This is a genomic window from Variovorax sp. 679 (assembly GCF_003952185.1).
Lineage (GTDB): Bacteria > Pseudomonadota > Gammaproteobacteria > Burkholderiales > Burkholderiaceae_C > Variovorax.
In genome coordinates this window covers 1-56,364 of sequence record NZ_RXFS01000022.1, presented here as the reverse complement: position 1 = coordinate 56,364, position 56,364 = coordinate 1, and the positions used below count along the sequence as shown (strand labels likewise).

At 68.5% G+C, this 56,364-nt stretch carries 49 protein-coding genes and 1 pseudogene (1 of these 50 only partly in view); 19 read left to right on the top strand and 31 right to left on the bottom strand.

Translation table 11 applies throughout. The features are described from left to right. The 4 genes in view from EJO71_RS33080 to EJO71_RS33065 are tightly spaced (at most 2 nt apart) and all read right to left on the bottom strand, a layout consistent with a single transcriptional unit that may run on beyond the window. A protein-coding gene (locus tag EJO71_RS33080) for a PilW family protein (protein ID WP_125952837.1) crosses the window boundary here: on the bottom strand, positions 1-873 show its 5' portion. 312 nt of this gene lie to the left of the window's left edge; 873 of the gene's 1,185 nt are visible here — the first part of the coding sequence; the start codon lies at positions 871-873; its stop codon lies beyond the left edge, outside the window. Beyond that, positions 870-1,298 (bottom strand): prepilin-type N-terminal cleavage/methylation domain-containing protein, encoded by a 429-nt coding sequence (locus EJO71_RS33075; protein ID WP_125952838.1) that lies wholly within the window; start codon positions 1,296-1,298, stop codon positions 870-872. The genes EJO71_RS33080 and EJO71_RS33075 overlap by 4 nt, the downstream gene beginning before the upstream one ends. 2 nt (positions 1,299-1,300) lie before the next feature. Further along, positions 1,301-1,948: a GspH/FimT family pseudopilin gene (locus tag EJO71_RS33070; RefSeq protein WP_240651596.1), complete on the bottom strand. Its 648-nt coding sequence runs from the start codon at positions 1,946-1,948 to the stop codon at positions 1,301-1,303. Further along, positions 1,900-2,373 carry a type IV pilin protein gene (locus EJO71_RS33065; protein WP_125952840.1) on the bottom strand — a complete coding sequence of 158 codons (474 nt, stop codon included), beginning with the start codon at positions 2,371-2,373 and terminating at the stop codon, positions 1,900-1,902. Before EJO71_RS33065 ends, EJO71_RS33070 begins: the two co-directional genes overlap by 49 nt. A gap of 196 nt (positions 2,374-2,569) precedes the next feature. Here EJO71_RS33065 and EJO71_RS34565 point away from each other — a divergent pair, with 196 nt between their 5' ends. The 3 genes from EJO71_RS34565 (at position 2,570) to EJO71_RS33055 (ending at position 3,893) form a co-directional block, all read left to right on the top strand. After that, positions 2,570-2,923, top strand: coding sequence for a hypothetical protein (locus EJO71_RS34565; protein ID WP_164546965.1), 354 nt, complete (start codon positions 2,570-2,572; stop codon positions 2,921-2,923). 128 nt (positions 2,924-3,051) lie between these two features. Beyond that, positions 3,052-3,540: an SEL1-like repeat protein gene (locus tag EJO71_RS34560; protein ID WP_164546966.1), complete on the top strand. Its 489-nt coding sequence runs from the start codon at positions 3,052-3,054 to the stop codon at positions 3,538-3,540. 74 nt (positions 3,541-3,614) lie between these two features. Then, positions 3,615-3,893: a hypothetical protein gene (locus tag EJO71_RS33055; protein WP_126053806.1), complete on the top strand. Its 279-nt coding sequence runs from the start codon at positions 3,615-3,617 to the stop codon at positions 3,891-3,893. A 55-nt stretch (positions 3,894-3,948) separates the two neighbouring features. Here the strand turns inward: EJO71_RS33055 and EJO71_RS33050 are convergent, their stop codons facing one another. Then, complete coding sequence (locus EJO71_RS33050; RefSeq protein WP_125952843.1) at positions 3,949-4,437, bottom strand: pilin; 489 nt, start codon at positions 4,435-4,437, stop codon at positions 3,949-3,951. Between the two features lie 259 nt (positions 4,438-4,696). Next, complete coding sequence (locus EJO71_RS33045) at positions 4,697-6,895, bottom strand: ATP-binding protein (protein ID WP_125952844.1); 2,199 nt, start codon at positions 6,893-6,895, stop codon at positions 4,697-4,699. 248 nt (positions 6,896-7,143) lie between these two features. Here EJO71_RS33045 and EJO71_RS33040 point away from each other — a divergent pair, with 248 nt between their 5' ends. After that, positions 7,144-7,917: a response regulator gene (locus EJO71_RS33040; protein WP_125952845.1), complete on the top strand. Its 774-nt coding sequence runs from the start codon at positions 7,144-7,146 to the stop codon at positions 7,915-7,917. Between the two features lie 288 nt (positions 7,918-8,205). Here EJO71_RS33040 and EJO71_RS33035 read toward each other — a convergent pair whose 3' ends face one another. From EJO71_RS33035 to EJO71_RS33015, 5 genes are all read right to left on the bottom strand, one after another. After that, positions 8,206-8,787 (bottom strand): response regulator, encoded by a 582-nt coding sequence (locus EJO71_RS33035; RefSeq protein ID WP_125952846.1) that lies wholly within the window; start codon positions 8,785-8,787, stop codon positions 8,206-8,208. Positions 8,788-8,835: 48 nt separating this feature from the next. Beyond that, positions 8,836-9,228: a hypothetical protein gene (locus EJO71_RS33030; protein WP_125952847.1), complete on the bottom strand. Its 393-nt coding sequence runs from the start codon at positions 9,226-9,228 to the stop codon at positions 8,836-8,838. 76 nt (positions 9,229-9,304) lie between these two features. Further along, positions 9,305-11,374: a TonB-dependent receptor gene (locus EJO71_RS33025; RefSeq protein ID WP_240651600.1), complete on the bottom strand. Its 2,070-nt coding sequence runs from the start codon at positions 11,372-11,374 to the stop codon at positions 9,305-9,307. Between the two features lie 239 nt (positions 11,375-11,613). Then, positions 11,614-11,886, bottom strand: a complete 273-nt coding sequence (locus EJO71_RS33020; protein ID WP_125952848.1) for a hypothetical protein — start codon at positions 11,884-11,886, stop codon at positions 11,614-11,616. Positions 11,887-11,975: 89 nt separating this feature from the next. After that, complete coding sequence (locus tag EJO71_RS33015; protein WP_125952849.1) at positions 11,976-12,767, bottom strand: fumarylacetoacetate hydrolase family protein; 792 nt, start codon at positions 12,765-12,767, stop codon at positions 11,976-11,978. Positions 12,768-12,936: 169 nt separating this feature from the next. Here EJO71_RS33015 and EJO71_RS33010 point away from each other — a divergent pair, with 169 nt between their 5' ends. Both EJO71_RS33010 and EJO71_RS33005 read left to right on the top strand, forming a co-directional pair. Next, a complete protein-coding gene (locus EJO71_RS33010) occupies positions 12,937-13,830 on the top strand; it encodes a LysR family transcriptional regulator (RefSeq protein WP_125952850.1) in 894 nt (297 codons plus the stop codon). Positions 13,831-13,901: 71 nt separating this feature from the next. Further along, a complete protein-coding gene (locus EJO71_RS33005) occupies positions 13,902-14,666 on the top strand; it encodes a sulfite exporter TauE/SafE family protein (RefSeq protein ID WP_125952851.1) in 765 nt (254 codons plus the stop codon). On the opposite strand, the gene EJO71_RS34650 is transcribed toward EJO71_RS33005, so the two are convergent. Beyond that, on the bottom strand, positions 14,651-15,877 hold the full coding sequence (locus EJO71_RS34650; protein WP_206169068.1) for an ABA4-like family protein: 1,227 nt from the start codon (positions 15,875-15,877) through the stop codon (positions 14,651-14,653). The genes EJO71_RS33005 and EJO71_RS34650 overlap by 16 nt on opposite strands. A 131-nt stretch (positions 15,878-16,008) precedes the next feature. On the opposite strand from EJO71_RS34650, the gene EJO71_RS32995 reads away from it, so the two are divergent. Beyond that, positions 16,009-16,635 carry a TetR/AcrR family transcriptional regulator gene (locus tag EJO71_RS32995; protein ID WP_125952852.1) on the top strand — a complete coding sequence of 209 codons (627 nt, stop codon included), beginning with the start codon at positions 16,009-16,011 and terminating at the stop codon, positions 16,633-16,635. Positions 16,636-16,663: 28 nt separating this feature from the next. Here the strand turns inward: EJO71_RS32995 and EJO71_RS32990 are convergent, their stop codons facing one another. After that, complete coding sequence (locus EJO71_RS32990) at positions 16,664-17,107, bottom strand: Lrp/AsnC family transcriptional regulator (protein WP_125952853.1); 444 nt, start codon at positions 17,105-17,107, stop codon at positions 16,664-16,666. 137 nt (positions 17,108-17,244) lie between these two features. On the opposite strand from EJO71_RS32990, the gene EJO71_RS32985 reads away from it, so the two are divergent. Next, positions 17,245-18,147 (top strand): DMT family transporter, encoded by a 903-nt coding sequence (locus tag EJO71_RS32985; RefSeq protein ID WP_125952854.1) that lies wholly within the window; start codon positions 17,245-17,247, stop codon positions 18,145-18,147. Between the two features lie 13 nt (positions 18,148-18,160). Here the strand turns inward: EJO71_RS32985 and EJO71_RS32980 are convergent, their stop codons facing one another. From EJO71_RS32980 to EJO71_RS32950, 7 genes are all read right to left on the bottom strand, one after another. Next, positions 18,161-21,286 carry an efflux RND transporter permease subunit gene (locus tag EJO71_RS32980; protein ID WP_125952855.1) on the bottom strand — a complete coding sequence of 1,042 codons (3,126 nt, stop codon included), beginning with the start codon at positions 21,284-21,286 and terminating at the stop codon, positions 18,161-18,163. A 10-nt stretch (positions 21,287-21,296) separates the two neighbouring features. Further along, the gene (locus EJO71_RS32975) at positions 21,297-22,433 is read right to left on the bottom strand and encodes an efflux RND transporter periplasmic adaptor subunit (RefSeq protein ID WP_125952856.1); all 1,137 of its coding nucleotides are present in this window, start codon (positions 22,431-22,433) and stop codon (positions 21,297-21,299) included. Between the two features lie 238 nt (positions 22,434-22,671). Beyond that, positions 22,672-23,214 (bottom strand): Rrf2 family transcriptional regulator, encoded by a 543-nt coding sequence (locus EJO71_RS32970; protein WP_093209786.1) that lies wholly within the window; start codon positions 23,212-23,214, stop codon positions 22,672-22,674. Positions 23,215-23,241: 27 nt separating this feature from the next. Beyond that, positions 23,242-23,940, bottom strand: a complete 699-nt coding sequence (locus EJO71_RS32965) for a Bax inhibitor-1/YccA family protein (protein WP_093307377.1) — start codon at positions 23,938-23,940, stop codon at positions 23,242-23,244. A 184-nt stretch (positions 23,941-24,124) separates the two neighbouring features. Beyond that, positions 24,125-24,634, bottom strand: coding sequence for a hypothetical protein (locus EJO71_RS32960; protein WP_240651597.1), 510 nt, complete (start codon positions 24,632-24,634; stop codon positions 24,125-24,127). Next, positions 24,589-26,817 (bottom strand): YccS family putative transporter, encoded by a 2,229-nt coding sequence (gene yccS, locus EJO71_RS32955; RefSeq protein ID WP_125952857.1) that lies wholly within the window; start codon positions 26,815-26,817, stop codon positions 24,589-24,591. The genes EJO71_RS32960 and yccS overlap by 46 nt, the downstream gene beginning before the upstream one ends. 59 nt (positions 26,818-26,876) lie before the next feature. Continuing rightward, a complete protein-coding gene (locus tag EJO71_RS32950) occupies positions 26,877-28,193 on the bottom strand; it encodes an NUDIX domain-containing protein (protein ID WP_125952858.1) in 1,317 nt (438 codons plus the stop codon). A 131-nt stretch (positions 28,194-28,324) separates the two neighbouring features. Here EJO71_RS32950 and EJO71_RS32945 point away from each other — a divergent pair, with 131 nt between their 5' ends. Next, positions 28,325-29,542 (top strand): acyl-CoA dehydrogenase family protein, encoded by a 1,218-nt coding sequence (locus EJO71_RS32945; RefSeq protein ID WP_125952859.1) that lies wholly within the window; start codon positions 28,325-28,327, stop codon positions 29,540-29,542. Between the two features lie 13 nt (positions 29,543-29,555). Here EJO71_RS32945 and EJO71_RS32940 read toward each other — a convergent pair whose 3' ends face one another. The 5 genes from EJO71_RS32940 to EJO71_RS32920 form a co-directional block, all read right to left on the bottom strand. Then, on the bottom strand, positions 29,556-30,812 hold the full coding sequence (locus EJO71_RS32940) for a Zn-dependent hydrolase (RefSeq protein ID WP_125952860.1): 1,257 nt from the start codon (positions 30,810-30,812) through the stop codon (positions 29,556-29,558). A 20-nt stretch (positions 30,813-30,832) separates the two neighbouring features. After that, entirely contained in the window at positions 30,833-32,272 is a 1,440-nt protein-coding gene (hydA, locus tag EJO71_RS32935; RefSeq protein WP_125952861.1) for a dihydropyrimidinase, read from the bottom strand. 16 nt (positions 32,273-32,288) lie between these two features. Next, positions 32,289-33,794: an NCS1 family nucleobase:cation symporter-1 gene (locus EJO71_RS32930; RefSeq protein ID WP_125952862.1), complete on the bottom strand. Its 1,506-nt coding sequence runs from the start codon at positions 33,792-33,794 to the stop codon at positions 32,289-32,291. Positions 33,795-33,886: 92 nt separating this feature from the next. Further along, positions 33,887-35,197, bottom strand: coding sequence for an NAD-dependent dihydropyrimidine dehydrogenase subunit PreA (gene preA, locus EJO71_RS32925; RefSeq protein WP_125952863.1), 1,311 nt, complete (start codon positions 35,195-35,197; stop codon positions 33,887-33,889). An 84-nt stretch (positions 35,198-35,281) separates the two neighbouring features. Further along, positions 35,282-36,652, bottom strand: coding sequence for an NAD(P)-dependent oxidoreductase (locus EJO71_RS32920; RefSeq protein WP_240651598.1), 1,371 nt, complete (start codon positions 36,650-36,652; stop codon positions 35,282-35,284). Between the two features lie 266 nt (positions 36,653-36,918). Between EJO71_RS32920 and EJO71_RS32915 the strand changes: the two genes are divergently transcribed. The 8 genes and pseudogenes from EJO71_RS32915 to mgtA all read left to right on the top strand — a co-directional run bounded on the left by EJO71_RS32915 (position 36,919) and on the right by mgtA (position 48,849). Then, complete coding sequence (locus EJO71_RS32915) at positions 36,919-38,370, top strand: PLP-dependent aminotransferase family protein (protein WP_164546967.1); 1,452 nt, start codon at positions 36,919-36,921, stop codon at positions 38,368-38,370. Beyond that, positions 38,367-39,056 carry a TetR family transcriptional regulator C-terminal domain-containing protein gene (locus EJO71_RS32910; RefSeq protein ID WP_125952865.1) on the top strand — a complete coding sequence of 230 codons (690 nt, stop codon included), beginning with the start codon at positions 38,367-38,369 and terminating at the stop codon, positions 39,054-39,056. The genes EJO71_RS32915 and EJO71_RS32910 overlap by 4 nt, the downstream gene beginning before the upstream one ends. A 613-nt stretch (positions 39,057-39,669) precedes the next feature. Then, positions 39,670-40,002 carry a hypothetical protein gene (locus EJO71_RS32905; RefSeq protein WP_125952866.1) on the top strand — a complete coding sequence of 111 codons (333 nt, stop codon included), beginning with the start codon at positions 39,670-39,672 and terminating at the stop codon, positions 40,000-40,002. A gap of 59 nt (positions 40,003-40,061) precedes the next feature. Beyond that, positions 40,062-41,192 (top strand): efflux RND transporter periplasmic adaptor subunit, encoded by a 1,131-nt coding sequence (locus EJO71_RS32900; RefSeq protein ID WP_125952867.1) that lies wholly within the window; start codon positions 40,062-40,064, stop codon positions 41,190-41,192. Continuing rightward, the gene (locus tag EJO71_RS32895) at positions 41,185-44,316 is read left to right on the top strand and encodes a CusA/CzcA family heavy metal efflux RND transporter (RefSeq protein WP_125952868.1); all 3,132 of its coding nucleotides are present in this window, start codon (positions 41,185-41,187) and stop codon (positions 44,314-44,316) included. The genes EJO71_RS32900 and EJO71_RS32895 overlap by 8 nt, the downstream gene beginning before the upstream one ends. Continuing rightward, on the top strand, positions 44,313-45,644 hold the full coding sequence (locus EJO71_RS32890) for a TolC family protein (protein WP_125952869.1): 1,332 nt from the start codon (positions 44,313-44,315) through the stop codon (positions 45,642-45,644). The genes EJO71_RS32895 and EJO71_RS32890 overlap by 4 nt, the downstream gene beginning before the upstream one ends. Positions 45,645-45,661: 17 nt before the next feature. Beyond that, on the top strand, positions 45,662-46,087 hold the full coding sequence (locus tag EJO71_RS32885) for a hypothetical protein (protein ID WP_125952870.1): 426 nt from the start codon (positions 45,662-45,664) through the stop codon (positions 46,085-46,087). Further along, positions 46,084-48,849: pseudogene (gene mgtA, locus EJO71_RS32880) on the top strand (magnesium-translocating P-type ATPase). Before EJO71_RS32885 ends, mgtA begins: the two are co-directional and overlap by 4 nt. 20 nt (positions 48,850-48,869) lie before the next feature. Here the strand turns inward: mgtA and EJO71_RS32875 are convergent. Next, positions 48,870-49,565: a response regulator gene (locus tag EJO71_RS32875; RefSeq protein WP_125952871.1), complete on the bottom strand. Its 696-nt coding sequence runs from the start codon at positions 49,563-49,565 to the stop codon at positions 48,870-48,872. Continuing rightward, positions 49,562-51,178, bottom strand: a complete 1,617-nt coding sequence (locus EJO71_RS32870) for an ATP-binding protein (RefSeq protein ID WP_125952872.1) — start codon at positions 51,176-51,178, stop codon at positions 49,562-49,564. Before EJO71_RS32870 ends, EJO71_RS32875 begins: the two co-directional genes overlap by 4 nt. 158 nt (positions 51,179-51,336) lie before the next feature. Between EJO71_RS32870 and EJO71_RS34555 the strand changes: the two genes are divergently transcribed. Beyond that, complete coding sequence (locus tag EJO71_RS34555; protein ID WP_164546968.1) at positions 51,337-51,474, top strand: hypothetical protein; 138 nt, start codon at positions 51,337-51,339, stop codon at positions 51,472-51,474. Further along, positions 51,471-52,301: an intradiol ring-cleavage dioxygenase gene (locus EJO71_RS32865; protein ID WP_125952873.1), complete on the top strand. Its 831-nt coding sequence runs from the start codon at positions 51,471-51,473 to the stop codon at positions 52,299-52,301. Before EJO71_RS34555 ends, EJO71_RS32865 begins: the two co-directional genes overlap by 4 nt. An 8-nt stretch (positions 52,302-52,309) precedes the next feature. On the opposite strand, the gene EJO71_RS32860 is transcribed toward EJO71_RS32865, so the two are convergent. The 4 genes from EJO71_RS32860 to EJO71_RS34645 form a co-directional block, all read right to left on the bottom strand. After that, entirely contained in the window at positions 52,310-52,993 is a 684-nt protein-coding gene (locus EJO71_RS32860; protein ID WP_125952874.1) for a response regulator, read from the bottom strand. Between the two features lie 16 nt (positions 52,994-53,009). Then, positions 53,010-55,412: an outer membrane protein assembly factor BamA gene (gene bamA, locus EJO71_RS32855; protein WP_125952875.1), complete on the bottom strand. Its 2,403-nt coding sequence runs from the start codon at positions 55,410-55,412 to the stop codon at positions 53,010-53,012. 88 nt (positions 55,413-55,500) lie between these two features. Further along, the gene (locus EJO71_RS32850) at positions 55,501-56,178 is read right to left on the bottom strand and encodes a nuclease-related domain-containing protein (protein ID WP_125952876.1); all 678 of its coding nucleotides are present in this window, start codon (positions 56,176-56,178) and stop codon (positions 55,501-55,503) included. After that, positions 56,175-56,364 (bottom strand): hypothetical protein (locus EJO71_RS34645; protein ID WP_206169069.1); only part of this gene is annotated, 190 nt, incomplete at its 5' end. The genes EJO71_RS34645 and EJO71_RS32850, both read right to left, overlap by 4 nt.

Below are 56,364 nucleotides of genomic sequence, written 5' to 3'. Positions count from 1 at the left end.
GTTGGTATCGAGCCCGTACAGCGCGTGCATCTCGGACACGCCGTCGGCCACGGCCTGCGATGCGTCGGTGCCGTTGGCCATCAGCAGGTCGTAGCTGTAGAGCGTGTTGTTGCTGCCCACGCCGAACATCTGGAACTGCGTGTTGCCCGCGCTCACGTTGCCCAGCGGCGTGAAGTAGGCGCTGCCGCTGGCCGCCAGCGTGGAGAGGCTTGTCGACGCGCCCGATGCCGTGTAGTAGGTGCTGCCCAGCGGCAGCGCGTCGTTGCCGCTGCTGTCGGCGAAGGCGGTGCTGGCGTGCACCTGTTCCAGCAGGCAGTCGGTGGTGCCGCTCGCGCTCACCAGCCCGAGGTCGCCTTCGGCCAGGCCCACGGTGCTGTCCAGGCGCAGGATGCTGGTCGACTTGCCGCTCGAGAGGATGAGCCGGGGCACGTCGCCCGCCGCGGCAGTGCCGCCCATCACCACCAGCACGTCGGAGCCGGCGTCGGACTGGCTCTTGCCGATCAGCACCGGAGCCACGCGCAGGTTGGCGCTGCCGCTCGCGCCACCGAGGAAGGCGGTGGCGAAGGGAGCGGGAAAGGCCGAGCTGCGCGGCAGGCTGGGCGTGCCCGGCAGCGTCGCGTTCAGCAGGCAGCCGAAGGCGCCCGCAAGGGTCCACGACTGCGTGAAGCCGGAGCCGGCGGTACGCACCGCGCGATCGAGCACGTAGGCCGCATAGGCGCCGGTCTGTCCCATGTCGTTGGTGGCGGTGGTGGAGCGCTTGCTCGATTCGCCGAAGATCAGCAGGCTGGTCACCGCCAGGGTCACCAGCAGGCCGATGATGACGGCAACCATCAGCTCGATCAGCGTGACGCCTTGCTGACGCAGGCGCTTCATGGCAGCACCACCCGCGTGACGAGCTGGCTGGCGGCATTGGCCGCGGTGGATTCGCGTGTCACCGCGCGCCAGGCGATCACGATGTCCGCCGCGTTGGCCGTGCCTGAGCTGTTGGTGGCGCCCGAGACGGCGGTGACCGTCAGCGTGGCATTGGGCAGGCCGCCGTTGGTCATGTCCTTCACGCGCGTCTGCCACGCGGTGGTGTCGACCGAGATGGAGTTCTTCAGCCACATCGTGCTGGCGATCTCGTTGGCGAGCAGCGCGGCGCGGTTGCGGTCCTCGGCGTCGATAGAGATCGTGAGCGAACGCGCCAGCATCCCCGCCATGCCGAGCAGGCCGAAGGAGAAGATCAGCAGAGAGACGAGCACTTCGATCATCGCGAAGCCCGACGAAGGCGCGCGGCGGTTTGGGCCTGGAGTCTTCATGCTCAGCTCGGGCAGCCGTCGGGCGCGCTCGACGAAAGCGTCTTGGCCGGATCGCACATGTGCACATGTCCGCCCAGGCTCACGAGCACGCGCAGCGGGCGGTCGGCCGAAGTCATCGTGACGTTGTAGGTGGGCGTCGAGCTCAGGCTGCAGGTCGCGCCCGTGACGCCGGTGCTGCTGTTGGCAGCCAGCCGGCCCAGCGGGCTGAAGCAGATGGCGGCCGGCCCGCTGATGCTCACGCCGGTGCCGGCGACGGTCAGCACGCCCGCTTCGACGAAAGTGGCGACGCCGGAGGTGTCGAGCGTGGAAGAGGCCACGAAGTTGATCGACCAGTTGCTGCCGTTGGCCACGGCCGTCAGGCTGGTCTTGGGGGCCGTGTCGTTGGTCAGCGAGAACACGGCCGTGCGGCTGCGGCGAACCGCCTCGGCCTGCGCCTGCCGCAGGCCGTTCTGCAGCGTGTCGCTCACCGTGCGAACACGGGTGTTGGCGATCCACGCGAGGAGCGTCGGCATTGCGAGCGCAATGAGGACGGCCATCACGACCAGTGTCACGGAGAGTTCCACCAGAGTGAAACCCGCGAGCGGCGCGGCACGCCGGACCATCAGCAGGCTCCCCGCTTCGTCACCCAGTCGCTGCTGCAGGTCGTCCACCCCGTGGGCACGCCGACCGTCGCGCGGTTGTTCGATTGGTCGACGGTGAAGATGAAGCCCGCGGTGGTGCCGCTGCCCGTGGCCACCAGCGTGTAGCCGGTGGCCGTTACCGCGCCGTACGTGCCGTCGCACGACAGCGTGAAGGTGCCGACCATGCGCAGGGTGGAAGAGACCAGGCACGGCGAGGTGTAGCTGCCGGTGGACAGGTAGGTGCGGTTGTCCTGGAAGTAGCGCTCCATGTTCGCGCGCATCGTCGACAGGCCGCTGGTCGCATCGACGATGCGACCGCGCAGCACGTAGTCGCGATACGAGGGATACGCGATGCCCGCGAGGATCGCGACGATGGCCACGGTCACCATCAGTTCGATCAGCGTGAAGCCGCGTTCACGCGGCTGGCGTTCGTGTGGCTTCTGCAGCCGCTTCATGGTGTTTCTTCTCCTCTTGTGTGGGAAGCAATCCGATGCTTCCAGGGCACCGAGTCGACCATGCAATCTGGGAAGAATCTGGCTGATGCGTTGTGGTTTGTGTACGCGTGGGCGCAGCCGAATCCGAGGTTTCTCCGACTTTGTCGCCGAGCATTCATGCCGCATCGGGCATGCCGATGCTCAGGAGAAGCGATCGATGCAAAAGAAGATATGGCCGCCCCTTTTTGCTGGCACGCATTTCGCCTGCATCGGGTTCAACGATGTTCAGGAGATGCGAGCAATGAGAAAGAAGATGCGGCCAGCCATCGTGCTGGCATGCATGGTCGGTCTGGCGTCGGCTGCGTACGCAGCGACGGCAACCACGGATGGTGGCGGTGCCGCTCTGGACGCCGCGCTGAAGACTTGTGCTGCCAGCGTGGCAAAGGATTCGAACGGCGGCCCCGACCAGACCGCGATGAGCGCATGCATGACCAGGGCGGGCTTCGCGAAGCCGTCGCAGGATGGAGAGCACAGGCCACCACCGCCCGCCGGCGCTGCACCTCGCAAATGAAGGTGCAGAAACCGCTGCCGCGAAGCGACCGGCGAAACGAAGCGCAGCGGCAAAGGCCGCCTGCAGGAGCCATCCGGAAGGCGATGAAGCACGCGGGCCCGGTGGATGCGGATGGAGATGCCTTGCCCATGACCGAGCCCCGACCGAGGGTCGACGCGATCAGCCTCGAAGCCGCCATCGCCGTGACCGGCATCAGCAAGCGCACGTTGTGGCGACGTGTGTCCGACGGGACCATCGCCAAGCACAAGGAGGATTCGCGGGGCAGGGCGATGCTCGCCCTTGCGCAGGTTGCCGGCCTGATCGATCTCCCGTTGACCGATGAGGACCTGAGCCTGATCGTGAAGGCTGACGGCGGCGATGCGGAAACGCAGGCCGATGCCGGCGCGATGTTCTTCCTTGCGGGCCGCTTCGAAGCGGCCGTCTATTGGTTCGATCTCGCGGCCTCGCAAAGCAATGCCGACGCCATGCAGTGGCTCGGGAACTGCCATGCATCAGGCCTGGGCGTGCCGAAGGACGACAGCCTTGCGATCATGTGGATCGCGAAGGCGGCTTCGCTGGGGCATTCGGTGGCTTGTCGCCAGATCCAGGGCATGAGGGCTGGGCGTGGCGAGTCGTAGTCATGCGTTCGCCTGCGTGGTTTTCCCTTTCTGCACTTGTACTCACGGCGCTGGCAGGCTGCCGAGGCTCGCACATGCGCGGCGACGAGCCGGCCGACTTCGGTGCGGATGTCACGGTGCGCAGCTTGATCGTCGCGCAACAGAAGTGCAAGGCGGCGGGAGTGCCGGATCTCTACGAGTGCGCCGAAGCGCCGCTGTCGCCGACAGGTGAGCGACTGGCGGCTCGCGCGGCGCTCGACATGTATCGGATCTTCCAGCAAGGCTGTCTCGATACCGCGGGTGCGGGGCAGTGTGAGGCGCTGATGGAGACCGCATACCGCAAGGCCAATGCGAAACAGACCTCGTCGCCTTGATGCAGACGAAAAAAAAGCCGCCAGAAGGCGGCTTGCGCTGGGTAGTGCGGCTGAATCAGGTGCCGTTGGGGCAGCCCGCGGGTGCGTACTTCGAGTCGGCCGTGGTCTTGCAGGTCCAGCTGCCTTCAGCGGTGCGAGTCCAGGTGATCGTGAAGGGCGTCGCTTTCAGAATCGCGGCCGCCTGGCCAGCGAAGGTGCCTGCAATGGTGCCGGTGGTAGTCAGAGCGACGGTGTTCGTGGTGGAGGTGCCGAGCGACGTGCCAGCCGTCGAGGTCAGGGGCGAGGTCAGGCTCAAGATCCCGGAGCTGGTGGCTCCGAGGTCGCAATCACCCACGACAGTCTTTCCATTGTTCAGGCAGTCTTCATAGGCCGTCTTCAAGGCGCCGGTTTCGCCCATGGCCCGGGACACTTGAGACTTGGCGATGTAGGTCTGGTACTGCGGAATCGCAATGGCAGCCAGGATACCGATGATCGCCACGACGATCATCAACTCGATGAGGGTGAAACCCTTTTGCACGTTGCGTGCGAAGGAACGACGGTTCATTGTGAAACTCCTGCGGTTGAAAAAGTGCGCCCGGAAAGATCGCCGGGACGTGCTTCTTTCTGCAGTCCGCATGCCACCCGCGCTGTGGCGGTTCATGCGTGTTCCAGCAGGTGTTTCAGGAGGTAAAGGCGCTGGCACATTCGTGCCGCTTCGTCATGACGCGCAGCCGCGCGTGCCATGGCATTTCGCCGGTGGTGTCATCGAGCGCGCGGCGGCGTGGGCACCGCCGCTCATCGACTCGCGCGTGTGCGTGCGTCGTTCAGTGCGCGGCTGCAAGCCGCTGCGCCTCGAGCGCCAACGGCACCCGAACCTGCGCGATGAGTCCGTGCGGCCCCGACTTCAGCACCACGTCGCCGCCATGCGCGCGCGCGATGGAGCGACACACGGCCAGGCCGAGGCCGCTGCCTGCCGCGCGCGAGGAGCGGGCCTGCTCGGTGCGATAGAAAGGCTTGAACACCTGCTCCAGTTCGGAGGCTGGCAGGCCCGGCCCGCGGTCGCCGATCTCGACGACGGCGTCGGGGCCGTCGGTGAAGAGCCGCACGCGCGCCTGGTGGCCGTACTTGACGGCGTTCTCCATCAGGTTGTCGAACACGCGCCGCATGCCGATCACGTCGACCTCCACCGGCGCATGCTCGATGCGCCGCAGCTTCACGTCCTTGCCGACGAAGGCCGCCTGCTCGACCACGTCTTCCACGAGGCTCGCGAGGTCCATGCGCTCGCGAGCGGTGACCACCGAGGCGTCGCGGATGAAGCTGAGCACGGAGCCGATCATCAGCTCCATCTCCTGCACGTCCTCGAGCATGCCGGCGCGCACGTCGTCGGGCACGTCCTCGATGCGGAAGCGCAGCCGCGTGAGGGGCGTGCGCAGGTCGTGGCTGATGGCGCCGATCATCACCGTGCGGTCGTCGACGAAGCTGCGCAGCCGCGCCTGCATTCGGTTGAAGGCCTGTGCGGCACGGCCTATCTCGGCCGGGCCCTCCAGCGCGAGCACCGGTGCGGCAGGGTCGCGGCCGAGCTGGTCGGCCGCGCGCGCGAAGCCGGCAATGGGCCGTACCAAGCGGCGCGAGAACAGCCAGCCCGCGGGCGCGACGATGGCCGCCGCGATCAGGAACCACAGCAGCACGCGGCGCTGCCAGGCATTGGGAAAGGACTCGGGCGCGGGCTGCACCACGACCCAGCTGCCCTCGGGGGTGTACACGGCCGCGATGAAGTCGCCTTCGACGAAGGGCGCGGGCGCGAGGCCGAAGAGGCCGCGTGCTGCGGGGCGAACGGTGTCGGCAGTCTCGGTGGCTGAAGCGTCGGTGTTGGCGGGGGTGCGCGGCGGTCCGGCAATGACGGCTGGTGGCGGTGCCGTGCTCGCCGGCGGGGCGGTGCCGGACGGAGCAGGGCGTGCGACGGATTCGGAGCGTGGCACTGGCGGAGTCGACGGAGGCGCCTCTGCCTTGACCGGAGCCTCGCGCGGCAGCGGGTTCTCGACGACCGGCGGCAGGCTTCGCATGGTGGTTCCCGGCTGCATCGATGGCGCAGTGGGCTGGCCGCGGGCCATGCCCGGCGGTGCCATCGATGATGGCGGGGCCGTGTCGGGCGCTCTTGGCGCAATCGCCGTGGCGGGTGGAGGCGATTGCGATGGCGGCGTGCCCGTCGGGCCCGTGACGCCGGATGGAGGTGCTGTCGTCGTGCTGCCCGGGGCGCTTGCGGCCGGGGGTGCGGAGCCGGGTTCGGATGCAGTGGCCGGCGTGGATGACCGGGACGACGTCGATGGCCCGCTCGCCGGGTCCGTGGACGGCGTGCTGCCGTGTGGTGGCTGGCTCGTCGTGCCGGTGGGCGACGACGGTTGTTGCTGCGATGAAGTCGGAGGCGACGGCGGGGCACCTGTCATGCCGTCCCTCGGTCCCCTGTCGGTGCCGAAGCTGCCGCCGGGCCCGCCGAAGCCGCCCGGAAATCCCATGCCTCCTGGGCCTCCCGGTCCTCCACCGCCTCCACCGCCCGGTGGCCCTCCCCGGGCCTGCACCCGCAGGAAGCCGCTCTGGGAGGCCGCACTCGCGATGCCATGCGACGCATCGTGCCCGTTGTTCGTGGCCGCCACGGGGCCCGTCGTGCCGGCAAAGGGCAGGGGAGTGAAGAAGTAGAGCCGCACCTCGGCCTCGTCCCGGGTCAGCAGCTGTGCGAGATCGCGCCGCGAGCGCTCGGATGTCAGCCAGCCTTGCCCCTTGGGCTGGGGCGCCTTCGCCTGAAGCGTGCGTTGCAGCAGTTGTGCGTTGCGGCCTTCGGCGTTGCGGCCCGAGAGCACGCGCGCGATGTCGCCCAGCTCCCACTGACGCTGGGGCTGGGGCGGGAGCAGCACGGTCAGCGCCAGCGTCACGATCTGCGCGACCACCAGCCCGCCCAGCAGCAGGCCCATGATCTGCCACGCGAGCGGCGGGCCCAGCCAGCGGCGCGCGGTACCTTGGGTTTTCATGGGGCCATGCTGGCACGGACGGCAGGTGATGTCACGCCGGCGTGGCTCGATCTTTGCATTCCCATCTTTTTTCTCCCAAGTCAGCGCGCTTGCGCAGGGCGAGGGCATGCGCAAACGTTCGAGCGCGCGAGTCTGTGCAGCGGATGTTGCTGCCGGATTTCACCGCATTGCAATTCATTGCAGCGCCCGGAGTGCTTCGGGCGGGGGCGATGCGCGGCCTATGATGCGCCCATCCGATCCGCCGTAACGTGAACCTGTCAACCCGTATCCTCATCGTCGACGACGACGCCGGCATCCGCAGCCTGGTGGCGTCCTTCCTGGAGAAGCACGGCTTCCAGGTCGACGCGGCCGGCCATCCGGCGGAAATGCGCGAACGCCTCGCGCAGGCCGAGTACGCGCTGATCGTGCTCGACGTGATGATGCCCGGCGAGGACGGCCTGAGCGCGCTGCGCGAGCTGCAGCGCATCGGCGGGCCGCCCGTCATCATGCTGTCGGCCGTAGGCACGGACATCGACCGCATCGTGGGCCTGGAGATCGGCGCGGAAGACTACCTCGCCAAGCCCTGCAATCCGCGCGAGCTGCTGGCGCGCATCCGCACCGTGCTGCGCCGCACCTCGCATGGGGCCGGCGCCGCAGGGAAGCCGGCGCAACCGCAGCCCGGAGCGGCCACGCACGACGCGCAGCAACAGCAGCCTTCGGTGCTGTACTTCGCGGGTTGGCGCTTGGACATCGAAACCCGGCTGCTGCACGACCCGCGGGAGCGGCCGGTGGAGCTGTCCGATGGCGAATTCCGCCTGCTGCGCGCGTTGGTGCAGCATCCGAGGCGGGTGCTCACGCGCGACCAGCTCGTGCAGTACGCGCTGGGCGCCGAGAGTGATTCGTACGACCGCGCCATCGACGTGCAGATCAGCCGCCTGCGCCGCAAGCTGGCTTCCGGCGAGACACGCGCCGACCTGATCCGCACCGTGCGCAACGAGGGCTACATGTTCGTGCCCGCGGTCACTCGCACGCGCGAGGCCTGAGGGTTTCCTGCAGCCAGGCATGGTCCCGTTCGCGGGAGGGTGCCAGCAACACGATGAAATTCGCAGGAAATGCGAAGCCCTCAATCTCGGGGCATCGCATTCAACACTACCCCTACCGATCCATGACATCGTTCGACTGGCTGTGGGATTGGCGCACCCTGATCGCGCTGGCCGTCTGCGACACCGTGCTGCTGGCGATGTTCCTGGCCTGGGACGCCCGGCGCATCGCGTTCCTTGCCCGGCGGTGCGTCGCGGCACATGAGTCGCCCGGGGCGCAGCGCTGCCGCTTCAGTCCCGAAGACTGTGGCGCATTTCCCCGGGAGTCGCCCGGGTCCGGGACCTGAGCTCGAGCTTGCGGCAGTCGCCGAAGTCGCTTTCTCCCTGGGGGCCGGCGGCGGCGCGGTCCGGCATTGCAAGCATTTCGGAGAGCATGGACAGCAGATGGCCTGCCGCCCGCGGGTCCAGCACGGTGCCTATTGCAAGGGCACGCAATGAATGGGCGATCTCGGCGTCTGCCGCATCGCTGAGCAGACAGCCCGTCGCGCCCGACGCGAACGCGGACATCACGATGTCCCGCTCGTCCGTGTCCGACAGCGCGATGACCTGGGCGCGCGGCAGCTGCGCGCACACGTCGGCGATCAGCGCCACGCCGTCGCCGGGCGGATAGAGCTGCATGTCGACGAACACGAGATCGAAGGGCAGGGCGGCCAGCATCGCGTCGGCTTCCTCGCGCGCGGATACGAGCACAACGCGCCGCCCTGGGGCGAGGTGCTCCAGGATGCGCTTCATGCGGCTCGCGACGCCTGGATCGCTTTCCACCACGAGGGCGCCGAAGAAGAGCTGTGGCCGGTGGCGTCTGGGATCGAACATGGGTGTGCTTTCCGGGGCGTGATGCCGCAGGCGACGCGGGCGTCCCGTCTAGGGCGCCGTCTTCGGATGCCCGATGCGGCCCGGCTTGTGCCTGCAGCTGCCGCTGCGCAGGCCGGTGGCAGCCGTGCCGCTGTCGGTGGTGCCGATCGGTGCAAGGGTCGACTGGCTGTAGTTGCCGGCTTCGCGCTCCGTGCACCTGTCGCTGCCTGCCATGAAGACACCGAACGCCAGCGCGCCGAAGGCGAGAAGGCCCGCGAGGAGCGGCAGCCAGAGGGACTTGTCGCGCGGCGGAGCGGCGACGAGGACGGGCTGCGTCCTGTTCCATCGGGCGTGTACGGCGAGCTCCGGGGCATGTCCGTCCGCGTGGGCCAGCACCGGCAGGCTGTGGAGTCGGAACGCGCGCGATGCGCTTCGTGTGTTGCGATGCCAGATGCTGTTCATGACCGGTATCGTGAACTTCAAAGGGGGAGAAAATTTGGATGGCTGCACGCGCGGCGGCCATGACTTCGAAGGAGCCCTAGAAATCGAGCTTGGCGCTCAGGCTGAACGTGCGCGGATCGCCGGGCTTGATGTAGTTGTCGTACTGGTATTCCCAGTAGCGCCTGTTCGCCACGTTGTTGATCGCCGCGCGGAAGGTCGTGCTGCGCCCTGCGATGCGCGTGGTGTAGCTCGCACCGATGTTCGCGATGGTGTAGCCGGGCACGCTCAGCTGGTTCGCCGCGTTGAGCATGGTGTTGCCGGTGTACTTCATGTCGGCCGAGAGCTTGAGGCCCGGCACCTGCGCCACGTCGTAGGAAACCTGCGCGGTCGCCACCAGCTTCGGAGCGCCGGCCACGCGGTTGCCGACGTAGCTGCTGCCGCGTTCGTACGAGCTGTCGAGCAGCATCAGGTTGCCGCCGATCCGCCATTGCGAGCCGAGCCGCGTGGAGGCGCCGAGCTCCAGGCCCTGGTAGATCGACTGGCCGTCCTGCACCAGCACGTTGGCGCTGTTGGCGTATTCGGCGCCGCGCTCGATGCGGAACAGCGCGGCAGTCGCGCTCCAGCGGTCGCGCTCGGTCTTCACGCCCAGCTCGTACTGCTTGCTCTTCAGCGGGTTGAGCAACTGGCCTTCGTTGGCGTAGAGGCTGCCGACGGTGCTGCCCGGCTCCAGCGATTCGACGTAGCTGGTGTAGAGCGTGGTGTCGGGCGCGGGCTTGAACATCAGCGCCAGCGTGGGCGTGATCACGCCGCTCTTGCGGTAGCTCGAGTTCTGCAGGCCCGTGGTGTCGTAGCCGATCTGCTCGTAGGTGGTGCTGCGCAGGCCGCCCAGCACCGACCACCTGTCGGACAGCTTCAGCGTGTCGCTCGCGAACACCGCGCGCTGCGTGATGTCGCTATTGCGGTAGCGCGTGAAGTCGGTGGTGCTGGCGTAGCTGTTCGTGTTCTGCCCGAAGATGCTGCCCGTGCCGATGAGCTGGTAGATGCTGTTGCTGCTGTAGTAGTTGACCTGCTTCTGCCACGACGCGCCCAGCGTCAGCTGGTGATCGAAATCGCCGGTGCGCAGCTTGCCCGTGGCCATGGCCTGCCACTGGTTGAAGCGGTGGCCCTCGGCGCTGTCGGAGCGGTAGTCGTCGTAGCTGCCGCCGGAGTCGAGCAGGTAGGCGATGCCCTCGTTGCGGCTGCGCGTGGCGCTGCTGTGGCTGTAGCTGGTGCTCAGTGTCCAGTCGGGCGAGAGCTGGTACTGCAGGCCGGTCGAATACAGGTTGAAGTCGGTGGCCAGATGCTGGCCCGCGCCCACGAGGCTCTGGTTGTTCGCGCTGATGGTGGCGGGCAACTGCGTGCCCGTGTAGCTGCCGAGGTAGATCGATGGCGTCTGGCCGGTGGAGGTGCGCTTCTGGTAGAGCGAATCGAAGGTCCAGGTGAGCTTGTCGGTGAGCTTCGCGTCGAGCCCGAGCGACACCGAGTTGCGGCGCACGTTGCCGTCGTTGTAGGTCTTGCCTTCCTCGTGCGTGGCGTTGAGCCGGTAGCCGAAGCGGTCGTCCGTGCCGAAGCGCCCGCCGAGGTCGACGTGCTCGCTCCAGATGCCGGCGGTCTTGTAGCCCACCTCGATGCTGCGCACCGGCTGGTCGGTCGGCTTCTTCGTCACGTAGTTGACGATGCCGCCCGGCGAGCCGAAGCCGTACATGAAGCCGGACGAGCCCTTCAGCAGTTCGATCTGCTCGAAGTGCTCGTAGGGCAGCGTGATGGCATAGCTGAGGAAGGGCTGGCCGTTGATGCGATAGCCGTTCTGCCAGTCCAGCGGCAGGCCGCGCACCGTGATGTAGCTCGCCCAGGCGCTGTAGGCGCCGCTGTTGTCCGACACCGAGGCGTCGAGCGCGAACACGTCGCCGAGCTTGGACACCTGGCGCTCGGCCATGTCCTCGCCGCGCACCACGGTGGTGGAGAAGGGCGTTTCGAGCTGCGAGCGTGCGCCGAGCGCGCCGCTGCTCACCTTGGCGCCGAGATGCTGCTGCGTGTCGTCCGGCGATTCGGCCGTGACCGTCACGGTCGGCAGCGCGGCGGAGGCATCCTTGGCTTGTTGTGCCTCCTGCGCATGCGCGCGGCCGATCTGGGCGGCCGCCCACAGCACCAGCAGCGTGGCACGCGCGGGCGGGCCGAAGGCGCTGCGCCCGAACGAAATTGGAGAAGTCTGGGAAAGGGCCGTGACGGTGGCGGCTGCGGTTTTCTGGCGTCCTGGGTTCAACTTCGACTCGCGTTGTAGATAAGAATGACTCTCATCTTCGTGGCGAATCTCGTAGAAATCTTGGAGTCAGGCGCCTCTGGCGCGTGCGGCTTGCTCCTTCGGGCTCAGTGCCCGTTGCCAGGCGACGGCGCGAGCCCTCGCTGCTTCAGGAAGTCGTAGAGGCTGACCGCAAGCACCTGCGCGATCGGAATGGGCAGCGTCACGCGCAGCACCGCCGCCCGGTGGACCGGGCATTTGTCGGAGCTGTGGTCGACGCGGCTGGCGTCGAAGGTGATGTGGACGCAGCCTGCGTTGACCCAGTAGCCCGAGACTTCGTCCGCGAACACCTGAGGGGCGTGCAGGTCGTCGATGTAGGTGGCTTGCGGAGGCTGGGACATGAGGGCTCTGGGAATGCGGAAGCCCCGATGATCGGCACCAATCTCGTAGAAAAAATGGTGCGGCCGGCCTCCTGCCTTCGCTCCTGCGCTCAGACGATCCGCACCGACAGCTCCGGCAGCCGGTCGATGTGGATCTCGATCAGGTCGCCCCGCACCACAGGCCCCACGTTCTCCGGCGTGCCCGAGTAGATGATGTCGCCCGGTCTTAGCTCGAAGGCCTGCGAGAGCCGGCTGATCTGCTCGGCCACCGACCAGATCATGTGCCTGAGCGTGGCGTTCTGCTTCGTCTGCCCGTTCACCTTGAGCCAGATCGCGCCGTCGGTGAAATGGCCGACCTTCGCCACGGGGTGGATCGGGCCGACGGGCGCCGAATGGTCGAAGCTCTTGCCGATTTCCCAGGGCTTCTTCTGGTCGCCCATCTCGCGCTGCAGGTCTCGGCGCGTCATGTCGAGGCCGAGCGAATAGCCGTAGACGTGGTCGAGCGCAGAGCTCGTCGGGATGTTGCGTCCGCCCTTGCCGAGCGCCACCACCAGTTCGACTTCGTAGTGGTAGTTCTTCGTGAGCGTGGGATAGGGATGGTCGGCCACCTTGCCAGGCGTCACGACCTGGATCGCATCGGCCGGCTTCTGGAAGAAGAAGGGCGGCTCGCGGCTCGGGTCCGAGCCCATCTCGCGCGCATGGGCCTCGTAGTTGCGGCCGATGCAGTAGATGCGGCGCACCGGAAAGACCTGTTCGCTGCCGACGATCGGAATGCTCGACGCGGCGACATCGAACGGCGTGGCCTGCGCGCGGGCGGCCCCGGCGGGCAGTGCGCAGCCGGCGATGGCGCCAGTGGCCATGGCGGCGGAACCGGCCAGCAGGCCGCGACGGGAAGTGATCATGAGGGTCTCCTTGGTTCTTGTGGAATGCGCGTGCCGCAGTTCGCACGGCAGGCTCATTCTGGAATGGCGAAGCGCCGCACGACCGCACGCATCTACGCAAAAACAGGACGGAACCCACCACTGCAGAATCGGCGCATGGGCCACGACGCCGGCCCGACAGGACGCCTCCATGCTCACCCACAAACAGCTCCGCTATTTCGTCGACATCGTCGACGCGGGCAGCTTCAGCCTTGCGGCGGAGCGCCTGTTCATCGCGCAGTCGGCCCTGAGCCGGCAGATCAAGGAGATGGAGCGGCATCTGCAGGTGCCGCTGCTGGAGCGCGACGCGCGGCACCTGGAGATGACGCCCGCGGGGCGCTCGCTGTACGCCGATGCGCGGCGCATTCTTGCGGCGCTCGAGAGCGCGGCTGTCGGAGCGCGCCATGCGCAGCGCGGCATCGAAGGCACGGTGCAGCTGCTGCATTCGAGCTCGGTTCCGCTGACGCACGGTCTGCTCGAATGCCTGAAGAGCCATGCACAGCGCCATCCAGGTGTTTCCATCGAGGTGTCGCAACGCGCGTCGGAGCACCAGGCGATGGACATCGAGCAAGGCAATGCCGACATCGGCCTGGCGCGCGAGCCGGTGCTGCGCCGCTACCCGGGCGTGCAGCAGGCGCCGCTCTTTTCCGAGCCGCTGGTGGTTGCCGTGGCCGCGGCGCATGCGCTGGCCGGCCGCGAGCGCGTGACCATCGCCGAGCTGCGCCAAGAGCCCTTCGTCGCGACGCCGCATCTCGAACGCGGCGGCCTGAGCCACCGCGTGGCCGAGCTCTGCCGTGCGCAGGGCTACCACCCCACCGCCGCGCAGGTGCGCTCGCGCAAGTGGTCGCAGCTGGCGCTGGTGCAGGCGGGCTTCGGCATTGCGATCGTGCCGGAGTCGATGGGGCGCATGGCGCCAGAGGGCGTGAGGCTGCTCGCACTGGATGGAGGCGATGCCGTTACCACCGTGCTGGTGCTGTGGCGCGCGGACGATGCTTCGCGGCTCGCGCAGGACCTGGTCGCGTCGCTGCGCAGCGTTACCGGCTAGCTGATTTCGAGATCGATGGGCGCCGAATTCGGCATTGGCGCGCAAGCCGCGAAGTCCCTAGATTCGCGGGCATGGATTTCTTCTCCGGTGCCTTGCCCGTCACGCTTTGCCAGTTCGCCATCGTCTGCACGGGCGTCGTCCTCGCCTACGTCATCTTCGGCATCGCCGGCTTCGGCACCGCGCTGGTCGCCGGGCCGGTGCTGGCCAACTTCATCCCGGTGGCCAGCGTCGTTCCGCTGCTGGCGCTGCTCGACTTCTTCGCGGCGGTGGTCAACGTGAGCCGTGATTCGCGCTCCGCGGACACAGGCGAACTGCGGCGGCTGGTGCCGGTGATGGCGCTGGGCAGCCTCGTGGGCGCTGCGTTGCTGCTGCTCGGACGGCCGCAACTGATGCTGCTGGCGCTGGGAATTTTCGCGGTGGCCTATGCGCTGTATTCGCTCAGCGGCTTCAAGCCTGCTTCACGGCTGTCGCAGCGCGCGGCGGTGCCCTTCGGCTTCGTGGGCGGCATCTTCTCGGCGATGTTCGGCAGCGGCGGCTTCATCTACGCGATCTACCTGTCGGGCCGCATCGAGGCGAAGGAGCGGATTCGCGTCACGCAGTCCACGCTGATCGGGCTCAGCACGCTGACGCGGGCGGTGCTCTTTCTGCTGGCCGGCGTGTATGCGCAGACGTCGATCCTTTGGCTGGCGGTGATGCTGTTTCCGGCCATGCTCATGGGCACGGCGGTGGGGCGGCGCATCACGCTGCGGCTGTCGCGCGAGCAGTTCCTCAAGGTGGTGGCGCTTGCGGTGCTGTGCTCGGGCGCCTTTCTCATCTACCGCTATGCCGCCGGCTGAAGGCCGAAGGAGATCAGCGGCACGCCCGCGTAGGCCAGGCTGAACGTCCAGAGAATCAGCATCGCATAGAGCCCGGTCAGGAGCCACACCGCGGCGCGGCCCCACGGCATGAGCGACATGCTGATGAGCGCGCCCGCAAGCGGCAGCATCTGTTGTGCATGTATGCCGAGGAAATGCGGCACGCGCAGGTCGCCGGCGGTGGCCGACCAGCCGAACAGCGGAAGCGTGGCGCCGCCGACGATCGCGCCGATGGTCGATCCGCCATGCTGGCTGATGGCGATGCCCGCGCCCGCGCCGGCCACGAAGGTCAGGACCAGCCCCAGTACTACGGCCAGCCGGTAGGGCGCCGCCAGCGCATCGCCATGGCGTGCGAACAGCCACGCGAGCGGCAACGTCGTGCCGCTGAGCGAGAGTGCACCCACGCCCATCAGGCTGTACATGACGATGTGGAAGGTCGAGTCGGAATTGAAATGCGAGGCCTGCCCGAGAGCGCCCTGCAGCGTGATGTAGCCGATCTCGAAGACGCCCGTGGCGATCACCACCGCGACGATGGCGCGTTCGATGCGGCCGCCGCGCCGCTCGCGTGGCAGATCGCCGAGCAGCCACGCGGTGGTCAGCGCATAGAGACTGACCGAAGCCATGAACTTCAACGGCTTGACCCACACGCCGATGCCATTGACCGTGCGTGGATCGAGCCATGCGGCGACGAGGGCCGGCATCATCGCCGCGAGCAGCAGGCTGCCGAACCATGCGAGCTGCGGCTGACGCCGGTGCAGTTCCCGCGCCAGTGCCATGCAGGCGGGTGCGACCCGCAGCGCGAGGAAGGCCAGCAGGCCGACCGGGCCGAACAGGAAGGTGAGGGCGAAGCATGGGATGAGCAGCACCGGTGCAATGCCCGCGCGCTCTCCTTCGCGGGCGATCCAGGTGCCCACGAACAGGTCGAAGGCGAGGTAGTGGAACCATCCGGCCGTGAGCAGGCCAGGGTGCTGGAACAGCGCATGCACCGCCGACAGCGAGCTGTATCCGCCACCGGCCGCCGACCAATAAGTGGCCATCAGCCACCAGTACGCCAGCCCCAGGCCCACGGGGATGACGAGGCCTGTCGTGACCCAGATGACCGGCTTGGCGCGGCCGAGCCATGGGGCCGCGCCGAGCGCTGCCCACGCGGGAAGAGCCACGGTGCTGCCTGCGCTGAAGAGTGAATCGAACATGTGAGCCTCGCGGTCGAAAAAGGCCATCCAGGGTTGGATGCATGCTATCTTTACAGTGTTCAGATAAAAGCGCAACACGTTTTTCGAAGCGGTAGAGTTCTTCCTTTGAAGACCGGAGACGGCAACCAGTCATGGCGGCAAAGAAAATCGAGGAAGCGCCAGCTCCTTATCACCACGGCGATCTGCGCGCGGCGCTGATCGCGGCCACGGAAACCTTGCTGGCCGAGCGTGGCATCGAAGGCTTCACGCTGCGCGAGGCGGCACGTCGCGCGGGTGTATCGGCGGCCGCGCCCACGCATCACTTCGGCAGCGCGGCCGGGCTGCTGACCGAAGTGGCGGTCCTCGGCTTCGAGGAACTCACGCGCTATCTGCGCGAGGGCACCGAGACAGGGGGCACCGATCCCGCACGTCGCCTGCGTGGGCAGGGCATGGGCTATGTGCGGTTTGCCCTGGCCTATCCGGCGCGCTTCCAGCTCATGTTCCGCAAGGACCGCCTGTCGCAGGATGCACGGCTGGAAGCGGCCAGCGACGCGGCCTTCGCCGAGCTTGAGATGGCGATGCGCGACTACACCGGCTGGGGACGCAAGAAACCGCTGAACCGCGCCACGCAGGCCGCGGTGCTGGGGGCATGGTCCGCGGTGCACGGCTTCGCGCACCTCGCCTTGGACGAGAAGCTCGGCGGACAAGCCTGCGGTGCGGACACCAGCGACTTCGCGGAAAGCATGCTGGCCGAAATACTGAAACAGTTCTGGCCCTAGCCTTCGCCCGCTCGTTCATCCGTCTTGTTCATGGCCCCGGAAAGGGTGGCAGTCGCCTGCGGATCGTCTGCGCCTTGACGATGGATGTGTTGGTCTCGGCCTTGCTCGCGATGCGGTCGAGGATGCCGTCGAGCTGCTCCAGCGACTGCAGGAACAGCCGTGCGACGAAGCAGTCTTCGCCCGTGACCTTGTCGCACTCGCAGAACTCCGGCGTGCCCTCGATCAGCTTCTGCACCGCCTGCAGCTGCCCGGGCAGCGGACGGATGCGCACGATGGCCTGGAACTGGTAGCCCAGCGCCTTCGGATTCACGTCCAGCGTGTAGCCGCGGATCACGTCGCGCTCCTCCAGCCGGCGCAGCCGCTCCGACGTGCTGGGCGACGACAGCCCCACGTGATGGGCCAGTTCCTTCAGCGACATCCGCGCATTGGCCGCGAGGGCCTGCACGATGGCTTCGTCGATGGGGTCGAGCATGTTGTCGATCTCCGGTGAATTGGCTGCAGCGGCTTATTTTGAACGGCAATCGGTGTTGATTGCCTTATTTAAAGCATATCCAATCCGGAGCGGACGTGGCACGCTTGCTTCCTTCCTTTCCGCCGTTCGGATCAGACATGCAGACACAGCTTCGCGGCGCGCTGGAGATGAGCGCGGCCATGGTGATTTCAGGAACCATCGGATGGTTCGTCGTGCGCTCGGGCCAGCCGCTGCCCGACCTGCTGTTCTGGCGCTGCGTGTTCGGCGCGGCCTCGCTGCTGGTCGTGTGCTTCGCGCTGGGGCTGCTGCGGCGCGGCCTGACGCTGCGCCAGTTTGCGCTGGCCGCATTCGGTGGCGTGGCGCTGGTCGTCAACTGGGTGCTGATCTTTGCCTCTTTCTCGCACGCGTCGATCTCGATAGCCACTGCCGTCTACAACACGCAGCCATTCATGCTGGTCGCGCTCGGCGCGCTGCTGTTGTCCGAACGGCTGACCGCGATGAAGGCGATCTGGCTGTGCATCGCCTTCGCCGGCGTGGTGCTGGTGGCGCAGGCCAAGTCCGGCGGCGGCGCGGGGGGCTCGTCCTATTTCGTCGGTGTGCTGATGGCGCTGGGCGCGGCCTTCTGCTACGCGGTGGCGGCCTTGGTCGCGAAGAAGCTCGACGGCATCGCGCCGCATCTCATCGCGCTGATCCAGGTCTGCGTCGGCATCGTGATGCTCGCGCCCTTTGCGAACCTGAAGTCGTTGCCCGCCGACGCGGCCACGTGGGGCGTGCACCTCGCCATGGGCGTGATCTACACGGGGCTGGTGTTCGTGCTGCTGTATGGGGCGCTGCAGAAGCTCTCGACGCCGGTGGCGGGGGCGCTGTCGTTCATCTATCCGCTGGTGGCGATCGGTGTCGACTACGTCGCCTTCGGCCAGCGGCTGGGCGCATTGCAGGTGGTGGGCGCGGCGGCCATCCTGATCGCCGCGGCGGGCATGACCTTCGGATGGACCCTGCCAGGCTTGCCGGGGCGCTCGCCCGCTGCCGGAAAGAGCTGACGACGACGGTTCCTCAGGAAGCCGCCGCGACGCTGCCGCGCCTGTAGAGCCGGGCGGCCGCCCGCTTCACCAGCAGATAGAACAGCGGCACGAAGAAGATCCCCAGCATGGTCGCGGCCAGCACCCCGCCGAACACGCCCGTGCCGATGGCCACCTGGCTCGCCGAACCCGCGCCGTTGGCCAGCGCCAGCGGCACCACGCCGGCCAGGAAGGCCAGCGAAGTCATCAGGATGGGCCGCAGCCGCAGGCGTGCGCCTTCGGCCACCGCGTCGAGCAGCGGCACGCCGCGGCGCAGCGCTGCTTCCGCGAACTCGATGATCAGGATCGCGTTCTTCGCCGACAGCCCGATGGTCGCGAGCAGGCCGACCTGGAAGTAGATGTCGTTCGACAGCCCGCGCAGCGATGCGGCGATGACCGCGCCGAGCACGCCCAGCGGAATCACCAGCATCACCGAGAACGGCACCGACCAGCTTTCGTACAGTGCGGCCAGGCAGAGGAACACGACCAGGATCGACAGCGCGAACAGCAGCGGCGCCTGCCCGCCCGAGAGCCGCTCCTGGTACGACAGGCCGCTCCATGCCTGGCCCGTGCCGCGCTGCTTCTTCGCGATGCTTTCGATCGCCGCCATTGCCGTGCCCGAGCTCGTGCCGTGCGCGGCCGCGCCCTGGATCTGCACCGCGGGCAGGCCGTTGTAGCGTTCCAGCTGCGGCGCGCCGTGCGACCAGCGGGTGGTGGCGAAGGCCGAGAACGGCGTCATCGCGCCGGTCGCGCCGCGCACGAACCACTGGCGGATGTCGTCCGGGTCGGAGCGGTAGGGCGCATCGGCCTGCACGTACACGCGCTTGACGCGGCCGCGGTCGATGAAGTCGTTGACGTAGCTGCCTCCCCAGGCAATGCCCAGCGTGTTGTTCACGTCGTCCAGCGACAGGCGCAGCGCCGAAGCCTTGATCTGGTCGATGTCGATCTGCAGCTGCGGCGTGCCGGCCACGCCGTTGGCGCGCACGGACTGCAGGCGCGGGTCTTTCTTCGCGTCGCCCACGAGCGATTCGCGTGCCTGCACCAGCCGCTCGGCGCCCATGCCCGAGGTGTCCTGCAGCCAGAACTCGAAGCCGTTGGATGCGCCCAGCCCCTCGATGGGCGGCGGCACCATGCCGTAGACCTCGGCGTCGCGCTGCTGCTTCGAGAGCGCGGTGCCCGCGCGCTCGACGATGGCCTGCGCGCGCAGGTTCGCGTGCCTGCGTTCCGACCAGTCCTTGAGCGAGACGAAGGCCATGCCCATGTTCTGCCCCGAGCCGCCGTAGCTCCAGCCCGTGAGCGTGAAGATGGTGTCGGTCGTGTCTTTCTCGGCTTCCAGGAAGTGCTTCTCGACCGCGCGGTTCACCGCGTCGGTACGGCTGCTGGTGGCGCCGGCCGGCAGCGTGAGCTGCACCATCACGCTGCCCTGGTCCTCCTCGGGAAGGAAGCCGCCGGGCAGGCTCAGGTACAGCGCGCCCATGCCGGCCACGATGGCCGCGTACACGGCCGTGAAGCGCAGCGGCTTGCGCAGGATGCGGCCCAGCAGGCCGACGTAGCGGCCCTGCGCAGCGTCGAAGCGCCGGTTGAAGGCTCCGAGAAAGCCGCGCGTGCGCGGCGCGTCGCCGGCCTTCAGGAAGCGCGCGCACAGCGCCGGGATCAGCACGATGGCGACCACCACAGAAAGCGCCATCGACGCGATGATGGTCACCGAGAACTGCCGGTAGATCACGCCCACCGAGCCGCCGAAGAAGGCCATCGGCAGGAATACCGCCGACACCACCACCGCGATGCCGACCAGCGCACCGGTGATTTCCTTCATCGACTTGATGGTGGCCGCCTTGGGGTCGAGCCCTTCCTCGTGCATGACGCGCTCGACGTTCTCCACCACCACGATGGCGTCGTCCACCAGCAGGCCGATGGCCAGCACCATGCCGAAGAGCGTGAGCACGTTGATCGAATAGCCGAAGGCCGCGAGCACGCCGAAGGTGCCCAGCAGCACCACCGGCACGGTGATGGCCGGGATGACGGTGGCGCGCCAGTTCTGCAGGAACAGGTACATCACGACCACCACCAGCGCGATGGCCTCCAGCAGCGTCTTGATGACCGACCTGATCGAGATCTTCACGAAGCGCGTGGTGTCCTCCGCGTAGGCCACGCGCAGGCCGGCCGGCAACGAAGGCTCCATCTCGGCCATGCGCGCCTTCACCGCGCTGGCGGTGGTGAGCGCGTTCGCGCCCGGCGCCAGCATGACCGCCGCGCCGGCCGCGGGGTGGCCGTTCAGGCGCGTGGTCTCGGCGTACGACTCGCTGCCCATCTCCACCCGCGCCACGTCGCCCAGGCGCACCACCGCGCCGTCGGCCTGCGTCTTCAGCACGATGTCGCGGAACTGCGCGGGCGTCTGCAGGCGAGACAGCGCGGTCACGGTGGCGTTGAGCTGCTGCTTCGCGGAGGAGGGCCGCGCGCCGATCTCGCCGACCGACACCTGCGTGTTCTGCGCGGCGATGGCGGCGGTCACGTCCGAGGGCATCAGCTGGTAGCTCGCGAGCCGGTGCGGGTCGAGCCAGATGCGCATTGCATACGCAGCGCCGAAGGCCTGCACCGAGCCCACGCCGTCGACGCGGCTGATCGGGTCGCGCATGTTGCTGGCCATCCAGTCGGCCACGTCGGTGTCGGTGCGGCGGCCGGTCTCGTCGTAGAGCGCCACGATCAGCAGGAAGTTGTTCTGCGACTTCGCGACCGTCACGCCCTGCTGCTGCACCGCCTGCGGCAGGCGGCTGGTGGCCTGGCTGACCTTGTTCTGCACCTGCACCTGCGCGGTGTCGGGGTCGATGCCCTGGCGGAAGGTGACGTTGATCTCGGCCCAGCCGGCCGAGCTGCTGGTCGACTTGAAGTACAGCAAGCCGTCGATGCCCTTGAGCTGCTGCTCGATGACCTGCGTGACGCTGCTTTCCACCGCCTGCGCCGAGGCGCCCGGGTAGTTGGCGGAGACCACGACCGTGGGCGGCGCGATGTCCGGGTACTGCGACACCGGCAGCGTACGGATGGCCACGCCGCCGGCCAGCATGATCAGGATGGCGATGACCCATGCGAAGACGGGCCGCTGTATGAAGAAATTGGCGATCACTGGGGTTGTCTCAATCTGCCGAAGAAGGCGTTGCCGCGGCCGATACCGGCACGGGCGTCACCTTGTCGCCGGGGTGGGCGCGCTGCAGGCCGTCGACCACGAGCCGGTCGCCCTCGCGCAGGCCGCCGGTCACGATCCACTGGTCGCCCGCCGCGCTGCGCACTTCGAGCGCACGCAGCTCGACCTTGTCGCCGGCGCCGATCACCAGCGCGGTGGGCTCGCCCTTCTCGTTGCGCGACACGCCGCGCTGCGGCGCGAGCACGGCCTGGCGCTCCACGCCGGACTCGACCTGCGCGCGCACGTACATGCCGGGCAGCAGCAGCCCCTGCGGGTTCGGGAACTCCGCGCGCAGCGTGACCGAGCCGGTCGCGGCATCGACGGCCACCTCGGTGAACTTCAGCGTGCCGGCGTGCGGGTAGGGCAGGCCGTCTTCCATGCGCAGGCTCACGCGCGTGCTCGCGGGTGCCATGTCGCCCGAGATGAAGCGGCGCTTGAGCCGCGTGAGCTCGAGGCTCGACTGCACCACGTCGACGTAGATCGGGTCGATGCGCTGGATGGTCGCCAGTTCCGTGGCCTGGCCCGGCGCGACCAGCGCGCCTTCGGTCACGCTGGAGCGGCCGATGCGGCCCGAAATGGGCGCGGCGATGCGCGTGAACTCGAGGTTGATGCGTGCCGCCTTCAGCGCCGCCTGCGCGGCTTTCACGCCGGCCTCGGCCTGTACGAGCGCGGCCTGGGCCTCCTCGTGCTCCTGTCTGCTCACGGCGTTGGCCTTCACCAGTTCGCTGAAGCGCTCCGATTTGCCGCGCAGGCTCGCGATGCTGGCTTGCGCGGTGGCGAGCGTCGCCTGCGCCTGCTCGTGCGCCGCCTCGAAGGGGCCGGGCTCGATCTCGTACAGCACCTGGCCCGCGCGGACCATGCTGCCTTCCTCGAACAGCCGCTTGCGCACGATGCCGTTCACCTGCGGCCGTACCTCGGATACGCGGAATGCGGCCGTGCGGCCCGAAAGTTCGGTGTGCACGGGCACGTCGCTCGCGTGCAGCGCCATCACGCCGACTTCGGGGGGCGCGGCGTCGGTGTCCGGGGCCTGCCTGGCGCCGCATGCGGCGAGCACGAGCAGGGAAAGAGGGAACAGGAGCTTGAAAGTCATGGCTGTCCGGGAACGCGATGCGGCGCGAGCCGGAGTCGTCCGGGTCGCGCATGTTTGATGTTTTGCACTGTTATGGTGCATTGTGCCTGCCGTGTTGCGACGCAACATGAAGGATTCCTGAGGGTTCCGAGGGATAAGACCCAAGGAAAAAGGCCCACGCAGGCAAGAGCCCGCCGCCACGTCGATCCGTGGCGGCGGGCCCTGCCGCGTGGGCCCGATGGCGGTGGCTGGCTCGGAGCTAGCTGGCGCTTTGCTGACGCCGTCCCAGCGCGAACACGGAGTTCGGCGCGTCGACGACGAAAGGCTTGCGCGTGGCCGGCTGGCCGGCCGGCGTACGCCGGGTTTCGGTTCGCACCGCGGCCTGCACGCCCTTGGCCTTCTGCTCGTCGACCAGGCTTTGCAGCGAGATCGACTTGAGGAACTCGACCGCCCGCAGGTTCACGGTGGCCCAGAGCTCGTCGATTTCGCAGCGGCCCGTTTCGCCCGGCGCATCGGCATCGCGCCGGTGGGTGGTTTCGGCATCGTGTTCCTCGATCGAGAGGACGATGTCGGCCACGGAAATCTCGGCCGCCTTGCGGCTCAGGGAATATCCGCCGCCCGGGCCCCGGGTCGATTCGACCAGGCTGGCGCGCCGCAGCTTGCCGAACAGCAGTTCTAGGTACGACAGCGACACGCGCTGGCGCAGGCTGATCGAAGCCAGGGTGACGGGGCCCGAACGGCCGTGCAGGGCGATGTCGATCATCGCGGTGACCGCGAAGCGGCCTTTGGTGGTGAGACGCATGGGATGTTTTCCTTCCTTCGTGGGGAATTACTCGTCCCGGCCGCCGGCGATGCCCAGCAGGGCCAGCAGCGACTGGAAGACGTTGTAGATGCTGAGGTACACACCCAGCGTGGCGGAGATGTAGTTGGTCTCCAGGCCGTCCTTCACGCGCTTGAGGTCGTGCAGGATGAAGGCCGAGAAGATGCCGATGGCCAGGACCGACAGCGTCATCATCAGCGCGCTCGACTTCAGGAAGAAGTTGGCGATGCCGGCCACCAGCAGCAGGATGGCGCCGATGAAGAGCCACTTGCCCATGCCCGACAGGTCGCGCTTGATGACCGACGACAGCGTGGCCATGCCGAAGAAGATCGCACCGGTTCCGGCGAACGCCGTCATCACCAGGCTGGCGCCGTTGGCCAGGCCGAGCACGGTGCCGACCAGGCGCGACAGCATCAGGCCCATGAAGAAGGTGAAGGCCAGCAGCACCGGCACGCCGGCGGCGGTTTCCTTGGTCTTCTCGATGGCATACATGAAGCCGAAGGCGCCGCCGAGGAACACCATCAGGCCGATGCCCGGCGACATGGCGCGCGAGAAGCCGGTGGAGACGCCGATCCAGGCGCCGAGAACGGTGGGCACCATCGACAGCGCGAGCAGCCAGTAGGTGTTGCGCAGGACGCGGTTGCGCTCCTGCGGCGAGGCGATCGGGAGATCGATGCTGTCGTGATAGGCGGTAGGGCTGTTGTTCATTTTGTGTTGGTTCCTTGAAGCTGGACCTGTTCCGGCTACGCGGCACGCAATGGCGCGCGAGGTGGCACAGGGCCGTGAATGGGGTGTCGGGTAGCGGCTGCGAGCCGGGCACCGCCGGATGGCGGCCGGCCCGGATCGCAAAGGGGGAGCCATGGCGGCTCCCTGTCACGCAGGCCTTCGGGGCCTAGGCGACGAAGGAAGCGGCCCGGGGTGGGCGCTTGAGTCGCGCCAGGAACGGCGAGACGATGGTGGTCAGGCCGAGTTTCGGCGGCTGTTCCGTGAAGTGCAGCAGCGCGGGCGCGCCGTTGCGTGCGTCGACCAGTTCGGCATGTTCGGAGCCGGCTTCGTCGATGGAAAGGGCGTCGTCAGATGCCTTGTCGGCATCGCCCGCCGGCAGCTTGGCGCCAGCGGGTTCGGTGAAGGCCACGCTGACGACCAGCGTCTGGGCAGCCTTTGCAGCCTGCGGATTGCCGTGCGAATGGCCGGCACCGATCATGCTGTGGGCAAGCACGGCAAAGCCGTAGCAGGACAGCATGATTGCAAGGACGGTAGCGGCAAACCAGCGGGGCATGTAGGGGTATTTTACCTGCCGCGCTCCGGGTTTTTTCGCGGCGGCGATTTCAACCGACCTGATCGCACGGATGTTCCTCAGGCCGGCGCGGTCGTGGTTTCGCTGCCTTCGGGCTGCAGCCATTCGCTCGCGTGGGTGCGCAGGGCGTCTATCTGCAGCCAGATCAGACCGAGTTCGGTATGGAAAGTTCGCGCCTGCGGGTCGCCGTTCTCGCCGCCTTCGCCGGCCACGACGGCCTGGGCCAGCGCGGCGCGCGCGGCCGATTCGGCTGCCGGATTCGCGGCCGGATCGCCCGCAACGCCCTTTTCCAGCCCGGCCGCCAGCGCTTCCAGCGCCGCGATCGCCCCTTCTGCCGATGCGTGCAGCACCGCCATCTGCGCCGAATCGGGCAGCGCCGCGCGATGCGCGCCCAATGCCGAGAGATAGCTCAGCAGCGTGTGCGAGCGGATCAGGAAGCGCAGCGCCACCCCCGCGCGCGGCCGCACGTAGCCCGGCTCGCGGAACATGTCCGACACCGCGGTGGACAGCGCCGCATCCGCGTTGTGGTCGTTGCGCCGCGCCAGCCGGTAGTCGAGGTGGTCGCGCGCGCCGGTGCGGTACTGCACGACGATCTGCCGCAGGTAGCCGGCATGGCCGCGCATGGCGGCGGCGGCCAGTTCGTTGATGCGCCGTGCCTGCCAGTGCGGCAGCACCAGAAGCACGGCCAGCCCGGCGATCGCGCTGCCGATGGCGGTGTCGACCAGCCGCGGCACCAGCAGCACGCCACTGTCGCCGACCTGGTTGAAGCACATCAGCACCAGCAGCGTCATCGAAGCGGTGGCCAGCAGGTAGCGCGTGGTGCGGGTCGCGAAGAACAGCACGCCCGCCGCCACCGCGAGCACCGACTGCACCAGCGGTTGCGGAAAGAGCTGCAGCAGCGCCCATCCCGCCACCACGCCGAGCGCCGTGCCGGCAATGCGCTGGCCCATGCGCGCGATGGTGTCGCCATAGCTCTGCTGGCAGACGAAAAGCGTGGTCAGCAGGATCCAGTAGCCCTGTGCCGGGTGGATGGCATGCATCACGCCATACCCTGCCACCAGCGCGATCGACAGCCGCAAGGCGTGTCGAAAGAGCGGCGAGCGCACGGTGAGCTGGCGCCGCACACGCTCGACCGCGTCGCGCCACGAGCGCGGGGAGCGGTCGAACAGGCCCATCTCCGTGCGGCCGGCGCGTGCCGAGGGTTGGCTGGCGCCCGTGAGCTGGCCGTCGAGCAGCGCGAGATTGCGCGCCAGCGCCTCCACCGAGGCCAGCAGCACCAGCCGCCCGTGCGTGTCGGCCCGCGCGCGTTCGTGCTCGATGGCGCTGCGCAGGTCGGCCAGCGCCTGCACGGTTTCCGGACCCACCTCGAAGGGCTCGCGCCGCGCGATCGAATCGGCCAGTCGCTGGCAGGCCAGGCCCTGCAGGCCCAGCACGCGCTGGCAGCGGTAGAGCAGGTCGCTGTGGAAGAAGGCGTCGGCAAGCGCGTTGTAGTCATCGTGCGAGGAGCTGGCGCGCTCGTGCACGTCCTGCGCGATCAGGTAGAGCCCCCGGTAGCGCGAGATGCGCCCGGTCGGCGCACGCGCGCCGATGCGGCGGAAGATGCTTTCCTTGGCCGCGTTGAGCTCGGTCACCACTTCCGCGTTGAGCTGCGACAGCGCGAGCCGCTTGCGCTCGATGTCGATGCCGCGCAGCGGCTCGAACAGCGAGGCCTTGAAGCGCACGTAGTTGCCCAGCACCGTGAAGAGCGTCACCAGCCGTGCCTGCACCGGCTGCGCCGGAAATGCCGCGCACCACAGCACCGAGAACACGCCGTACCAGGCCGCACCGGCCAGCAGCAGAAGGGGCTCCCTGCCGCGATGGGTCACGCCATGCGCGCCCATGTTCTCGATGCCGAGCGTGGCGTACATCGCGAGGATCAGCGTCGCATACGCGATCGCCTTGTAGCGCGCTTCCACCGCGCCGAGCATCGTGAGGCAGAAGGCCGAGAGCGCAAGTCCGGCGATGAACAGCAGCGGCATGCCGAAGGCCGCTTCCACCGCGAACGCGATGGCCGCGAAGCAGCCCAGCGTGACCAACTGCGCGCGCAGCCGGCCGCGCCAGCTGTCATCGGTTTCCGCGAGCGCGCTGGCGATGGCGCCGAGGAAGAGGGGAATCACCGCATCGGGGTGGCCGGTCCAGGCGCAGGCCGCCATGAGACTGCCGAGCGTGAGGAGGATGCGCACGGGCTGCGCGCGCGAAGCGAAAGACCGCAGCTGCTGGCGCAGCGCGTCGGGAGACAGGGGAAGCATGATGGGCCGATCTTGCACGATGCATGCCACGGCCGTGTGGCGCCGGCCCGAAGATTTATCTACTTGCGTGGGCTGTGCAGGAAGCCGTGGCGCGGCGCGATCCAGCGGATTTCGTTTTCGCCGGCCGCGTGGTCGTCCGGCGTGCCCGTGAACAGCACCCTCTCTTCGACCAGCAGGAACCGGCGAGGCTGCGCTTCTCCGTCGCCCAACAGCACGCGCAGCGTGGCGTCGCCGAGCTCGATCCGTTCGCCGGGCGGCAAGGTGGAAGCATCGGGCCATGCGTCGAGCGCGCGTGTGGTTTCTTCCGTGATCGCCTGTGTCGACAGCAGCCATCGCACACGCCCCGGCGCCGCCGCGACGAGTGCCTCGATGTGCGCCGGGCTCGCGGGCAACGCGTCGATCAACGCGCAATCGCCGCCCGCGGTGCCCACGAAGTAGCTGTGCGCCAGCGCGCCCTGAGCATCGCCTGTGACCCGCACGACCCGCGCCGACAGCCGCGTCACCAGCCCGGCCTCGTGCGCGTACCGCCCGCCGCCTTCGCCGTCGGGATCGAGGTGGCCGACTTCCTCGTATGACGGCTCTTCCATGTTCACCGGCCGCCGTCCCGCGGGTCCGTCCGCCAGCCGGGGCATGACGCGCGGAATGTGCTTCAGGCCGTGCGCATGAGCCATGAGCCCGGCCACGCTGTCGAACTGCGCGAGACCTTCGAGGATGCGGCGCGTCACGTTCATCAGCTTGAGCCCGCGCGCCGGGGCCACTGCTTCCGCGGGGCGCAGCCACATGTGCTCGATCGTTTCGCGGCCGTCGGGACGGACGCTCTGCACCTCGGGCATCGCCGCGAGAAAGAAGCGCGTGTCGAAGCGGCGCGGCATTCCCGGCGGCGTGAGCCAGTGGGAGAAGTAGGCGAGCCGGTCGGTCGCGAGCTTCCAGCCATGTTGCTCGCACAGCGAGAGCAGCGCGTCGGTGCCTTGTTCCGCTGCATGTCGCATGGTCGCGAGCTGGTCGGGCGGCAGCTTGTCCAGTGCAACGATCTGGCCGGCGCCATCGGTCGCGAACAGCACGCCGGCTTCCTCGAAGCATTCGCGGATCGCGGCCGCGTAGTAGTCCAGGCCACCCTCGGGCACGCCGAGGCGTTCGCTCGCGGCACCGTCGTCGAGGCCGTTGCAGAAGCCGTGCAGGCCACGATCGTGCGCATCGATCACGCCACCCGGAAACACGCTGGCGCCGCTGTTCTGGTCGTTGGCCTTCTCGGCCCGCCGCAGCATCAGCACCTCGAGGCCCTGGCTTCCGTCGCGCAGGACGATCAGGGTGGCCGCCATCCGCACGGGGCGTGGCGAAGCGGGGCGTGGCGAGGCATCCGGTGAGCTGGCGGTCATGCCTGCATTGTCGCGCCGGCCGCTGCTGCGAAGGTGACAGCACCGGGGCTCCGCTGTCGCGCGGAAGACCGTGCGAAACGCGGCGCGCGACGTACCGTCAAGGCACATCGACTGTTGCTGAAGGACGCACCATGCATTTCGAATTCACGCCCCGGGTGATCGCGCTGCGCGAGGAACTGCTCCGGTTCATGGACGAGTTCGTCTATCCGAACGAGAAGCGCCACGAGGAAGAACTGGCCGCCAACGCCCGCGCCGGCCGCCCCTACGCCGAGCTGCCGATGATGGCCGGCCTGAAGGCCAAGGCGCGCGAGCGCGGGCTGTGGAACCTGTTCCTGCCCGAGTCGGAGCACGGCCCGGGCCTCAGCAACGTCGAGTACGCCCCGCTGTGCGAGATCATGGGCCGGCGCTACTGGAGCTCCGAGATCTTCAACTGCTCCGCGCCCGACACCGGCAACATGGAAGTGCTGGCGCGCTACGGCACCAAGGCGCAGCAGGAACGCTGGCTCAAGCCGCTGCTGGCCGGCGAGATCCGCTCCTCCTTCGCCATGACCGAGCCCGAGGTGGCCTCGAGCGACGCCACCAACATCCGCTGCAGCATCCGCCGCGAAGGCGACGAGTACGTCATCAACGGCCGCAAGTGGTACATCACCGGCGCGATGAACGAGCGCTGCGAGATCTTCGTGCTGATGGGCAAGACCGACCCCGACAACGCAGACCGCCACAAGCAGCAGTCGATGATCCTCGTGCCGAAGAACACGCCCGGCGTGACCATCGTGCGCGACATGGCGCTGCTCGGCGTGTACGACCCGCCCTTCGGCCACCCCGAGATCGTGTTCGAGAACGTGCGCGTGCCGGTCGAGAACATCCTGCTCGGCGAGGGCCGCGGCTTCGAGATCGCGCAGGGCCGCCTCGGGCCCGGCCGCATCCACCACTGCATGCGCGCCATCGGCATGGCCGAGGCAGCGCTGGAGATGATGTGCCAGCGCCTCGTCTCGCGCACCGCCTTCCACAAGCCGTTGTCGGAACAGGGCGTGTGGCGCGAGCGCATCGCCGAGTCGCGCATGCTCATCGAGCAGTCGCGCTGGATGGTGCTCAACGCCGCCTACCGCATGGACACCGTGGGCAACAAGGTCGCCGCGAAGGAAATCGCGATGATCAAGGTGCTCACGCCCAACAACTGCGTGAAGGTGGTCGACTGGGCCATGCAGGCCTTCGGCGCGATGGGCCTGAGCCAGGACACGCTGCTGACCCACTTCTACGCCTACGAGCGCCACCTGCGCGTGGCCGACGGCCCCGACGAGGTGCACCGCAACGCCATCGCCAAGCAGGAGCTGGCGGCGTACCAGTAAGAAGAAAGAAGCCTCAGTCCACGCGCTTGGCTCTTTCGAGCATCGCGTGCAGCAGCACGTTGCAGCCGGCCGTCAGGTGGTCGGGCTGCGCGTCTTCTATCTCGTTGTGGCTGATGCCGTCCTTGCAGGGCACGAAGATCATGCCGGCCGGCGCCAGCCGCGCCGCGTAGATCGCGTCATGGCCCGCGCCCGACACCACGTCCATCGTCGAGTAGCCCAGCACTTCGGTCGCGCGCCGCACCGCATCCACGCAGTCGGGGTGGAATGGGCAGGGCGGTATGTACGACACCCGCTCGATGGTCACGCCCAGGCCGGTCTCGCGGGCCGTGCGTTCGACGAACGCGAGGATCTCCGCGTGCATGCGGTCCAGCAGCTCGTCGTTCACGTTGCGCAGGTCGATGGAGAACTTCACCTGCCCCGGAATCACGTTGCGGCTGTTCGGGTGCACCTGCACCATGCCGACCGTGCCCCGGCCGTACGGCTGGTAGCTGTAGGCGATGGCCACCACCTCCTGCATGATCCGCGTCGCCACCTGCAGCGCGTCGCGGCGCAGGTGCATCGGCGTCGGCCCCGCATGGGCCTCCATGCCGGTGACCACGCAGTCGTACCACGACAGCCCCAGCACCGCCGGCACCACGCCGATCACCTTGCCCGCGTCTTCCAGCACCGGGCCCTGCTCGATGTGCGCCTCGAAATAGGCGCCGATGGGGTGGTCGCCCGGCGTCTGCGGGCCGACGTAGCCGATGCGCTCCAGCTCCTCGTGCACCGTCTTGCCTTCGGTGTCCTTCGCGGCGTAGGCGTGCTCCAGGCTGAAGGCGCCGCAGAACACGCCCGAGCCCATCATCACCGGCACGAAGCGCGAGCCTTCCTCGTTGGTCCAGAAAGCGACCTCGATGGGCGCCTCGGTGCGGATGCCCTGGTCGTTCAGCGTGCGCACCACCTCCAGCGCCGAGAGCACGCCGTAGTTGCCGTCGAACTTGCCGCCGGTCGGCTGGGTGTCGATGTGGCTGCCCGACACGATGGGCGGCAGCGCGGGGTTGGTGCCCTCGCGGCGCATGAAGACGTTGCCGATCTTGTCGACCGTGATCGACAGCCCCGCCTCCTTGCCCCACGACACCACGAGGTCGCGCCCCTGCTTGTCGAGGTCGGTCAGCGCCAGTCGCTTGACGCCGCCCTTGGGCGTGGCGCCGATGCGCGCCAGCTCCATCAGCGAGTTCCACAGGCGCTCGCCGTTGATCTTGAGCACCTGCTTTTCCACTACTGCATTCATGTCGAAGACTCCTTGGAATTTCAGCGCGCCACGGCCGTGGGCGCATGCTGGTGCTTGAAGCGTTCCAGCGCGGTGAACATCGGCGCGAAGGCCGGGCGCTTGAGGTAGCGGCCGGTGCCGGGCTCGGCGCGCAGGTCGCCGTCGCGCCAGACCCAGCGGCCGGCGCTCAGGGTGTGCTTGGGCACGCCCATGACTTCGCGGCCTTCGAAGATGTTGAAGTCGCTCTTCGAGTGCTGCGTCTTCACCGACAGCGTCTTGGTGGCCTTCGGGTCCCACACCACGATGTCGGCATCGGCGCCGGCCTGGATCACGCCCTTGCGCGGATACAGGTTGAACAGTTGCGCCGCGTTGGTCGAGGTGACGCGCACGAACTCCGAGGGCGTGAGCCGGCCGGTGTTCACGCCCGCGTCCCACAGCACGGCCATGCGTTCTTCCACGCCGCCGCAGCCGTTGGGAATCTTCGTGAAGTCGTCGCGGCCGGCCGCCTTCTGCGGGGCGCAGAAGGTGCAGTGGTCGGTCGCGGTGGTCTGCAGGTTGCCGCCCTGCAGGCCGCGCCACAGCATGGCCTGGTTCTCGCGCGAGCGGAAGGGCGGGCTCATCACGTGGGCGGCGGCGCGCGTGAAGTCGGGGTCGCGGTAGGCGCTTTCGTCGACCACCAAGTGGCCGGCCAGCACCTCGCCGTACACCCGCTGGCCGCGCGCGCGGGCACGGGTGATGGCATCGAGCGCCTCGCCGCACGACACGTGCACCACGTAGATCGGCACGCCCAGCACGTCGGCGATGGCGATGGCGCGGTTGGCGGCCTCGGCCTCCACCATCGGCGGGCGCGACAGCGGATGGCCCTCCGGCCCGCGGATGCCCTGCGCCAGCAACTGCTGCTGCAGCATCGCGACCAGCTCGCCGTTCTCCGCGTGCACCGTGGGCATGGCGCCGAGCTCCAGCGCGCGCTGGAAGCTCTTCACCAGGATCTCGTCGTCGGCCATGATCGCGTTCTTGTAGGCCATGAAGTGCTTGAAGCTGTTCACGCCATGCTCGTGCACCAGCTCGCCCATGTCCTTGTGCACGCTGTCGCTCCACCAGGTCACGGCCACGTGGAAGCTGTAGTCGCCGGCCGACTTCTCCGACCAGCCGCGCCACATGCGGAAGGCGTCCATCAGCGGTTGCTGCGGGTCGGGAATCACGAAGTCGATGATGCTGGTGGTGCCGCCGGCCAGGCCCGCCGCGGTGCCGCTGAAGAAGTCGTCGGCCGCGACCGTGCCCATGAAGGGCAGCTGCATGTGCGTGTGCGGATCGATGCCGCCGGGCATCACGTAGGCGCCGCCGGCGTCGATCACCTGCGCGCCGGCGGGTGCCTGCAGGCCGGCGCCGACCTGCACCACCTTGTCGCCTTCGCAGAGCACGTCTGCGCGTTGTTCGGCATCGGCGTTGACCACCGTGCCACCGCGAATGAGTACGGTCATGGCATGAGTTCCTTTTCTAGCTGGGGTTCTTGAGCGGCGCGGCCACGCCCTGCAGTCGCGGCGCGCGCGCCTTCATGAGGCCGAGGTACACGATGGCCGACAGCACCACGCCGACGAACCACGCGTAGGTGTAGATGGTCTTGAAGAACTCGGGCATCGACGGAACGGCCGACGGAAACGCCGCGTTCAGGAAACCCGGGATGTTGGGCAGCACGCCGACCGCGAAGGCCACGATGGCCGCCATGTTCCAGCCGTTGCCGTAGGCGTACTGGCCGGTGCCGCGGTAGAGCGCGTCGACGTCCAGTTCCTTGCGGCGCACCAGGTAGTAGTCGGCGATCAGGATGCCGGCCACGGGCCCCAGCAGCGCCGAGTAGCCGATGAGCCAGGTGAAGATGTAGCCCTGCGTGGTCTCCAGCACCTTCCACGGCATCATCACGATGGCGATGCCGGCGGTGATGTAGCCGCCCTTGCGGTAGGAGATCTTCTCCGGGTTGAGGGCCGAGAAGTCGTAGGCCGGGCCCACCAGGTTGGCCGCCAGGTTCACGCTCACCGTGTCGATCAGCAGGATGATCAGCGCGATCAGCACCGCCGCGCCGGTCATGCGGCTGGCCAGGTCCACCGGGTCCCACAGCGCCTTGCCGTAGATCACCACGGTGGCCGAGGTGACCATCACCGCCATCATCGCGAGCAGGCCCATGGGCGCGGGCAGGCCGATCACCTGGCCCACCACCTGGTCGCGCTGCGAGCGCGAGAAGCGCGTGAAATCGGGAATGTTCAGCGCCAGCGTGGCCCAGAAGCCCACCATGGCCGTGAGCGACGGCCAGAACACGGCCCAGAACAACCCGGCCTTCTTGCCGCCGGGCTCGAACTGCGAGGGCTGCTCGAAGATCGGCCCCAGCCCGCCCGCGCGCTGCACCGCCCAGTAGAGCAGGGCGATGCACACGATGATCTTCAGCGGCGCGGTGTAGGTCTCCAGCCGGCGGATCGACTCGATGCCGTGCACCACGAAGTACAGCTGTATCGCCCAGAAGATCATGAAGCACACGAGCTGCGCGCCGTTGATGCCGAGCACCGGCAGCTTGTCGCCGCCCAGCGGCTGGCCCATGAGCACGCCGACCAGCGTGTAGATCATCTCGCCGCCGAACCAGGTCTGGATGCCGTACCAGCCGCAGGCCACGATGGCGCGCAGCAGGGCCGGCAGCCGCGCGCCGCGGGTGCCGAAGGACGCGCGCGCCATCACCGCGTACGGAATGCCGTACTTCGCGCCGGCGTGGCCGATCAGCAGCATCGGCACCAGCACGATCGCGTTGCCGAGGAACACCGTGAGCACCGCCTGCGACCACGACATGCCGCCCTCGATCAGGCTGGCCGCCAGCGTGTAGGCGGGAATGCACATGACCATGCCCACCCACAGTGCCGCGAAGTGGTACCAGCGCCACGTTCGCTGCGCCAGCGTGGTGGGCGCGAGGTCTTCGTTCCAGAGGTTGGCGGCGGGCGCGCCGCCGTGCGATGGGGTCGTCATGTGGGTTGTCTCCTGAACGTGTGTTGTGGTCTTTGCCGTGTTGTCGTTCCCCTCCTGCCGTCGCCCGGTCTGCGCCGGGTTCGTGTCCTTGCTCAGGCGTGCCGGTCGGCGCGCATCGGGTTGTTCGGGTGCGTGGTCCAGTTGGCGTACTGCGCCACCACCGGATGGCCGGTGCGCGCGTCCACCTCGCCGGGCTTCAGGGTGCGCATCGACAGCGCGCCGGGCACCGGGCAGATCGACACGCACAGGTTGCAGCCGACGCACTCTTCTTCCTTCACCTCGAAGTAGCGCATGCCGTCCTTGGTGGCGGTGATGGCCTGGTGCGAGGTGTCCTCGCACACCACGTGGCAGCGGCCGCACTGGATGCAGGCGTCCTGGTGGATCACGGCCTTGTCGACGTGGTTGAGGTTGAGCTCCTTCCAGTCGGTGATGCTGCCGATGGCGCGGCCGCGCAGCTGCTCGAGGCTCTGGTAGCCCTTCTCGTCCATGAAGTTGGAAAGGCCGTCGCACAGGTCCTGCACGATCTTGAAGCCGTACACCATGGCGGCGGTGCACACCTGCACCGAGCCGCTGCCCAGCGCGATGAATTCCGCCGCGTCGCGCCAGGTCGAGACGCCACCGATGCCCGAGATGGGCAGCCCCGCGGTCTGCGCATCGCGCGCGATCTCGGCCACCATGTGCAGCGCGATCGGCTTGGCGCCGGGGCCGCAGTAGCCGCCGTGCGAGCCCATGCCGCCGGTGTTGGGGAACATGGCCATGGCGTCCAGGTCCACGCCCATGATCGAGTTGATGGTGTTGATGAGGCTCACCGCGTCGGCGCCGCCTTTCTTCGCGGCGCGCGCGGCGGGGCGGATGTCGGCCACGTTGGGCGTGAGCTTCACGATCAGCGGCAGCTTCGAGTAGTGCTTGCACCACTCGGCCACCATCTGGATGTACTCGGGCACCTGGCCCACGGCCGCGCCCATGCCGCGCTCGCTCATGCCGTGCGGGCAGCCGAAGTTCAGCTCCAGCCCGTCGCAGCCGGTGTCTTCGACCATCGGCAGGATGTTCTTCCACGACTCTTCGGTGCACGGCACCATCACCGAGGCCACCAGCGCGCGGTCGGGCCAGTTGCGCTTGACGCGCGTCATCTCCTCCAGGTTGGTGCGCAGCGGCCGGTCGGAGATCAGCTCGATGTTGTTGAAGCCGGTCACGCGCCGGTCGGCCGCATAGGACACGGCATAGCGCGGCCCGTGCACGTTGACCACGTTCGGGTCTTCGCCCACGGTCTTCCAGACCACGCCGCCCCAGCCGGCCTCGAAGGCGCGCACCACGTTGATCTCCTTGTCGGTCGGCGGCGCGGAAGCGAGCCAGAAAGGGTTGGGGCTGCGGATGCCCACGAAGTCGATGCTCAGGTCTGCCATGAAATGCTCCTGTCGCGGCCGTGTATCGCGGCCGTGTGCGACGCTGGATGAAAGGGAGTGTGAAGAAGGGCGGCGGGCGCTGCTTCAGGCCGCGCGCAGATGCCGGTCGATGGACAGCGCGGCCTGCTTGCCGTCTTCCACCGCCTCGACCGTGAGGTCGCGTCCGCCGAAGCGTGCGTCGCCGCCGGCCCATACCTTGGACCGCGAACTGCGGCCTTCGGTGTCGGTGCTGATGCGCCCGCCCTGTAGCTGCACGCCGCCGTCCTCGAGCACCGTGGCAATGAAGCTCTGGCCGATGGCGCACAGCACCATGTCGGCCTGCAGCGCGAGGCTTTCGCCGGTCTCGACCAGCTTGCCGCCCTCCAGAGCGGTGCGCGCGAAGTCGATGCCGCGCAGCACGCCGCCCTTGGCGCGCAGGGCCTTGGGCGCGGCCCAGTGGATGATGCGCACGCCGTTTTCCTTGGCCCAGCTCTGCTCGTCGGCCGAGGCGCCCATGCTTTCCTGGCCGCGGCGGTAGACGATGCTCACGTCTTCCGCGCCCAGCTTGCGCGACTGCACCGCGGCATCGACCGCGGTCATGCCGCCGCCGATCACCACCACGTGCCGGCCGATGGCCACGTCGGCCGGCGAGGCGGCCTGCCGCAGCTCGGCGATGAAGTCGACCGCGTCGCGCACGCCGGCCTGCTCGCCCAGGCCCAGCGTGTTCACGCCGGCCAGGCCGAGGCCGAGGAACACCGCGTCGTACTCGGCGGCCAGCGCATCCAGGTGCAGCTCGCGGCCCAGCGCGTGGTTGCAGCGCACCTCGATGCCGCCGACCGACAGCAGCCACTCGATCTCGCGCTGCGCGAAACCGTTCACCGTCTTGTAGCTGGCCAGGCCGTATTCGTTGAGGCCGCCGAGCTTGGGCCGCGCATCGAACAGCACCACCTGGTGGCCCAGCACCGCGAGCCGGTGCGCGCAGGCCAGGCCGGCCGGGCCCGCGCCGACCACCGCCACGCGCCGGCCGGTGTCGGCCGCGCGCACGAACAGCGGCGTGCCGGGCTTCTCGAAGAAGGCATCGGTCGCGTGCCGCTGCAGCAGGCCGATTTCCACCGGCTTGCTCTCGTTGGTGTTGCGCACGCAGGCCTGCTCGCACAGCACCTCGGTAGGGCAGACGCGGGCGCACATGCCGCCCAGCGGGTTCTCTTCGAGGATGGTGCGCGCGGCGCCGCGCAGGTTGCCGTCGGCGATGCGGCGGATGAAGGTGGGAATGTCGATGCCCGTGGGGCAGGCCGTCTGGCACGGCGCGTCGTAGCAGTAGTAGCAGCGCTCGGCCTCGATGTTGGCCTGCACCACGTTCAATGGCGGATGGGCGTCGCAGAAGTTCTTGGCGTACTGCGCGGGGTCGAGGCGGCCCGCCCGCACATCTGACGCGAGATGTGCGGTGGGAGCGACGGGATTCATCGTGCTGCTCATGGGCGTTCAGGCTCCAGGATCGTGGTGGGGATCTGTTTCGACACGAGGGATCGAGCCCTCGTGAAGTTTGACCAAGTGGTCGAATGTCGCGATGATTCAGCAAACGAGGGGTGCCGCCCATACACAGTTGAAGCGGCAAGCGAGAAAGTGTTTGCCGCCGCCGGGCGCACCGTTTGGTCCGCCGCCCAGCACAGTTCCTCAGGGCAAACCCTTTCCTGCACCGCCGCATGCATGGTTGCCACATGGGTTCCCAAGGAGACACAGCGATGCAAGGTTCACGCGGCAGCGCCACGGCGTTGCTCAAACCGGCGCAGGCCGGCGCCGGATGGATGCAGGGCCTGATGGGCGAGATGGACGACGCCGCCCCCGGCCTCGGGCTGGCGCAACGCCTGGTGGTTGGGGTCGAACTGCGTGTGAGCGACGGGCGTCTCGCACCCGGCACCAAGATGCCTTCGGTGCGCGCATTGGCGGGCAAGCTCGGCATCAGCACCTTCACCGTCACCGAGTCATACAGCGCGCTGCGTGCGCGCTCCGTGCTGGCTTCGCGGCCGGGCAGCGGCTACTACGTGTTGCACCGTCCCGCGCGCGTGGCCGATGAGCCCGAGACGGTGCCGCGCATCGCCGACGCATCGCAGGGCAACGAACGCCCGCCACCGCCCGAGTACCGCGGCGACGACCTGGTGCGCGAAGCGATGCGTCGCGTCGCACGCACGGCCCCCGAGTGGGACGGCGGCGCGCGGCCCGGCTTCGGCCTGACGCGCCTGCGCGAGTTGATCGCTGCGCGCCATCGCACCGAACTGCCCGCCCTGGTGCCGCAGCAGGTCATGACGGCCGCAGGCAGCCTTGGCGCCGCCATGTGCCTGCTGCAGGCGTGGACCGAGCCCGGTGACGCGGTACTGGTCGAGTCGCCCGCGTCCCGCCAGTTGCGCAACCTGGTCCTCACGCTGGGCCGGCGCATCCTCGAAGTGCCTCGGCGCGGCGGCTGCCTCGACATCGCGGCACTCGACGGCTTCGCGCCGCAACTGCCCTGCGAAGCGCGCAGGCGCCTGCTGTTCGTGTCGACGGCGGTGTCGAACCCGCTCGGCATCTGCATGAGCCCGCAGGGTGCGCACCAGGCGCTGCAGGCGGCCGAGCGGCACGACCTGCGCGTGGTCGAACTCGACACTTGGCGGAGTCTCTCGCCGCTGCAGGCGCCCAGCCTCGCGGCAATGGACGGGCTGCAGCGCGTGGCGCAGATCGGCAGCGTGTCGACCACGCTGTCGGCCAGGCTGCGGCTGGCCCATGTGCTGCTGCCGCAGCGCTGGTGCGACGACGCCGCGCTGCGCTGCCTGCACACCACGCTGGGGCCGAGCGAGTTCGAGGAGCGCGTGGCCTGCGAGGTGCTGTCCGATGCGGGCTACCCGCGCTTCCTGCAGAAGCTCAACACCGCGCTGAAGATCGCGGGCGAGCGCACGCTGTCGCTGCTGACCGGCGCCGGCCTGCAGGCGCTCCATGTGCCCGACGGTGGCCCGTTCCTCTGTGCGGGCTGGCCGCCCGGCAGCGAGCCTAGGCCGTCCGCCGACGCGGTGCTGCAGGAGGCGCGCAAGCAGGGCCTGCCCCTCGCGGTTGCCACCGACTTCGGCGGCACGCCCCAGCCCTTCGCGTGGTATCGCTTCAACGTCACGCAGTGCGGCGACGAGCGGCTGGTGCGCTTTCTTGCGCGGATGAAGAACCCATGAGCGCCGTTCGCCCACCCGCGGTCAAGCGCCAGGCCCGTCGACAGAACATCGAGAGCGCCGTCCTCGCCGTCGCGCAGGAGCGCTTCGCGCTGCAGGGCTACGGCGGCGTCTCCATCGACGACATCGCGGCCGAGGCCGGCATATCGAAGCAGAGCCTGCTGTACTACTTCCCCTCGAAGAAGGCGCTGTACCGGCGCGTTTTCAACGACGTGCTCGACTCGTGGCTGTCCAACCTCGACAGCCTGGCCGCGGCTGACCTGGAGCCGCATGCCGCGCTGGAGCGCTACGTCACGCAGAAGCTGCAGTTCTCGTACGACCATCCCTCGGGTTCGCGCCTCTTCGCGCAGGAAATCATCTCGCAGGCGCCGCAGTGCGGCGACGACATCGAGGCCAAGCTGGTACCCGCATTCCGTGCCGAAGCCGCCGTGCTGCATCGCTGGATGAGCACCGGCCATGCCGCGCCGCTGCCCGTGGCGCACCTGCTGTTCACGCTGTGGGCCATGACGCAGACCTATGCCGACTTCGCGTGGCAGATGCGCATGCTGCTCGGCAAGAAGGCGCTGGAGCCGGCCGACTTCGACCTGGCGCGCGAGACCATCATGCGCATGCTCGAAGGCGCGCTGGGGTTGACGCGACCGGCCACGTCGGCCGTGGTGACGAGCCGGCCGGAACCGCTGCCCAAATAAAAGGCATGCCTCGCGAAGCCACGGCCAGAGCCACTTCGAGACCGATGCATCCCATCGACCACAAATCAAAAACAGTTGTGAATTTTTGTTGACGCTCTCATTGCTGCATCGCAATAATCCGCGCATCTTGTTTTTTGGAGCACCTTGCGTGGACAGTGCCAGTTGTTGCAGCAGTGATGCAGAGCGTGCCTTGATGGCCGCTGTTGCCTGCCCGGCCGCCTGAACACCCGCTCCCCGGGTTGAAGGTCGCCGCGCCGACCTCAGCCCTTTGCCGATGCCCGGCTCCCCATGGAGCCTTGGTGTCGCGCCCATCTCCTCACGTCCAGTTCACTCACCCTTCCGCCCGGGGCGGCCCGATCGCGTTCGCGATCTTCGGTCTGCCTGCGGGCGGCGGCTGCGCGCGCGTCCGTGCATCGGGGCTTCCGTTGCATCAACCGGTTCGAGAGAGCCCGAGGAGAAGACCATGGACCCAGACCCTAGTTGGCGCTCGCGCGCGCCCGCCATTCCTCCGACCCATTCAATGAACCCGCATCCGGCGCTGCCCCGGAGGCCTCGACTCGCCTGAACCCGGGCGTGAGGACTCCTGCGCGCCGATGCCGCAGGAGCCCTCGTCATGTTCGCCCTCTCGCACCGCCGTGAGACCCTGGGCTGCGCGCTGCACGTCGCGCTGGCCCATCGCCGTCCCCGTGTTCTGCAGGCACTGCTGCAGAGCCACGGCCCCGCCGCCTTCGCGGCCAACCTCTCGCTCCGTTCCGGGCGCGTCATCGCCGACGCGCTCTCGACGCTGCCTGCCTGGCAGCGCGAGCAAGTCTTCCGTCACCTGACACGCGCGGCTCGCCGCCGCTGCGTGGAGGTCGGAGGCCGCGCGTTCGATGTGCCGTCCCGCTCGGGCCTGCTCGAACGGCTGCTGTCCCTCTGCCTGCCGCCGCGCGCGGCACGGCCGTGAGGGCGGCACGCATCAACACAACCAGGACAACGGATCTCCAGATCCCCAGGAGAAGAACCATGAACAGAACACTCATCGCCGCGCTCGCCGCGGGCTTCACGCTCGCCGGTTGCGACGCGGGCAGGATGCTCGCGTCCGAAGCCGTCGCCGCATCGCCGGCACCTACCGCTCGCGCCGTCGTGCACGACGGCCCCCTGATCGCCGTGCCCGAGAACTCCCCGCTGCGCGCCTCGCTGCAGGTGGCGGCGGTCGAATCGCAGCAGGTGCAGCGGCCGATCTCCGCGCCCGGCAGCATCGAGGCCGCGCCCGAGAAGCTGGTGAAGGTCACCTCGCCGGTGACCGGCCGCATCGTCAGGCTGCAACGCGCGCTGGGCGATTCGGTAAAAGCCGGCGACGCGCTCTTCACGCTCGACTCGGCCGACCTCAGCAGCGCCTTCGGCGACGCCACCAAGGCCGAGGCCACCCTGCGGCAGGCGCAGCGCGACTTCGCGCGGCAGAAGCTGCTGTTCGAGGCCGACATCACCGCGCGCAAGGACTACGAGGCGGCTGAGTTGGCCTTCGGTGCCGCCACCAGCGACGCGCATGTGGCGAAGAACCGCCTCGCGCAGCTCGGTGCCGGCTCCGGCGGCGGCTCGCACCGCGACTACGTGCTGCGCTCGCCCATCAGCGGCCGCGTGATCGAGATGACCGGCGCGCAGGGCGGCTACTGGAACGACATCAATGCACCGGTGATGACCGTGGCCGACCTGTCGACCGTGTTCCTCACCGCCAGCGTGTCGGAGAAGGACATCGCCGCGCTGCGCGTCGGCCAGAAGGCGCGCATCGACCTCAGCGCCTACCCGGACCAGGCCTTCGACGGCACGGTGAAATACATCGGCGAGGTGCTCGATGCAGACACCCGCACCGTCAAGGTCCGCGTGGCCGTCGACAACCGCCAGGGGCGCTTCCGCCCCGGCATGTTCGCCAAGGTGGTGTTCTCGGGCGACGCGCATCCGGCACTCACCGTGCCGGCCTCGGCGCTGGTGCAGAGCGGTCTCTACACCAAGGTGTTCGTCGAGAAAGGGCCGTTCGCCTTCGAGGCGCGCAAGGTCACGGTCGGGCCGGTCATCGGCGAGCGCATCGAGATTCTTTCGGGGCTGCAGGCCGGCGAGCGCATCGCCGTGAAGGAAGGGGTGCTCCTCAATGATTGAGCGCCTCGTCACCCTGTGCTTCCACCGGCGCGGCATTGCGTGGATCGTGTTCGCGTTCGTCGCGCTCTACGGCTGGACCTGCTGGAAGCAGCTGCCCATCGAGGCATATCCGGATATCGCCGATGTAACCTCGCAGATCGTCACGCAGGTGCCGGGCCTCGCGGCCGAGGAGGTCGAGCAGCAGATCACGGTGCCGCTGGAGCGCGAGCTGCTCAACACGCCGGGGCTGCACGTGCTGCGCTCCAAGAGCACCTTCGGCCTGTCGCTGATCGTGGTGGTGTTCAAGGAGGGCGTGGACGGCTACTGGTCGCGCCAGCGGTTGCAGGAGCGCATCGGCGGCGTCACGCTGCCGTACGGCGCCACGGCCGGCCTGGACGCCTACACCTCGCCCATCGGCGAGATCTACCGCTACACGCTGGAGTCGAAGACGCGCGACCTGCGCGAGCTGTCGGAGCTCCAGTTCTGGACCGTCATCCCGCGCCTGAAGAAGATCAGCGGCGTGATCGACGTGGCCAACTTCGGCGGCCTCACGACGCAGTTCATGTTGTCGCTCGATCCCGCCCGGCTGGTGCAGTACGGCGTGACGCTGCAGCAGATCAAGGACGCCATCAACGCCAACAACGGCAGCGCCGGCGGCAGCTTCATGAACCGCGGCGAGCAGGCCTACGTGGTGCGCGGCACGGGCCTCATCGGCTCGCTGCAGGACATGGGCAACGTGGTGGTCACGGCCAAGTCGGGCACGCCGGTGCTGGTGAAAGACCTCGGCACGCTGAGCTACGGCAACGTGGAGCGGCGCGGCATCCTCGGCAAGGACGACAACCCCGACACCGTCTCCGGCATCACGCTGCTGCTGAAGGACGCGCAGGCCTCGCAGGTGATCGAGGGCGTGCACGCCGCCGTGAAAGACCTGAACGACAACCTGCTGCCCAAGGACGTGAAGGTGGTGCCGTACCTCGACCGCGCGGCGCTGATCGACGCCACCACGCACACGGTCGGCAAGACGCTGCTCGAGGGCGTCGTGCTGGTCACGCTGGTGCTGCTGCTGTCGCTGGGCAGCCCGCGCGCGGCGGCCATCGTGGCGCTGACGATTCCGCTGTCGATGCTGATCGCCTTCGTCTTCATGCGGCACCTGAACGTGCCGGCCAACCTGCTGTCGCTGGGCGCGATCGACTTCGGCATCCTGGTGGACGGCGCGGTGGTGCTGGTCGAAGGCATCCTGCGGCGGCGCGAGGAGGCGCAAGACAAACCGCTCGCGCCGGCCGACGCCATTGCCGCCACGGTGCAGGTGGCACGGCCGATCTTCTTCGGCATGCTGGTCATCATCGCGGCCTACCTGCCGCTGTTCGCGTTCCAGCGCATCGAATACAAGCTGTTCTCGCCGATGGCCTTCGCGGTGGGCTCGGCGCTGGTCGGCGCGCTGCTGGTGGCGCTCACGCTCATTCCGGGGCTGGCGTGGCTGGCGTTACGCAAGCCGGGCCGGGTGTTCCACAACCGGCCGCTCGAATGGCTCACGCTGCGCTACGAGGCCTTCCTTTCCCGCGCGCTGGGGCGCGGGCGGTGGGTGGTGGCGACGTGCGGCCTGGCGCTGCTGGGCGTGATCGGCCTGGGCGGCACCATCGGACGCGACTTCCTGCCGTACCTCGACGAAGGATCGCTCTGGCTGCAGGTGACCATGCCGCCGGGCATCACGCTCGAGAAGGCCACGGCCCTGGCCAACGAGCTGCGCAGCGCCACGCGCGAGTTCCCCGAGGTCTCGTACATCGTCACGCAGACCGGCCGCAACGACGGCGGCACCGACCCCTGGACCGTGTCGCACATCGAGGCCAGCGTGGGGCTGCATCCCTACGACACCTGGAAGTCGGGCATGACCAAGCAGGAGCTGATCGCCAGGCTGGCCGAGCGCTACAGGCGGCTGCCCGGTTTTTCCGTCGGCTTCATGCAGCCCATGATCGACGGCGTGCAGGACAAGCTCTCGGGCGCGCACAGCGACCTGGTGGTGAAGGTGTACGGCGACAGCCTCGACGAGATGCGCCGCATCGCGCTCGACGTGACCGGCGTGCTCGAGAAGGTGCCGGGCGCGGTCGACGTGGCCATCGACCAGGAACCGCCGCTGCCCAACCTGAAGATCGACGTCGACCGCGCGGCCGCCGCGCGCTACGGCATCAACGTGGCGGACGTGAGCGACCTGATCTCCACCGGCATGGGCGGCGCGGCCATCGGGCAGGTCCACGTGGGCGAGAAGAGCTACGACATGACCGTGCGCTTTCCCGAAGCCACGCGCAACGATCCCGATGCCATCGCCGGCCTGATGCTCACCGCGCCCAGCGGCGCCAAGGTGCCGCTGGGGCAGGTCGCGCGCATCCGCACCGTGTCGGGCGAGACCACCATCACGCGCGAGTCGTCGCGCCGGCATCTCACGGTGAAGCTCAATGCGCGCAACCGCGACCTGTCGAGCTTCCTGGCCGAGGCGCAGTCGGCCATCGAGCGCGGCGTGAAGTACGACCACCTGCGCTATCAGATCGCCTGGGGCGGCCAGTTCGAGAACCTCGAGCGTGCGCAGGCCCGGCTGATGGTGATCCTGCCGCTCACGCTGGCGATCATGTTCCTGCTGCTGTTCGCCGAGTTCGGCAACCTGCGCCAGCCGGCGATGGTGCTGCTGGTGGTGCCGCTGGCCATGCTCGGCGGCCTGGCCGCGCTGCACCTGCGCGGCATGACGCTGAACGTGTCGAGCGCGGTCGGCTTCATCGCGCTGTTCGGCGTGGCGGTGCTCAACGGCGTGCTCATGGTCTCGCAGATCAACCGGCTGCGCCACGAAGAGGGGCTGGCGCTGCGCGAGGCGGTGATCGAGGGCGCGCGCAGCCGCATCCGCCCGGTGCTGGTGACCGCCACCGTGGCCGCCTTCGGCCTCACGCCCGCCATGCTGGCCATGGGCCTGGGCAGCGACGTGCAGCGGCCGCTGGCCACCGTCGTCGTGGGCGGCCTCGTGACCGCCACCTTGCTGACGCTGGTGCTGCTGCCGGCGCTCTACCACCTTGTCGAAACACGGGCAGAGGCCGCCGCCGGAAGGCGCGCCGAAGCCGGGACGGCCGCGCCGGACGCGGACCTGCAGGAGCAACACGCATGAAGAACAGGAACATCCACTGGCACGGCGTCGGCCTGGCGTTGCTGTCGCTGTACACGGGCATCGCCTGCGCGCAAGGCACGGCCCCGGCAGCCGACGCGGCAGCGGCCCATTTCGCCGGCTACCTCGCTGCCGTCGAGAAGCACAGCCTCGACCTCGCGTCGCAGCGCGAATCGATCACCGCCGCGGAGGCCGGCGTGTCGATCGCGGGCGTCGTGCCCGACCCGAAGCTCACCCTCGGCTATGGGCCGAAGGAGTTCAGCAAGGCCATCGCGCTGAAGCCGCCGGTCAGCCGGACGGTCGCTCTCGAATGGGAGATCGAGACCGCCGGCAAGCGCGACAAGCGCGTCAGGCTCGCGAAGAGCAATGTGAAGCTGACCGAAGCGAACGTGGAGGGCTTCAAGCACCAGCTCTACAGCGATTCGGCCGCCGCCTTCGCGGAGGCCTGCCGCACCCGTGAGGCGCTGGTGCGGCAGGAGTCGTCGCTGCGCTCGCTCTCGGAGGTCGTGCGGGCCAATGAGGTGCGCCGCAAGGCGGGCGACGCGGGCGGGCTGGAACTGCTGCAGTCGCGCACCGAGCGCGACCAGTTCCAGGCCGGTGTGGTCAAGGGGCGGGCCGATGCGCAGGCCGCGATGCTGAACCTGTCGGTGCCGCTCGGGCAACGCTTCGACGCGCTGTTCGCGCAACCGCGGCTGGATTGCGACTTCGCCGACTTCGCGCCGGGCGATGACGTCGACGCCCTGATCCGGCAGGCGCTCGACGCGCGCGACGAGGTGCTGATTGCCCGAGCGACCCTCGACAACGCCCGCGTCAACGCCGAACTCGTGCAGGCCAACCGCTATGTGAACCCGACCGTGAAGCTGACGGCCGGCCGCACGCCCATGGGCCGCAGCAGCTTCGACGGCGACGGCAAGGAGACGCCCGGCTCGCCGGTCTCGCGCACCCTGGCGGTCGAGGTGGCGATTCCGCTGCCGTTCTCGCGGCTGCAGAAGGGCGAGGTCATCCAGGCCGAGTCGGCCGTCACGCAGGCGATGCTGGGCCTGCGCGCCGCGGAGCTGAAGACTGACGCCGAGGTGCGCGCCAGCTACGCGCAGTTCCTGGCCGCGCGCGAGAACCTGCGGCGCTACCGCGAATCGGTGCTGGCCGATTCCGACAAGGTGCTGTCGGGCATGCGCCTGTCGTACCGCAACGGGCAGGCCTCGCTGCTGGAGTTCCTGGCCGCGCAGCGCTCGGCGGACGACGCCTACCTGGCCTACCTGCAGGCACAGGCCGACCTGGTCACCGCCACCGTGCAACTTCAACTGAGCGTCGGGCTGCACCCCGCGCTGTGAACTCAAGGAGATTCACCATGGCTGATTTCGACCCCGGGCAGGTGAGCCGCCTGCTCAATCACCGCCTGACGCTCATCGTCCACGCCGATGCGCTCGATGCCGCGCGTGAGGCGCTGCGCTGCGGCTTCTTCGATGCGCGACTCTACTGGCGCCGCTCGCAGGAGCAGCCGCTGGGCATGCCGCCCGTGAAATGGGCGCTCAGCGGCGAGTTCCAGGGGCCGCTGGGCACCGCGACGCGGCTGGTGCAGTGCCTGGCGCTGCACCTGACGACGCTGCCGGTGGTGCTGGTGCGCCTGGAGACGCTGGGCGGCATCGCGTCGCCCGTGCGGGCCGCCTTCTCGTGGCGCGACGAAGCGCCGGACAGCGCGCCGGCTTTCCCGTTCGCGGGCCCGATGCGCGATGTCGCGACCCCTTCCTCCAACCAGCCGGAAGCACGCGGATGAACATCTTCAAGACCTGGTTCGAGGCCTTCCTGAGCAGCCGCCACACCTCGCGCCTGTTCGGCCGGGGCGAGATGCTGGAGACGGTGTCCAAGGGCGGGCGAGGCGGCGCACAGCCCGTGCCCGAGCGCCTGTCGCGCGACCTGTTCCGCGCGGCCGACGACGACATCCCGTCGCTGCTCGTGTGGCTCGATTCGCACGAGGACGGCCTCAGCAGCGCCGAGGCCGGTCGCCGTCTCGCGCAGCACGGTGCCAACGAGGTCGCCCACGAGAAGCCGCTGCCCTGGTGGATGCACCTGTGGCACTGCTACAAGAATCCGTTCAACCTGCTGCTGACGCTGCTCGCGGTGGTGTCGTACGCGACCGAGGACGTGAAGGCCACGATCGTCATCGGCACCATGGTGGTGCTGTCGACGCTCATCCGCTTCGTGCAGGAGGGGCGCTCCAACCGCGCGGCCGAGAACCTCAAGGCGCTGGTGAGCAACACCGCCACGGTGATCCGGCGCGACCTGCGCACCGAGGCGGCCGAGGTGGCCGAGCGCTACTTCGACGCCCGGCCGCTCGCGCGCCATGCGCCCCGGCGCGTGGAGCTGCCGATCCGCGACCTGGTGCCGGGCGACCACATCGTGCTGTCGGCCGGCGACATGATCCCGGCCGACTGCCGCATCCTTTCCGCCAAGGACCTGTTCGTGAGCCAGTCGGCCATGACGGGCGAATCGCTGCCTGTGGAGAAGTTCGCGCAGCGCCAGGGCAGTGGCGCCAGTCCACTGGAGCAGGCCAACATCGTGTTCATGGGCACCAACGTGGTCTCGGGCTCGGCGGTGGCGCTGGTGGTGGCCACCGGCAACCGCACCTACTTCGGCACGCTGGCCACGCGCGTCACCGCGTCGGACCGCACGCCCACCGCCTTCCAGGCGGGGGTCAACAGCGTGAGCTGGCTGCTCATTCGCTTCGCGCTGGTGATGGTGCCGATCGTGCTGCTGGTCAACGGCTTCACCAAGGGCGACTGGACCGAGGCCTTTTTGTTCGCGCTGTCGGTGGCGGTGGGCCTCACGCCCGAGATGCTGCCGATGATCGTGACCTCGACGCTGGCCAAGGGCGCCGTGCTGCTGTCGCGCAAGAAGGTGATCGTGAAGCGGCTCGACGCGATCCAGAACTTTGGCGCAATGGACGTGCTGTGCACCGACAAGACCGGCACGCTCACGCAGGACTAGATCTTCCTGGAGCGCCACACCGACGTGTTCGGCTCGCAGTCGGCCGAGGTGCTGAAGTTCGCCTACCTCAACAGCTACTACCAGACCGGCCTGAAGAACCTGCTCGACCACGCGGTGCTCAAGCACGTGGAGCTGCAGAGCGAGCTGAACCTGCGCCAGGACTACCGCAAGGTGGACGAGATTCCCTTCGACTTCGAGCGCCGGCGCATGTCGGTGGTCGTGTCGGAGCGCGAGGACCACCACGAGCTGATCTGCAAGGGCGCCGTGGAAGAAATCCTGGGCGTGTGTGCTCGCGTGCGCGTCGACGGCCAGGACATGCCGATGAGCGCGCTGCTCTACGAGCGCGTGCTGCAGATCACCCGCGAGCTCAACCACGAGGGGCTGCGCGTGGTGGCCGTGGCGGTGAAGGAGAAGCCCTCGACCGAGGCTGCCTACTCGGTGGCCGACGAGTCCGACCTGACGCTGGTCGGCTACGTGGCGTTCCTCGATCCGCCGAAGGAATCGACCGCGCCCGCGCTCACCGCGTTGGCCAGGCGCGGCGTCACCGTCAAGGTGCTGACGGGCGACAACGAACTGGTCACGCGCAAGGTCTGCCGGCAGGTCGGCCTGAAGGTGGACGGCGTGCTGCTGGGCCACCATATCGACCGCATGAGCGACCCCTCGCTCGCGCATGCCGTGGAGACCCACAACGTGTTCGCCAAGCTGTCGCCGCTGAACAAGGAGCGGCTGGTGCGCGCCATGCGCGACAACGGCCACGTGGTGGGCTTCATGGGTGACGGCATCAACGACGCACCCGCGCTGCGCGCCGCCGACATCGGCATCTCGGTCGACACCGCGGTGGACATCGCCAAGGAGGCGGCCGACCTGATCCTGCTCGAGAAGAGCCTGATGGTGCTGGAGGCCGGCGTGGTCGAGGGTCGCAAGACCTTCAGCAACATGCTGAAATACATCCGCATGACCGCCAGCTCGAACTTCGGCAACGTGTTCTCGGTGCTGGTGGCCAGCGCGTTCCTGCCCTTTCTGCCGATGCTGCCGCTGCAACTGCTGGTGCAGAACCTGCTGTACGACATCTCGCAGATCGCCATTCCCTTCGACAACGTCGACGAGGAACTGGTGACCCGGCCGCTGAAGTGGAACCCCGGCGACATCGGCCGCTTCATGGTGTTCTTCGGGCCGATCAGCTCATTGTTCGACATCACCACCTTCGTGCTGATGTGGCACGTGTTCGGCGCCAACACCGAGGGGCAGCAGGCGCTGTTCCAGTCGGGCTGGTTCGTGGTGGGGCTGCTCACGCAGACGCTGATCGTGCACATGATCCGCACGCCCAGGCTGCCGTTCATCGGCAGCCGCGCGGCCTGGCCGCTGACGGCGATGACGCTGCTCATCATGGCCGCCGGCATCTTCCTGCCGATGGGGCCGCTGGCGGGCTACTTCAAGCTTCAGGCGCTGCCGATGGGCTACTTTCCATGGCTGGTGGCCATCCTGCTGGGCTACGCGGTGCTGACGACGTCGATGAAGCGCTTCTACATCCGGCGCTTCGGCTGGCAGTGAAGTGAAGGGACCGGGCGGCCTCAGCCCGGCACCGGCGTTTCCCACGCAAAGCCCACGCCGTACACCGACCGTATCCAGTCGTGCCCGGGCGTCACCGCGCCGAGCTTGCGGCGCAGGTTCTTCACGTGACTGTCGATGGCGCGCTCGGTCACGTCCACCGTGTCGTCGTAGGCCAGTTCGAGCAGGCGGGCGCGCGAGAAGATCCGCCCCGGATGCCGCGACAGCACCTGCAGCAGCCCGAACTCGCGCCGCGTGAGGTTCAGCGGCGTGCCTTCGAGCGAGGCGCGCCAGTGCACGTCGTCGAGCACCAGCCCCGGCGCGTCGTTCTGCGAGCCCGAGCCCTGCGCCAGGCCCGGCGCGGTGCGGCGCAGCACCGCGCGCACGCGCGCCACCAGCTCGCGCGGTGAGAAGGGCTTGCACACGTAGTCGTCGGCGCCCAGCTCCAGGCCCAGCAGCCGGTCGACTTCCTCGATGCGCGCGGTCAGCATGATGATCGGGTGCGCCGTGTGCTCGCGCGCGCGGCGCAGCACCTCGATGCCGTCGAGCCGGGGCAGCATGATGTCCAGCAGCGTGAGGTCGGGCGGCTCGGCGACGATGCTTTCGAGTGCGCTCTGCCCGTCGGTGAAATGCTCGGTTTCGTAGCCCGCGTGGCGCAGGTAGTCCTGCACCACCGAGGCGATGTCGGTTTCGTCTTCGACGATGACGATGCGTGTCATGACGTTGCTGCCAGTGGAAGGGTGATGGTCAGGCGCAGGCCGCCCAGGGGCGAGGCCGACGCGTCGATGGTGCCGCCGTGCGCCTCGATGGTCGCGCGGCAGATGGAAAGGCCGAGCCCGGAGCCGCCGAGCTCGCGGCTGCGCGAGCTCTCGCCGCGGAACAGGCGGTCGAAGAGGCGCGGCAGCTCGGTCTCGGGCACGCCCGGCGCGCTGTCGTCGAACACCAGCGTGAGGCGGTTGCCGGTCCACGCGCCCTCGACCATGACGTCGATGCTCAGCTCGCCGCCCTGGTCGGTATAGGCCAGCGTGTTCTCCAGCAGGTTCATGAAGACCTGGTGCAGCCGGTGCGCGTCGCCCTCGACGGCGGGCTGGGCGGAAGCCGAGATGCGGTCGATGGCGCGGCGGTCCACCGTGATGCCGCGCGCGGCGAAACGGGCGAGCGTGTGGTCGAGCGCCTCCTTCAGCAGCGAGAGCGGGAACACCGTGGCCGTGAGCATGTCGTTCTGCGGCTCGCGCATGCTGCTGCGCAGGTCGTCGACCAGCTGGCCGAGCCGGATCACCTGCCGGTGCAGCCGCAGCGCGGTGCGCTCGTCGAAGGTGCGGACGCCGTCCTGCAGCGCCTCGATTTCCGCGCGCATGGCGGCCAGCGGCGTGCGCAGCTCGTGCGCGGCGTCGGCCAGCCATGCGCGGCGCGAGGCTTCCATCGTGTCGAGCCGCTGCGCCATGTCGTTGAAGGTGCGCCCGAGCAGTGCCAGCTCGTCCGAGCCCTGCACCGCCACGCGGGTGGAGAGCCGGCCGCGCGCCACGTCCTGCGCGGCCTGGGTGAGTTCGTCGATGGGCTTGAACCAGCGGCGCGCCAGCAGCCACGAAAGCACCAGCGCGAAGCCGAGGCCGCACAGGCCGGTGAGCACGATCACGCCCGATTGCCGCGCGACGAAGGCCCGGTCGGCTTCGCTTTCGAGGCCCTGCAGCGGCGTGAGCGCCAGGTAGCCGATGACGGTGCGGTCGCGCCGGATCGGCGTGCGCGCGGCGTTCGCAAGATCGACCTCGGCACCCACCACGCGCGCGCCGTGCGCGTCGAGCACGGCCAGCCGCTGGAAGATGGAATCCGGCATGTCGCGCGGATCGCGGAAGAACCACGGCGGCGGCATGGTCGGCAACCGGCGCGGCGTCAGTTCGAGCTGGGGCGACGACAGCGCCGAATCCGAGGGCGGAGGGGGCGGCGGCCTGCCGCCGTCGGCGCCGTTGTCGCCGCCGTTGCCATCAGGGGGAGGGGTCCCGCGCATGGCGCGGTACTCGTACCAGGGCGGGAGCCGCCGTTCGTCGCCATTGCCGCTGCCCGGACCGTCGAGCGCGGCGGCCATGCGGCCCATCTGCAGGCGGCGCCAGGCGTCGTCGTTGTCGTGCAGGCCCTTCCAGTCGCCGTTGGCGACGTAGTACTTCAGCAGCTGCTGCGTGAGCCAGTCCATGCGCCGGATCTCGATCTCGGCCACGTAAGAGCCCAGGCCACGCTGCAGCGCGATGATCGACAGGCCCGCGAAGCTGATCAGCAGCACGATCAACAGGGCGGCGAGCGCCAGGAAGATCTTCCTGGAAAGGGTCAGGTGAGGCATGGGCTCGGAGGGGGCATTGCCGCATTCTGCGGCATGCATTGCAGGCAGGCGAGGGGAGGCTGGATGGGGTGGCAGCCGATCATCGGGGCCGAATGTGGAGGAAATTGGGAGGAATCTTCTCCATCATTTCTCCCCGATCGGTCCGCACGATGCCGGCCATGAACCCCCATATGGACCTGCCGCCGCAGCTGGCGACCACGGCGTTTTTCTGGTTGATCGCCCAGGCATGGACGCTGCTCGTCTTCTGGGCGGAGGGCTGCGCCACGCGCCCGGCCATGAAGGAAAGGACGCCATGACCCAGTCCGATTCGCCGCTCCTCGGGCGCCGCGGCCTGCTGGCCGCCCTCGGCGCGGCGGGCCTGTCGGCATCGGCAGGCCCGGCGGCAGCCGCGTCGCGCCGGATGCCGCTGACCGCCCAGACCACCGAAGGGCCCTACTACCTCGACCTCGCGCTGGAGCGAGCGGACATCACCGAAGGGCTCGACGGCGTGCCGCTGGATGTGCGCTTCACCGTGTGCGACACCGACGGCCGCCCGCTGCCGAAGCTGCGGGTAGACCTGTGGCACTGCGACGCGCAGGGTCGCTACTCGGGCTTCGGCGAGCAGGGCGACGACCGCTCGCTCTCCTTCGAGGGCAAGACCTTCCTGCGCGGCAGCCAGCGCACCGACCGCGACGGCGCGGTTGCCTTCCGCAGCGTTTACCCGGGGTGGTACGCGGGGCGCACCACGCACATCCATTTCAAGGTGATCAACGGTGCCCGCGCGGTGCTCACCTCCCAGTTCTTCCTGCCCGATGCGCTCAGCGAGTTCCTCTACACGCAGGTCTCGTCCTATCAGCGCGCGCGGCTGCGCGATACGCTGAACAGTGCCGACGGCATCGCCCTGAAAGCCGGCACGACGGTGCTCGGCGCGGTGCGCGAGGAGCGCCAGCGCTATGTCGCCACGCTCGCGCTGGTGGTCGACCCGGCGGCGACCCCGGCGATCGACCGGCCGCCGCGTCCCGGCGGCCCTCCGCATGGTGGGCATGGTGGGATGCCTCCCGACGGCCTGCGCATGCCACGCCCGCGCTCGCCGGAGGGCACGGCGCGCGTTCGCGCGATCGTGCCGCCGCGCGCGGAAGGCTGAGCCACGGCTCAGGCCGGCCGCTCCGCGAAGCTGAAGCCCACGCCGTACACCGAGCGGATCCAGTCGTGCGAAGGCACGGCCGCCGCGAGCTTCCTGCGCAGGTTCTTGATGTGGCCGTCCACGGCGCGCTCGTTGACGTCGAAGGCTTCCGGAAACGCCGCCTCGAGCAGCTTGGAGCGCGTGAACACCCGGCCCGGGTCGCGCGACAGCGCCCGCAACAGCAGCAGCTCGCGGCGCGTCAGCGTCAGCGCGCGGCCCTCCAGGCAGGCGTTGCCGCGCGGATCGTCGAAGCGCACGGCGGTCGAGGGCCGGGCGGCGCTGTCGCGCCATTGCGCGTGCCGGCGCAGCACCGTCTGGATGCGCGCCACCACCTCGCGCGGCGAAAACGGCTTGCACACATAGTCGTCGGCGCCCATGTCCAGCGCCAGCAGCCGGTCGGCCTCCTGCGCGCGCGCCGTCAGCATGATGATCGGGTGGTTGCCGTGAGAGCGCACCTTCTCCAGCACCTGGATGCCGCCGACGCGCGGCAGCACCACGTCGAGCAGGGTGAGCGCCGGCGGCTCGCTCAGGATGCGCTCCAGCGCCGCCGCTCCGTCCTCGATCTGCTCGACCTCGTGGCCCGCGCCGTGCAGGTGGCCGAGCAGCAGCGGTGCGCTGTAGCGCCCGTCTTCCACCAGCAGGATGCGGCTCATGGCTGGGCTCACTCGCTCAGAACGAGGTTCCGATCTGGAACTGGAAGCGCTGCGTGCGGTCGGCCGCGATGTTGTTGGCGGTGTCGGCCTTCTGGTAGAGCAGCGGCACCGCGTAGGCCAGCCGCAGCGGGCCCAGCGGCGAGATCCAGCTGATGCCGATGCCGGTCGAGGCGCGGATGCGGTTCTGCGCCTTCCACTGCGCGTCCGTCATGCTGGCGGTGCGGTCGGCGAACACATTGCCCGCGTCGAGGAAGGTGTACAGGCGCAGCGTCTTGTCGTTGCCCGCGCCGGGGAAGGGCGTGCTGAACTCCATGTTGAAGATCGCCTTGCGCGTGCCGCCGAGCGCACCGGCCGTGACCGAGTCGAGCGGGCCGAGCGAGTTCTGCTCGAAGCCGCGGATCGAGCCCAGGCCGCCCGCGTAGAAGTTCTTGAAGATCGGGTAGGTGCTGTCGCCCAGCGCCCGCGCGTAGCCAAGCTGCCCGTTGATGGCCAGCGTGTACTGCTTCGACAGCGGGAAGTACTGCTGGTACTGGTAGTTGGTCTTCAGGTAGCGCAACTCGCTGCCCACGCCCACCTCGAGGTTGGCGCTCTGCAGGCGGCCGCGCGTGGGCACCAGCGCACTGTCGCGGTCGTCGCGCGACCAGCCCAGCGTGGCCGGGATGCCCACCACGCTCGACTTGGCGCAGGTCACGCTCGGCGCGGTGCCGGTGCACTTGAAGTAGTCCAGGTAGGCCTGGGGCGTGGCGGTGTACACGTACGAGCCGTCGACCAGCGTGTAGGTGCCGTTGGTGCCGGGCGTGAACGACCAGCGCTCCAGCCCGATGCCGAGGAACACCGTGTCCTGCTCGCCCACCGGGAAGCCGAAGCGGACGGAGCCGCCCTCGCTCGCGAGCTTGTAGTTGCCGTCGGCCTCGTAGTAGGGCCGCGTGGTGGTGTGGAACACGTTCAGCGTGCGCGAGATGCCGTCCTTGGTGAAGTACGGGTCGGTGGCCGTGAGCGAGACGGTGCGGTTGTACGAACTGGTGTTCACGTTCAGCCCCAGGTAGTTGCCGCTGCCGAACACGTTCTCCTGCGTGATGCCGAAGCTCAGCGAAACCTTGTCGGTCGACGAATAGCCCGCGCCCAGCTGCAGCGAGCCGGTCGGCTTCTCGGTCACGTTCACCGCCAGGTCGACCTGGTCGGGCGAGCCGGGCACGTCGATGGTGTCGACATTCACGTCGGTGAAGAAGCCCAGCCGGTCGACCCGGTCGCGCGATGCGCGGATCTTGTTGCCGTCGTACCAGGCGCCCTCGTACTGGCGGAACTCGCGGCGGATCACCTCGTCGCGCGTCCGTGCGTTGCCGCCGATGTTGATGCGCCGAACGTAGGCGCGGCGCGAGGCCTCGGCCTTCAGCACCATCGTGACGCGGTTGTTCTGGCGGTCGATCTCGGGCTCGGCCTTCACGCGCGCGAAGGCGTAGCCGAATGTGCCGAAGTAGTCGGTGAAGGCCTTGGTGGTGGCGGCCACGTCCTCGCCGTTGTAGGGCTTGCCGGGGCGGATGGTCACCAGCGTCTTGAACTCGTCCTCGCGGCCCAGGTAGTCGCCCGTGAGCCTCACGCCGGCCACCGCGAACTTCTCGCCCTCGGTGATGTTGATCGTGAGGGTGAGCGTCTGCCTGTCGGGCGAGATGGCGACCTGCGTCGAGTCGATGCGGAACTCCAGGTAGCCGCGCGTGATGTAGTAGGAGCGCAGCGTCTCCAGGTCGCCGTTGAACTTGGTGCGCGAGTACTGGTTGGACTTGGTGTACCAGTCGAGCCAGCCGCCCGAGTCCTGGTCGAACAGGTCGAGCAGCGTGCTCTCGCTGAAGGCCTTGTTGCCGACCACGTGCACTTCCTTGATGCGCGCCGACTCGCCCTCGGTCACCGTGAAGGTCAGGTTCACGCGGTTCTTCTCCAGCGGCGTGACGGTGGTGATGACCTGCGCGTTGTAGAGGCTGCGGCTGATGTACTGCCGCTTGAGCTCCTGCTCGGCGCGGTCGGCCAGGGCCTTGTCGTAGGCCTGTCCCTCGGCCAGCCCGATCTCGCGCAGCGCCTTCTGCAGGGCGGCCTTGTCGAATTCCTTGGTTCCCACGAAGTCGACGTCGGCGATGGAGGGGCGCTCTTCCACCACCACCACCAGCACGTTGCCGTTCACGTCGATGCGCACGTCCTTGAAGAGGCCGAGCTTGAACAGCTCACGGATGGCGGCGCTGCCGCGCTCGTCGCTGTAGGTGTCGCCGGCCCGCAGGCCCATGGTGGCGAAGACGGTGCCGGGCTCGACGCGCTGCAGGCCTTCGAGCCGGATGTCCCTGATGGTGAACGGATCGAATGCCCAGGCGGGAGAAACGACGATGGAGGCAAGCAGCGCGGCTGCAGCTGCGAGTGACTTGGGAAACTGCATCGCCGCATGGTTCCCGTCAATGTCGGAGAAATTTGGGACTTTCCCCCGGCTGCCCCGGAACGCTCGGGGTCTTTACCTTCGCTTTGCCTTACTGCAATCCCATTGCATTCGACGCGGCCCACGCCGGCGCGGCGGCCGCGACCGCGGCCTCGGCCAGCTGGTGGCTTCTTTCGCGGCAGTTGCGCAGGTGGTCTTCGATCGTCAGCTTGCCCTGTATCTGCAGCAGGCGCTCCACGGTGCGGTCGATGGCCTGGTCGTCGAGCAGCGGATAGCTGCGCGCGAGGCGGCCGTTGTTGCGCACAAGGCGCGCGATGTAGGGCAGGTCCTGCTGCGTGATGACGGCCGCCGGCATCACGCCTTCGAGCTCAACGCCTTCGCACGGCAGCAGAACGAAGTACTGCAGCCGCAGCTCGTCGGACAGCAGGCTGCGCAGCTGCGATGTTTTTCGTCCCCCTTGCCACGCGGGGTCTTTCACCTCGCGCGCGCTCTTGCCGCCGTGCAGCCGCAGAAACCAGCGCGGGGGCGACTGGTCCGACTTCTTGCGGTAGATGAATGCATTGCGCCAGGCCTTGATCTCGAAGAGGTAGACGCCGGTTTCGCACACCAGCACGGCGTCGACGCGCGCGGTGGGCACCGTGTGCCCCTCGGGCATCGGGATGATGAGATTGCGAAGAATGCGCAGGTACGAAAAGGTGGGGCTGAACGCGCTGGTGAGCTGTTGCACTCCCAGCGAGGTGGCGGTGTTGCTCGGCAAGGCAATGGTCATGGAGGGCTCCTTCGGCCGACGAGCATCGCGCGGCTTTTCGGAGACTTCTTGTGCGAGGTGTTTCCTTCGGTGGAGCCTCGCGGTTTGCGTGCAAACAACAGTTCTCGCGCAGCAGGAGTCAACCACAAGATTCCTCCGAATTTGAACGAGACGATGCGTGCCTGCTGCTCGATGGAGAGCCGCTGC

Coding starts and splice junctions, on each gene's coding strand:
- EJO71_RS33075 (WP_125952838.1), bottom strand. CDS start 1,298: ATGAAGACTCCAGGCCCAAACCGCCGCGCGCCTTCGTCGGGCTTCGCG.
- EJO71_RS33065 (WP_125952840.1), bottom strand. CDS start 2,373: ATGAAGCGGCTGCAGAAGCCACACGAACGCCAGCCGCGTGAACGCGGC.
- EJO71_RS34565 (WP_164546965.1), top strand. CDS start 2,570: ATGCAAAAGAAGATATGGCCGCCCCTTTTTGCTGGCACGCATTTCGCC.
- EJO71_RS34560 (WP_164546966.1), top strand. CDS start 3,052: ATGACCGAGCCCCGACCGAGGGTCGACGCGATCAGCCTCGAAGCCGCC.
- EJO71_RS33055 (WP_126053806.1), top strand. CDS start 3,615: ATGCGCGGCGACGAGCCGGCCGACTTCGGTGCGGATGTCACGGTGCGC.
- EJO71_RS33050 (WP_125952843.1), bottom strand. CDS start 4,437: ATGAACCGTCGTTCCTTCGCACGCAACGTGCAAAAGGGTTTCACCCTC.
- EJO71_RS33045 (WP_125952844.1), bottom strand. CDS start 6,895: ATGAAAACCCAAGGTACCGCGCGCCGCTGGCTGGGCCCGCCGCTCGCG.
- EJO71_RS33035 (WP_125952846.1), bottom strand. CDS start 8,787: ATGTTCGATCCCAGACGCCACCGGCCACAGCTCTTCTTCGGCGCCCTC.
- EJO71_RS33030 (WP_125952847.1), bottom strand. CDS start 9,228: ATGAACAGCATCTGGCATCGCAACACACGAAGCGCATCGCGCGCGTTC.
- EJO71_RS33020 (WP_125952848.1), bottom strand. CDS start 11,886: ATGTCCCAGCCTCCGCAAGCCACCTACATCGACGACCTGCACGCCCCT.
- EJO71_RS33015 (WP_125952849.1), bottom strand. CDS start 12,767: ATGATCACTTCCCGTCGCGGCCTGCTGGCCGGTTCCGCCGCCATGGCC.
- EJO71_RS33010 (WP_125952850.1), top strand. CDS start 12,937: ATGCTCACCCACAAACAGCTCCGCTATTTCGTCGACATCGTCGACGCG.
- EJO71_RS33005 (WP_125952851.1), top strand. CDS start 13,902: ATGGATTTCTTCTCCGGTGCCTTGCCCGTCACGCTTTGCCAGTTCGCC.
- EJO71_RS34650 (WP_206169068.1), bottom strand. CDS start 15,877: ATGTTCGATTCACTCTTCAGCGCAGGCAGCACCGTGGCTCTTCCCGCG.
- EJO71_RS32995 (WP_125952852.1), top strand. CDS start 16,009: ATGGCGGCAAAGAAAATCGAGGAAGCGCCAGCTCCTTATCACCACGGC.
- EJO71_RS32990 (WP_125952853.1), bottom strand. CDS start 17,107: ATGCTCGACCCCATCGACGAAGCCATCGTGCAGGCCCTCGCGGCCAAT.
- EJO71_RS32985 (WP_125952854.1), top strand. CDS start 17,245: ATGCAGACACAGCTTCGCGGCGCGCTGGAGATGAGCGCGGCCATGGTG.
- EJO71_RS32975 (WP_125952856.1), bottom strand. CDS start 22,433: ATGACTTTCAAGCTCCTGTTCCCTCTTTCCCTGCTCGTGCTCGCCGCA.
- EJO71_RS32970 (WP_093209786.1), bottom strand. CDS start 23,214: ATGCGTCTCACCACCAAAGGCCGCTTCGCGGTCACCGCGATGATCGAC.
- EJO71_RS32965 (WP_093307377.1), bottom strand. CDS start 23,940: ATGAACAACAGCCCTACCGCCTATCACGACAGCATCGATCTCCCGATC.
- EJO71_RS32960 (WP_240651597.1), bottom strand. CDS start 24,634: ATGGCTGCAGCCCGAAGGCAGCGAAACCACGACCGCGCCGGCCTGAGG.
- yccS (WP_125952857.1), bottom strand. CDS start 26,817: ATGCTTCCCCTGTCTCCCGACGCGCTGCGCCAGCAGCTGCGGTCTTTC.
- EJO71_RS32950 (WP_125952858.1), bottom strand. CDS start 28,193: ATGACCGCCAGCTCACCGGATGCCTCGCCACGCCCCGCTTCGCCACGC.
- EJO71_RS32945 (WP_125952859.1), top strand. CDS start 28,325: ATGCATTTCGAATTCACGCCCCGGGTGATCGCGCTGCGCGAGGAACTG.
- EJO71_RS32940 (WP_125952860.1), bottom strand. CDS start 30,812: ATGAATGCAGTAGTGGAAAAGCAGGTGCTCAAGATCAACGGCGAGCGC.
- hydA (WP_125952861.1), bottom strand. CDS start 32,272: ATGACCGTACTCATTCGCGGTGGCACGGTGGTCAACGCCGATGCCGAA.
- EJO71_RS32930 (WP_125952862.1), bottom strand. CDS start 33,794: ATGACGACCCCATCGCACGGCGGCGCGCCCGCCGCCAACCTCTGGAAC.
- preA (WP_125952863.1), bottom strand. CDS start 35,197: ATGGCAGACCTGAGCATCGACTTCGTGGGCATCCGCAGCCCCAACCCT.
- EJO71_RS32920 (WP_240651598.1), bottom strand. CDS start 36,652: ATGAGCAGCACGATGAATCCCGTCGCTCCCACCGCACATCTCGCGTCA.
- EJO71_RS32915 (WP_164546967.1), top strand. CDS start 36,919: ATGCAAGGTTCACGCGGCAGCGCCACGGCGTTGCTCAAACCGGCGCAG.
- EJO71_RS32910 (WP_125952865.1), top strand. CDS start 38,367: ATGAGCGCCGTTCGCCCACCCGCGGTCAAGCGCCAGGCCCGTCGACAG.
- EJO71_RS32905 (WP_125952866.1), top strand. CDS start 39,670: ATGTTCGCCCTCTCGCACCGCCGTGAGACCCTGGGCTGCGCGCTGCAC.
- EJO71_RS32900 (WP_125952867.1), top strand. CDS start 40,062: ATGAACAGAACACTCATCGCCGCGCTCGCCGCGGGCTTCACGCTCGCC.
- EJO71_RS32895 (WP_125952868.1), top strand. CDS start 41,185: ATGATTGAGCGCCTCGTCACCCTGTGCTTCCACCGGCGCGGCATTGCG.
- EJO71_RS32890 (WP_125952869.1), top strand. CDS start 44,313: ATGAAGAACAGGAACATCCACTGGCACGGCGTCGGCCTGGCGTTGCTG.
- EJO71_RS32885 (WP_125952870.1), top strand. CDS start 45,662: ATGGCTGATTTCGACCCCGGGCAGGTGAGCCGCCTGCTCAATCACCGC.
- EJO71_RS32875 (WP_125952871.1), bottom strand. CDS start 49,565: ATGACACGCATCGTCATCGTCGAAGACGAAACCGACATCGCCTCGGTG.
- EJO71_RS32870 (WP_125952872.1), bottom strand. CDS start 51,178: ATGCCTCACCTGACCCTTTCCAGGAAGATCTTCCTGGCGCTCGCCGCC.
- EJO71_RS34555 (WP_164546968.1), top strand. CDS start 51,337: ATGAACCCCCATATGGACCTGCCGCCGCAGCTGGCGACCACGGCGTTT.
- EJO71_RS32865 (WP_125952873.1), top strand. CDS start 51,471: ATGACCCAGTCCGATTCGCCGCTCCTCGGGCGCCGCGGCCTGCTGGCC.
- EJO71_RS32860 (WP_125952874.1), bottom strand. CDS start 52,993: ATGAGCCGCATCCTGCTGGTGGAAGACGGGCGCTACAGCGCACCGCTG.
- bamA (WP_125952875.1), bottom strand. CDS start 55,412: ATGCAGTTTCCCAAGTCACTCGCAGCTGCAGCCGCGCTGCTTGCCTCC.
- EJO71_RS32850 (WP_125952876.1), bottom strand. CDS start 56,178: ATGACCATTGCCTTGCCGAGCAACACCGCCACCTCGCTGGGAGTGCAA.